40 protein-coding genes and 1 pseudogene (1 of these 41 running past the window's edge) are annotated in these 57,671 nt (G+C 70.9%); 19 read left to right on the top strand and 22 right to left on the bottom strand.

The features are described 5' to 3' along the window. Both IE206_RS32610 and IE206_RS32605 read left to right on the top strand, forming a co-directional pair. Positions 1 to 155: the end of an aggregation-promoting factor C-terminal-like domain-containing protein gene (locus IE206_RS32610; RefSeq protein WP_189968565.1), read on the top strand. 547 nt of this gene lie to the left of the window's left edge; only the last 155 of its 702 coding nucleotides appear in the window; its start codon lies beyond the left edge, outside the window; it ends in the stop codon at positions 153 to 155. A gap of 169 nt (positions 156 to 324) precedes the next feature. Then, entirely contained in the window at positions 325 to 1,728 is a 1,404-nt protein-coding gene (locus IE206_RS32605; RefSeq protein ID WP_189968563.1) for an AI-2E family transporter, read from the top strand. A gap of 73 nt (positions 1,729 to 1,801) precedes the next feature. Here the strand turns inward: IE206_RS32605 and IE206_RS32600 are convergent, their stop codons facing one another. Together IE206_RS32600 and IE206_RS32595 are read right to left on the bottom strand one after the other, a co-directional pair. After that, entirely contained in the window at positions 1,802 to 2,344 is a 543-nt protein-coding gene (locus IE206_RS32600; RefSeq protein WP_189968561.1) for an alkyl hydroperoxide reductase, read from the bottom strand. Positions 2,345 to 2,347: 3 nt separating this feature from the next. Further along, entirely contained in the window at positions 2,348 to 2,902 is a 555-nt protein-coding gene (locus IE206_RS32595) for a peroxiredoxin (RefSeq protein ID WP_189968559.1), read from the bottom strand. Positions 2,903 to 3,046: 144 nt separating this feature from the next. Between IE206_RS32595 and IE206_RS32590 the strand changes: the two genes are divergently transcribed. Beyond that, positions 3,047 to 4,006, top strand: coding sequence for a hydrogen peroxide-inducible genes activator (locus IE206_RS32590; RefSeq protein ID WP_189968557.1), 960 nt, complete (start codon positions 3,047 to 3,049; stop codon positions 4,004 to 4,006). 48 nt (positions 4,007 to 4,054) lie between these two features. On the opposite strand, the gene IE206_RS32585 is transcribed toward IE206_RS32590, so the two are convergent. From IE206_RS32585 to IE206_RS32570, 4 genes are read right to left on the bottom strand one after another with little or no spacing between them, the layout of a single operon-like run. Further along, a complete protein-coding gene (locus IE206_RS32585) occupies positions 4,055 to 6,385 on the bottom strand; it encodes an ABC transporter permease (RefSeq protein ID WP_189968555.1) in 2,331 nt (776 codons plus the stop codon). Next, the gene (locus IE206_RS32580) at positions 6,382 to 7,074 is read right to left on the bottom strand and encodes an ABC transporter ATP-binding protein (protein ID WP_189968552.1); all 693 of its coding nucleotides are present in this window, start codon (positions 7,072 to 7,074) and stop codon (positions 6,382 to 6,384) included. The genes IE206_RS32585 and IE206_RS32580 overlap by 4 nt, the downstream gene beginning before the upstream one ends. Next, a complete protein-coding gene (locus IE206_RS32575) occupies positions 7,071 to 7,595 on the bottom strand; it encodes a PadR family transcriptional regulator (RefSeq protein WP_189968550.1) in 525 nt (174 codons plus the stop codon). The genes IE206_RS32580 and IE206_RS32575 overlap by 4 nt, the downstream gene beginning before the upstream one ends. Positions 7,596 to 7,647: 52 nt before the next feature. Further along, positions 7,648 to 10,029, bottom strand: coding sequence for an FtsX-like permease family protein (locus tag IE206_RS32570; RefSeq protein WP_189968548.1), 2,382 nt, complete (start codon positions 10,027 to 10,029; stop codon positions 7,648 to 7,650). A 270-nt stretch (positions 10,030 to 10,299) separates the two neighbouring features. On the opposite strand from IE206_RS32570, the gene IE206_RS32565 reads away from it, so the two are divergent. Beyond that, positions 10,300 to 12,579, top strand: coding sequence for a transglycosylase domain-containing protein (locus IE206_RS32565; RefSeq protein WP_189968546.1), 2,280 nt, complete (start codon positions 10,300 to 10,302; stop codon positions 12,577 to 12,579). A 63-nt stretch (positions 12,580 to 12,642) separates the two neighbouring features. Here IE206_RS32565 and IE206_RS32560 read toward each other — a convergent pair whose 3' ends face one another. From IE206_RS32560 to IE206_RS32550, 3 genes are all read right to left on the bottom strand, one after another. Next, on the bottom strand, positions 12,643 to 14,679 hold the full coding sequence (locus IE206_RS32560; RefSeq protein ID WP_189968544.1) for an ATP-binding SpoIIE family protein phosphatase: 2,037 nt from the start codon (positions 14,677 to 14,679) through the stop codon (positions 12,643 to 12,645). A 293-nt stretch (positions 14,680 to 14,972) separates the two neighbouring features. Next, the gene (gene fomD, locus IE206_RS32555; protein WP_189968542.1) at positions 14,973 to 15,653 is read right to left on the bottom strand and encodes a cytidylyl-2-hydroxypropylphosphonate hydrolase; all 681 of its coding nucleotides are present in this window, start codon (positions 15,651 to 15,653) and stop codon (positions 14,973 to 14,975) included. A gap of 55 nt (positions 15,654 to 15,708) precedes the next feature. Beyond that, positions 15,709 to 17,100 (bottom strand): class II fumarate hydratase, encoded by a 1,392-nt coding sequence (locus tag IE206_RS32550; RefSeq protein ID WP_189968541.1) that lies wholly within the window; start codon positions 17,098 to 17,100, stop codon positions 15,709 to 15,711. A 133-nt stretch (positions 17,101 to 17,233) separates the two neighbouring features. Between IE206_RS32550 and IE206_RS32545 the strand changes: the two genes are divergently transcribed. Beyond that, the gene (locus IE206_RS32545; protein WP_189968539.1) at positions 17,234 to 18,757 is read left to right on the top strand and encodes a ricin-type beta-trefoil lectin domain protein; all 1,524 of its coding nucleotides are present in this window, start codon (positions 17,234 to 17,236) and stop codon (positions 18,755 to 18,757) included. 21 nt (positions 18,758 to 18,778) lie between these two features. Here IE206_RS32545 and IE206_RS32540 read toward each other — a convergent pair whose 3' ends face one another. Further along, positions 18,779 to 19,081 (bottom strand): NfeD C-terminal domain-containing protein, encoded by a 303-nt coding sequence (locus IE206_RS32540; protein WP_189968537.1) that lies wholly within the window; start codon positions 19,079 to 19,081, stop codon positions 18,779 to 18,781. Between the two features lie 134 nt (positions 19,082 to 19,215). Next, positions 19,216 to 20,877 carry a fumarate hydratase gene (locus IE206_RS32535; RefSeq protein WP_189968535.1) on the bottom strand — a complete coding sequence of 554 codons (1,662 nt, stop codon included), beginning with the start codon at positions 20,875 to 20,877 and terminating at the stop codon, positions 19,216 to 19,218. A 166-nt stretch (positions 20,878 to 21,043) separates the two neighbouring features. Between IE206_RS32535 and IE206_RS32530 the strand changes: the two genes are divergently transcribed. Continuing rightward, on the top strand, positions 21,044 to 21,742 hold the full coding sequence (locus IE206_RS32530; protein WP_189968533.1) for a DUF1707 SHOCT-like domain-containing protein: 699 nt from the start codon (positions 21,044 to 21,046) through the stop codon (positions 21,740 to 21,742). A 151-nt stretch (positions 21,743 to 21,893) separates the two neighbouring features. After that, positions 21,894 to 22,247, top strand: coding sequence for a WhiB family transcriptional regulator (locus IE206_RS32525; RefSeq protein ID WP_053726269.1), 354 nt, complete (start codon positions 21,894 to 21,896; stop codon positions 22,245 to 22,247). Positions 22,248 to 22,399: 152 nt separating this feature from the next. Here the strand turns inward: IE206_RS32525 and glpX are convergent, their stop codons facing one another. Further along, on the bottom strand, positions 22,400 to 23,431 hold the full coding sequence (gene glpX / locus IE206_RS32520; protein ID WP_189968531.1) for a class II fructose-bisphosphatase: 1,032 nt from the start codon (positions 23,429 to 23,431) through the stop codon (positions 22,400 to 22,402). 128 nt (positions 23,432 to 23,559) lie between these two features. On the opposite strand from glpX, the gene IE206_RS32515 reads away from it, so the two are divergent. Beyond that, the gene (locus tag IE206_RS32515; protein WP_189968529.1) at positions 23,560 to 24,120 is read left to right on the top strand and encodes a DUF4245 domain-containing protein; all 561 of its coding nucleotides are present in this window, start codon (positions 23,560 to 23,562) and stop codon (positions 24,118 to 24,120) included. 92 nt (positions 24,121 to 24,212) lie between these two features. On the opposite strand, the gene IE206_RS32510 is transcribed toward IE206_RS32515, so the two are convergent. The 4 genes from IE206_RS32510 to IE206_RS32495 form a co-directional block, all read right to left on the bottom strand. Then, positions 24,213 to 24,803, bottom strand: a complete 591-nt coding sequence (locus IE206_RS32510) for a malonic semialdehyde reductase (RefSeq protein ID WP_189968527.1) — start codon at positions 24,801 to 24,803, stop codon at positions 24,213 to 24,215. Positions 24,804 to 25,074: 271 nt separating this feature from the next. Beyond that, positions 25,075 to 25,305 carry an exodeoxyribonuclease VII small subunit gene (locus IE206_RS32505; protein ID WP_189968525.1) on the bottom strand — a complete coding sequence of 77 codons (231 nt, stop codon included), beginning with the start codon at positions 25,303 to 25,305 and terminating at the stop codon, positions 25,075 to 25,077. Positions 25,306 to 25,315: 10 nt separating this feature from the next. Beyond that, positions 25,316 to 26,530, bottom strand: a complete 1,215-nt coding sequence (gene xseA / locus IE206_RS32500; RefSeq protein WP_189968522.1) for an exodeoxyribonuclease VII large subunit — start codon at positions 26,528 to 26,530, stop codon at positions 25,316 to 25,318. A gap of 9 nt (positions 26,531 to 26,539) precedes the next feature. After that, positions 26,540 to 27,991, bottom strand: a complete 1,452-nt coding sequence (locus IE206_RS32495) for an APC family permease (protein WP_189968521.1) — start codon at positions 27,989 to 27,991, stop codon at positions 26,540 to 26,542. Between the two features lie 75 nt (positions 27,992 to 28,066). Between IE206_RS32495 and IE206_RS32490 the strand changes: the two genes are divergently transcribed. Both IE206_RS32490 and ppgK read left to right on the top strand, forming a co-directional pair. Beyond that, the gene (locus IE206_RS32490; RefSeq protein WP_189968518.1) at positions 28,067 to 29,056 is read left to right on the top strand and encodes a 4-hydroxy-3-methylbut-2-enyl diphosphate reductase; all 990 of its coding nucleotides are present in this window, start codon (positions 28,067 to 28,069) and stop codon (positions 29,054 to 29,056) included. A gap of 90 nt (positions 29,057 to 29,146) precedes the next feature. Next, entirely contained in the window at positions 29,147 to 29,890 is a 744-nt protein-coding gene (gene ppgK / locus IE206_RS32485; RefSeq protein ID WP_373301025.1) for a polyphosphate--glucose phosphotransferase, read from the top strand. 75 nt (positions 29,891 to 29,965) lie between these two features. Here ppgK and IE206_RS32480 read toward each other — a convergent pair whose 3' ends face one another. Next, positions 29,966 to 30,559, bottom strand: coding sequence for a DUF6542 domain-containing protein (locus IE206_RS32480; protein WP_189968514.1), 594 nt, complete (start codon positions 30,557 to 30,559; stop codon positions 29,966 to 29,968). A 174-nt stretch (positions 30,560 to 30,733) separates the two neighbouring features. On the opposite strand from IE206_RS32480, the gene ychF reads away from it, so the two are divergent. Then, on the top strand, positions 30,734 to 31,822 hold the full coding sequence (gene ychF / locus IE206_RS32475; RefSeq protein ID WP_189968512.1) for a redox-regulated ATPase YchF: 1,089 nt from the start codon (positions 30,734 to 30,736) through the stop codon (positions 31,820 to 31,822). Between the two features lie 92 nt (positions 31,823 to 31,914). On the opposite strand, the gene IE206_RS42750 is transcribed toward ychF, so the two are convergent. Beyond that, entirely contained in the window at positions 31,915 to 32,175 is a 261-nt protein-coding gene (locus IE206_RS42750) for a DNA/RNA helicase domain-containing protein (protein ID WP_226598870.1), read from the bottom strand. A gap of 70 nt (positions 32,176 to 32,245) precedes the next feature. After that, positions 32,246 to 32,677 (bottom strand): annotated as a pseudogene (locus tag IE206_RS42745) (DNA/RNA helicase domain-containing protein); the annotation flags it as partial. 189 nt (positions 32,678 to 32,866) lie between these two features. Here IE206_RS42745 and IE206_RS32465 point away from each other — a divergent pair. The 6 genes from IE206_RS32465 (at position 32,867) to IE206_RS32440 (ending at position 41,020) form a co-directional block, all read left to right on the top strand. Continuing rightward, on the top strand, positions 32,867 to 33,178 hold the full coding sequence (locus IE206_RS32465) for a trypco2 family protein (RefSeq protein ID WP_189968510.1): 312 nt from the start codon (positions 32,867 to 32,869) through the stop codon (positions 33,176 to 33,178). Continuing rightward, entirely contained in the window at positions 33,168 to 36,104 is a 2,937-nt protein-coding gene (locus IE206_RS32460; protein ID WP_189968508.1) for a trypsin-like peptidase domain-containing protein, read from the top strand. Before IE206_RS32465 ends, IE206_RS32460 begins: the two co-directional genes overlap by 11 nt. 311 nt (positions 36,105 to 36,415) lie before the next feature. After that, the gene (locus IE206_RS32455; RefSeq protein ID WP_189968506.1) at positions 36,416 to 36,742 is read left to right on the top strand and encodes an ArsR/SmtB family transcription factor; all 327 of its coding nucleotides are present in this window, start codon (positions 36,416 to 36,418) and stop codon (positions 36,740 to 36,742) included. A 98-nt stretch (positions 36,743 to 36,840) separates the two neighbouring features. After that, positions 36,841 to 37,662 carry a sensor domain-containing protein gene (locus IE206_RS32450; RefSeq protein ID WP_189968504.1) on the top strand — a complete coding sequence of 274 codons (822 nt, stop codon included), beginning with the start codon at positions 36,841 to 36,843 and terminating at the stop codon, positions 37,660 to 37,662. After that, entirely contained in the window at positions 37,659 to 38,465 is an 807-nt protein-coding gene (locus tag IE206_RS32445; RefSeq protein WP_189968502.1) for an ABC transporter ATP-binding protein, read from the top strand. The genes IE206_RS32450 and IE206_RS32445 overlap by 4 nt, the downstream gene beginning before the upstream one ends. Then, positions 38,462 to 41,020: an ABC transporter permease gene (locus IE206_RS32440; RefSeq protein WP_189968500.1), complete on the top strand. Its 2,559-nt coding sequence runs from the start codon at positions 38,462 to 38,464 to the stop codon at positions 41,018 to 41,020. The genes IE206_RS32445 and IE206_RS32440 overlap by 4 nt, the downstream gene beginning before the upstream one ends. A gap of 119 nt (positions 41,021 to 41,139) precedes the next feature. Here IE206_RS32440 and IE206_RS32435 read toward each other — a convergent pair whose 3' ends face one another. From IE206_RS32435 to IE206_RS32425, 3 genes are all read right to left on the bottom strand, one after another. Then, positions 41,140 to 42,693 (bottom strand): amino acid adenylation domain-containing protein, encoded by a 1,554-nt coding sequence (locus tag IE206_RS32435; protein ID WP_189968498.1) that lies wholly within the window; start codon positions 42,691 to 42,693, stop codon positions 41,140 to 41,142. A gap of 160 nt (positions 42,694 to 42,853) precedes the next feature. After that, complete coding sequence (locus IE206_RS32430) at positions 42,854 to 43,843, bottom strand: TauD/TfdA family dioxygenase (protein ID WP_189968496.1); 990 nt, start codon at positions 43,841 to 43,843, stop codon at positions 42,854 to 42,856. Between the two features lie 268 nt (positions 43,844 to 44,111). After that, positions 44,112 to 44,345, bottom strand: coding sequence for a hypothetical protein (locus IE206_RS32425; RefSeq protein ID WP_189968495.1), 234 nt, complete (start codon positions 44,343 to 44,345; stop codon positions 44,112 to 44,114). 502 nt (positions 44,346 to 44,847) lie between these two features. Here IE206_RS32425 and IE206_RS32420 point away from each other — a divergent pair. Further along, positions 44,848 to 47,058, top strand: coding sequence for an MMPL family transporter (locus IE206_RS32420; protein ID WP_189968677.1), 2,211 nt, complete (start codon positions 44,848 to 44,850; stop codon positions 47,056 to 47,058). Between the two features lie 425 nt (positions 47,059 to 47,483). After that, the coding region (locus tag IE206_RS32415; RefSeq protein WP_189968492.1) for a non-ribosomal peptide synthetase at positions 47,484 to 57,671 on the top strand (10,188 nt) is incomplete at its 3' end.

Raw genomic sequence — 57,671 nt, 5'->3', positions numbered from 1 at the left:
TCCAGGCGCTGCCCGGCAACAAGATGGCCTCCGCCGGTGACGACTGGCAGACCAACCCGGCCACCCAAATAAAGTGGGGCCTGGGCTACATGAACGAGCGCTACGGCAGCCCGTGCGGCGCCTGGTCGTTCTGGCAGGCCCACAGCTGGTACTAGAGCGCGATTGGCCCCTGGCCGGGGAAAGAAACCGGCCGGAGCCGCTCAACCTTTCGGAGCCCCGCACCGTCCTTCGGTGCGGGGCTTCGCCCGTGTACGGTCAGGTCCGGACGGCTCGGGGGAAGCGGTGGGGAGACTCAGCGGTGGGGGAAAGGGAAACGGCCAGATCATGTCGAGAGTGCCCAGTTTGCTCGGACGGCTAGGCGCCGGACTGACCCGGATGGGCGAGCGCCTGGACGAGCGCCGGGCCGATGCGGCAGCCGAGGCCGAGGCGGGTCCGGTGGTCGTCGATCCCGCGATGGCCCCTCCCGCGGCCGAGCCCGCCGCACGGCCCGGGCCCAAGACGCCCGAGGGCAAGTCCCCCGTGCCGGTGGCACCTTCGGGCGACCACGCCCCCGACCACGTACCGCCGCCGCCCTCGTACGCGCCCGCCGTCGCCGCCCGCCCCGATCCGGTGCTCGCCGTGCCGTGGAGCATGCGGGTCGCGGCAGAGGTCGGCTGGCGGCTGCTCGTCCTGGCCGGAACCCTCTACGTACTGACGCAGGCCATCAGCGCGATCGCACTCGTGGTGCTCGCGTTCGTCGCGGCCCTCCTGATCACCGCTCTGCTCCAGCCCACCGTCGCCCGCCTGAAGCGGATGGGGCTGCCGCGCGGGGTGGCGACCGCGGTCACCGCGATCTCCGGATTCGTCATCATGGGGCTCGTCGGCTGGTTCGTGGTGTGGCAGGTCATGGACAACCTCGACGACCTGTCCAACAAGGTGCGGGACGGCATCGAGGAGCTCAAGCGCTGGGCGCTGAACAGCCCGTTCCATGTCACCGAGGACCAGATCAACCAGATCGCCAAGAACCTCAGCGACACCATCGGGGCCAACACCAACGAGATCACCTCGGCCGGGCTCCAGGGTGTGACCGTCCTCGTCGAGGTGCTCACCGGCATTCTGCTCGCGATGTTCTCGACGCTGTTCCTGCTGTACGACGGGCCGAAGATCTGGCAGTGGGTCCTCAAACTGGTGCCGGCCGCGGCCCGTCCGGGTGTCGCGGGGGCGGGCCCGCAGGCCTGGCGCACCCTCACCGCGTATGTGCGCGGCACGGTGATAGTGGCTCTGATCGACGCGATCTGCATCGGCGTCGGCATCTATTTCCTGGGCGTGCCCATGGCAGTGCCGCTCGCCGTGTTCATCTTCCTGTTCGCCTTCATCCCGCTGGTCGGCGCCGTCATCTCGGGCGCGCTCGCGGTCGTGGTCGCGCTCGTCACCGACGGGGTGTTCAACGCCCTGATGGTCCTGGTCGTGGTCCTCGCGGTGCAGCAGATCGAGGGGCATGTGCTTCAGCCCTTCATCCTGGGGCGCGCCGTGCGGGTGCACCCGCTCGCGGTGGTGCTCTCGGTGGCCGCCGGCGGCCTGGTCGCCGGTATCGGCGGCGCCGTCGTCGCCGTCCCGCTGGTCGCGGTCACCAACACGGTGGTCGGATATCTGCGGGCGTACGCCCGTGAGAACGCGCTGCGCAGTGCCGTCGCGGCCGAGGAGGCCCCGGCCGCCGAACCCGTGCCCGTCGCCGCCGACCGGGAGTAGCCCGCCCCGTACGCATGCAGAAGGGCCCCGCCGGTGGGATACCGGCGGGGCCCTTCTGACGTACGTGCGCGAACTACTCGGCCGAAGCGGCCAGCGCGGCCTCGGAGTCCAGCGTGACGCCCACGGCCGTGATCACCGCGGCGATCTTGAAGGCCTCCTGGATCGTCTCGCGGTCGACACCGGCCTTGCGCAGGACCTGCTCGTGCGAGTCGAGGCACTGGCCGCAGCCGTTCACCGCGGAGACGGCGAGCGACCACAGCTCGAAGTCGACCTTCTCCACGCCCGGGTTGCCGATGACGTTCATCCGCAGACCGGCCCGCAGCGTGCCGTACTCCGGGTCGGAGAGCAGGTGGCGGGTGCGGTAGAAGACGTTGTTCATCGCCATGACGGCGGCGGCCGACTTGGCGGCCGTGTACGCCTCGGGCGACAGGTTCGCCTTCGCCTCGGGCTCCAGCTCGCGCAGCACGATCGGGCTGCGCGAGGCGATGGCGGTGGCGAGCACCGTGCCCCACAGCTGCTGGGCCGGGAGTTCGGAGTTGCCGATGACCGAGCCGAGGTTCAGCTTCAGGTCCTTGGCGTAGTCCGGTACGGCGGACTTCAGCGCGTCGAGGGACATGGGTTACTCACCGGCCAGCAGCGCGACCGGGTCCAGGGTGTTCTCGCCCTTGGTCCAGTTGCACGGGCACAGCTCGTCGGTCTGCAGGGCGTCGAGGACCCGCAGGACCTCCTTGGGGTTACGGCCCACGGAACCGGCGGTCACCATCGTGAACTGGATCTCGTTGTTCGGGTCGACGATGAAGACGGCACGCTGCGCGAACCCGTCCTCGCCCTCGATGCCGAGGTCACGCATGAGCTCGTGCTTCGAGTCGGCCAGCATCGGGAACGGCAGGTCGGTCAGGTCCGGGTGGTCCTTGCGCCAGGCGTGGTGCACGAACTCGGAGTCACCGGAGAAGCCGAGGATCTGGGCGTCGCGGTCGGCGAACTCGTCGTTCAGCTTGCCGAACGCGGCGATCTCGGTCGGGCAGACGAAGGTGAAGTCCTTGGGCCACGCAAAAACTACGCGCCACTTGCCCTCGTAGGTCTTGTGGTCGATCTGCTGGAACTCCTTGCCGCTCTCCAGCGACACGCAGGCAGTCAGGTCGTACGTGGGGAACTGGTCACCAACAGTGAGCACGCGCTCTCCTTGCAAACGAGGAAGCCCGAATCGAGCGGATTCGGGAAACTTCCTACGGGGTTGGACGGATTACCGATCCTGGCACAGGGTGCATTGATCAGGGAAATAGCTAGACTGGGTCAGCGTGATCGGAGGTGCCTATCAGTGGCTACAAGTAATAGGGGCCTGAGCAACCGGGCCAAGCAGCCCAGCCTGGCGCAGCTGCGCGCGTTCGCGGCCGTCGCGGAACACCTGCACTTCCGGGACGCCGCCGCCGCGATCGGCATGAGCCAGCCCGCCCTTTCCGGGGCGGTCTCGGCCCTTGAGGAGGCGCTCGGCGTGCAGCTCCTGGAGCGTACGACCCGCAAGGTGCTGCTCTCGTCGGCGGGGGAGCGGCTCGCCGTGCGGGCCAAGGCGGTGCTCGACGCGGTCGGCGAGCTGATGGAGGAGGCCGAGGCGGTGCGCGCGCCGTTCACCGGGGTGCTCCGGCTCGGCGTGATCCCGACCGTCGCGCCCTATCTGCTGCCCGCCGTGCTGCGGCTCGTCCACGAGCGCTACCCCGAGCTCGACCTCCAGGTCCACGAGGAACAGACCTCCTCGCTGCTCGAAGGGCTCGCGGCCGGGCGGCTCGACCTGCTGCTGCTCGCGGTGCCGCTCGGGGTGCCCGGAGTCAGTGAACTCCCCTTGTTCGACGAGGACTTCGTGCTCGTCACCCCGCAGGACCACTGGCTCGGCGGCCGCAGCGGCATCCCCCGCGAGGCCCTGCGCGAACTGCATCTGCTGCTCCTCGACGAGGGGCACTGCCTGCGTGACCAGGCGCTCGACATCTGCCGGGAGGCCGGGCGCACCGAGGGGGCGCCGGTCACGACGACCGCCGCGGGTCTCTCCACGCTGGTGCAGCTGGTCGCGGGCGGCCTCGGGGTGACCCTTCTGCCGCGTACCGCCGTCGAGATCGAGACGGGGCGCAACGACCGGCTCGTCACCGGGTACTTCGCGGAGCCCGCCCCCTCGCGCACGATCGCCCTGGCGATGCGGACGGGTGCCGCTCGCCAGGGCGAGTTCGAGGAGTTCGCGACCGCCCTGCGCGGGGCGTTGCGCGATCTTCCGGTACGGGTGTCGAAGTGAGGCGATTCGCCTGAACTCCCCCTGTAGCAGGGGGAGTTCGGAAACCGGCTACTCCGTGCGCAGACCCTCCGGACGCATCAGCCGCCACAGCGGTGGCAGGGAAAGAGCCGTGACCAGGAGGACCACGCCCGCGCCGATGCCCACCATCGACACCGCCGGGACCCAGTCGACGGTCACCGAGCGGCCCACCATCCGCAGCAGGACCGAGCCGAGGCCCAGGCCCACTGCCGCCGCCAGCGTGAGGCCGAGCGCGACCGGCACCGCGGTCTGCCACAGCACCGACCAGCTCAGCGTGGTGCGCCGGGTGCCGAACGCGACCAGCGCCGAAAGCAGCTTCTTGCGCTCGCGCAGCTGCTCCAGCATCGAGACGAGCAGGCTCGCGCCGATCAGCATCAGCACCGCCGCCGCCCCGATGTACAGGCCCTTGCGGACCCCGGCGAACCGGCCCGACGTCTGGGTGTCGTTCAGCGAGCGCGCCGAGGTGAGCGGGTCGGCCCGGCCGGCCACGTTCAGGACCCGCTCCTTGGCGAGGGCGTCGTCCGGGGCCGTCGAGACGTACACCGTGGAGCGCGTCGGCAGCTTCGCGTGCTGCGGGAGCGCGCCCGGGGTGAGAAGGAGGCCGGTACGGCGCTGGCCCATCGGGTCGGGCCGGGAGGGGGCGTCCCTGGTGCCCGCCGGGAGGGTCCAGGCGACCGCCGCCGCCCTGGTCTTCGAGCCGCCCAGTGCCGGGTCGAGGCACAGCGTGCTGCCCGGCTTCGCGATGTTGTCGTACGGGTAGTCGCCGCCGGTCGCGGTGAAGGTGTCGCCGTCCTTGCAGCTGGGCAGGGTGGCGACCTCGCGCAGATCCGCGCAGGTGGCGACCGTGACAGGGGTGTAGTGCTCCGGGTCCTTGGCCTTCTCTCCGCCGTTCAGGGAGCCGAGGACCACCGCCTGGGTCACGCCCTCGGTCGCCTTCAGGGTCCGGAGCTCGCCGGACTGCCGGGCGGGGTCGGAGCCGGCGAGCGGGACGACCAGCTGGGCCCGGCTCGTGTCCTCGCCGCTCGCCTTGACGTAGTCGCCCTCGACGGCGCCCAGGAGCATCTGCAGGGCGATCGCCCCGGCCACCGCGACGGCGATGCCGTTGACCATCCGGGCCGCCGAACCGGACGTCAACTGGAGCCTGCGGACGGCCAGTTGCCAGCCCACCGGACCGCCGCCGAGCCTGCGCACGGCCGCCTCCACCAGCCAGGGCAGCAGTGCGGTGACGCCGATGAGCAGCAGGACGGTGCCGCCGATCACCTGGCTCTGGTTGAACATCCCCCGGTCGCGGCCGCGGCCCATCATCGGCACGAGCAGGCCGAGTCCGGCGAGCGGCGGCAGGATCCGCCACCACATGCGCCGCCTGCGCGGCACCGAGGCACGTACGACGCCCAGCGGTTCGACGACCACCGAGCGCATCGCGAACAGGGTCACCGCGACCGCCGACGCGGGCACCGCGATCGCCACGGCCGCCGCGAGCAGCGGGTTCGGGTCGATGTCGGAGGGGAAGACGTTGAGCCCCGCGACCGAGATGTCGCCGACGTATTGGCGGCCGATCACGAAGAACAGCGCGCCGACCACGACCCCGACCGCGGCGCCGGCCAGCGCTTCGCCCGCCGCGATCCAGCGGGTCATCCGGCGGTCGGCGCCCGCCAGGCGCAGCGCCGCGAGCCGCCGGTCGCGCCGGTCGCCGCCGAACCGTACGGCGGCCGCGATGAACACGCCGACCGGCATGAGCAGCACCACGAAGATGATCACGATGAGCAGCGCCAGGATCGGGTCGAGCTTCTCCTGCTGCTTGTCGACGAACGCGTTCACGCGCATCACCTCGGCGGCGTCGTCCGCCGTGTCCTTGCGCTGCTTCAGGGTGTCGCTGCCCGCGTAGTAGGCGAGTTCGTGCGGGCCCATCAGGCCCTGGTCGGCGATGGTCGAGCTGATCCTGTACGGGATGCGCTCGCGCAGCAGCTTGCCGTCGGGCGAGGCGAGCAGGTCGCGCAGGGCGGGTGAGGCGGCCATGGTGCCCGGCGCCGGGAGCGCGGAGACGCCCGGAGGCAGCGGCGACTTGGCGCCCTCCGCCTGGACCAGCCGGCCGCGCACGTCGGCACCCCGGTACTGCGAGTCCGCGCGCCCGATCAGCAGCGTGTCCGCCGCCGGGCCGCCGTCGACCGAGGCCCCGTAGTCGTTGCGTGCGTTGTCGCGGGCGGTGCGGGCGTTCAGGGCGCCCGGCAGCGCGGTGGTGCCGAGCAGCAGGGCGACGCCGAGGCCCACGCCGACCGCGGTGAGCAGCGTGCGCGTCCAGCCCTCGCGGCCTCCCGACAGGGCGAACCGGGCGCCGAGGGCGAGGTCGCGGAGCAGGCTCATACGGAGTGCTCCAGCATCATGTCGCGGGACTTTCCGTCGCGTACGACGATCTCGCGGTCGGAGTAGGCGGCGACCCGGGCCTCGTGGGTGACCAGGACGACGGCCGCGTTGGTGGAGCGGGCCGCCTCGGTCAGGAGCTGCATGACGCGCTCGCCGTTGAGCGAGTCGAGCGCGCCGGTCGGCTCGTCGGCGAAGACGACGCGGGGCTGGGTCACCAGCGAGCGGGCCACGGCCACCCGCTGGCCCTGACCGCCGGAGACCTCGCCGGGACGCTTGTTCCCGAGGTCGGCGACCTCCAGGCGCTCCATCCACTCGAGCGACCTGCGCTCGGCCTCCTTGCGCTTGACGCCGGTCAGGCGCAGCGGCAGGGCGACGTTCTCGACACAGGTCAACTCCGGTACCAGCTGGCCGAATTGGAAGACGAAGCCGAACTCGGTGCGGCGCAGCGCGCTGCGCTCGGCGTCCGACATCGCGGACAACTCGCGGCCGTCGTAGAGGATCTTGCCGGAGTCGGGGGTGACGATCCCGGCGAGGCAGTGCAGCAGCGTCGACTTGCCGGAGCCGGAGGGGCCCATCACCGCGACGACCTCGCCGGGGTGGATGGAGAACTCGGCGCCGTCCAGGGCCGGCGTCGGGCCGTAGGCCTTGTGCAGGTCCTGGGCGACGAGAAGGGAGCCGGCGGGCGTCATGTGCGTACCTCCGTGGCGAGCTGGACGAGGCGGGCGGCGGTCAGTTCGAGCCACCGCAGATCGGCCTCCAGGTGGAACAGGGCGTGGTCGCAGATCAGCTGGTCGGAGAGGTCGCCGCGGCGCTTGCGGTCGGTGAGCACCCGCATCAGGCGCAGGTGTTCGGCGCGCTGGGTGTCCAGGACGTCGGCCGCGTCGCGGCCGGTGAGCAGGGCGAGCACGACCTTGGTGTAGAGGGTCGACTGGAGGTAGGGCTCGGGCTTCTCCGGCTGCCGGATCCACGTCTCGACGTCGGTGACGCCGGCCTCGGTGATGGCGTACCGCTTCCGCTCCGGGCCGCCGCCCGCCTCTACGCCGTCGACCTCGACGAGGCCGTTCTTCAGGAGCCGGGACATCGTCGAGTAGACCTGCCCGTAGTGCAGCGGACGGTCGTGCCCGAACTTCTCGTCGAAGGCGCGCTTCAGGTCGTACCCATGGCGTGGGCCCGACTCAAGGAGCCCGAGGAGGGTGTGGCCGATGGACATGGGGTGTTCCTTTCTTCTCAACTGCCGCTGTTCATGAGGGAGTTACGGAAAGTCATTCGGTATGCAGTCCGTCGGGGCGCATCATGCGCCACAGGGCCGGCAGGCTCAGCAGGCTCACCGCGAAGATCACGGCAGCGCCCGCCCCGGACAGCGGCAGGAAAAGCCACCAGTCGGTGACGGTCTTGCCGATGATCCGCAGCATCAGGGCGCCGAGTGCGAGGCCGCCCGCCACCGCGAGCCCCATTCCGAGGGTGACCGGCACCGCGGTCTGCCACAGGACCGAGCGGGCCAGCGTCGCGCGCCGGGTGCCGAACGCCACCAGCGCCGCCAACAGGCGCCTGCGCTCGCGCAGTTGCTCCAGTTGCGAGACCAGCATGCTGGCCGCGATCAGGCCGAGCGTGGCGAGGGAGGCGGCCTGGAGGCCGGTCTGGATGCCGGCGTACTGCTGGTCGCGCTCGACGGTGCGCACGGTGTTGACCCGCAGCTGCGGGGAGAGTTCGGCCGCGGTGTTGCGGATGTGCTCGGCCGCGTCCGGCACCCGCTGGTCGACGGTGAGCACGGCGGAGGTCTCGGCCCCCGAGCTCAGCAGCGAGACGTCGATCGCGTCCGGGGTGACGAAGATGCCGTACTGCTCCTTGCCCTTCGGGTCGGGGCGGGCGGTGACGGTACGGGCGGAGGCGGGCAGTGTCCACAGCCGCTGCGGGGCGCCGGACTCGCCGTCGGCGGTGTTGACCGGCTTGCCGGGCCGGGCCGTACGGTCCACCCAGGCGGCCAGCTCGGCGTCGTCGGAAGGGTGCACCACAAAGGTGTCGCCGTCCTTGCAGGAGTCGATGCGGGCCAGCTCGCTCAGGGTCGCGCAGTCGCCGAGGGTGAGCTGGGCGACGGCCCGCATGTCCTCGGCCGTGACGGCGTCCGGCGGGGTCACATAGCCGCTGACGGAGCCGATCGCCCGCTGTACGCCGGGGGTCTTCCGGAACGATTCCGTCATGCGCTGGGCGAGCTTCGCGTCCGGGTGGTCGGTGCGGACGGTGTACTGGGCGTGGCTCGCGTCGACGCCCGTCACCTTGTCGAAGTCGTCGTGGATGGCGACGGAGTACATCTGGAGCGCGACGGAACCGGCGACCGCCACCGTGATGCCGCTGACGGTGCGCGCCGCGGTGCCGCTGCTCAACTGGAGCCTTCGGACGGCCAGTTGCCAGGACAGTGAACCGCCGCGCAGCCGGCCCACCACCGCCTCGACCAGCCAGGGCAGCAGCGTGATGAGACCGGTGAGGACGAGGGTGGCGCCCGTGGCGATGGTAATGGTGGCGAAATTGTCCATCAGCTGGACCGCGATGCCGATGGGCATCACCGAAAGGGGCGCCGCCCGCACCCCCGGGTTCTGCGACAGGAAGAGCAGCACCACGCCGATGCCCGGCAGTGCGAGGCGCCACCACAGCCGGCGGCGCCGGGTGCGTCCGCCGCGTGCGACGCCGAGCGGCTCGATGACCACCGAGCGCAGCGCGGCCAGGGTCACCACCACCGCCAGGGCGGGCACCGCGACGGCGACGAGCAGCGCGAGCAACGGCACGGGCCTGAGGTCGCCGGGGAAGAAGCCGAAGCTCCACAGCTTGAGGGGGCCCAGGACCTCGGCGCCGCCGAGGAAGAGCAGAGTGCCGACGGCGAGTCCGAGTACGGCTCCGGCCAGGGCCTCGCCGCCGGCGATCCAGCGCGTGGTGCGGGCGTCGGCGCCGACCAGGCGCAGCGCCGCGAGCCGCCGGTCGCGCCGCTCGCTGCCGAACCGTACGGCGGTGGCGATGAAGATGGCGACCGGCATCAGCAGGACGACGCAGATCAGGATGACGAGGACGACCAGCATCGGATCGAGCGGCTGCACCTCGCCGATGTTGCCGAACCCGGCCGCCGAGGAGGCGCCGGTGTCGGCGGAGAGGGTGGCGCTGCCCGCGTAGTAGTAGAGCTCCGAGGGCTCGACCAGGCCCGCGTCACCGATGGTCTGGGTGATCTCGTACGGGAGCCGTGGGCGCAGGAGTTCACCCTCGGGGGAGTCGAGCAGGGCGCGCAGCGCGGGGGAGACGGCCATGGTGCCGGGGGCCGGTATGGAGGTGAGGCCGGGCGGAAGCACGGGGTCGGCGTTGGCCGGGCGCAGCACCTTCCCGCCGATGGTGTCGTCGCGGTACTCGGTGTCGGCGGTTGCGTAGAGGAGCGAGGCCATCAGGTCGCCGGTGTTCTTGACCGAGCCCGGCGAGAACGGCTGCCGGTCGTGGATGCGGTCCGCCCGCTCGTCCACAAGGCGCGGCACCGATGCCGCGCCCAGGAGCAGGGCGACGCCGAGCCCGACACCGACCGCGGTGAGCAGGGTGCGCGCCCAGCCCTCGCGGCCGCCGCCGAGGGCGAACCGGATGCCGAGGCCGAGATCGTGGAGCCGTCGCTTCATGGGAGAGGACTATACGCACCAGGTATACCTGCTGTGTATACCCGGGGTGCATAGCGCTCGGTGGCCATGTCATTACCGGGCAAATCGGGGCAGCATCAGGAACTCTCGCAACCCTTGGCACGATTCAATCGTCGGTTCCCATGGGGCAGGTGCTCATTCTCACGTACGGAAAAGACGTGATCGAATCCGCTTTGTCCATAGGTGCGGTGTTAGTTTTCTGAGCTGATCTGGCGAGTCTGGTGAGTCATATGAAGGCGAGCGACTGAGGTTATGGGCCGAGCGGAAGAGCGGCGCGCCCGGCAGGGCGGGGCGCGCCGGGACAAGCAGAAGGTGAAGAAGAAGGGCATACGCCGGTTCTTCACCTGGAAGAAGGTGCTCGGCACCTTCTTCGGCCTCTGCCTCCTCGCGATGGGCGCGTTCTACGTCATCTACCTGATGGTGCCGATCCCGACGGGCAATGACGAGGCCCAGATGGAGAGCAACGTCTACAAGCTCTCCAACGGCCAGGTGCTCGCCCGCTCCGGCACGGTGAACCGCGAGGCGGTCTCCCTCGAAAAGGTCCCCGTACCGATTCAGCACAGCTTCGTCGCCCTGGAGAACAAGACCTTCTACGACGACCAGGGCGTCGACTTCAAGGGCACCACCCGAGGCATCCTCAAGACCCTGATGGGCAAGGGTGCCCAGGGCGGCTCGACGATCACCCAGCAGTACGTCAAGAACAACTACCTGACGCAGGAGCAGACGGTCACCCGCAAGCTGAAGGAGATCGTGATCTCCCTCAAGGTGGACCAGCGCTACAGCAAGGACGAGATCCTCGCCGGGTACATGAACACCAGCTACTACGGCCGGAACGCCTACGGCATCCAGGCCGCGGCGCAGGCGTACTACGGCAAGGACGTCTCCAAGCTGACGCTGGAGGAGGGCACTTACCTCGCGGCGCTGCTCCAGGCGCCCAGTCAGTACGACTGGCAGACGGCGGGCCCGATCGGCAAGCAGCTGGTCCAGGGGCGCTGGAACAAGGCCCTCGACAACATGGTCGAGAAGAAGTGGCTCACGCCCGAGGAACGGGCGAAGCTGAAGTTCACGCCCCCCAAGGACGCCAAGGTCGACGCCGGCATGGGAGGCCAGACCGGGTACCTGGTCGCCGCCGCCAAGGCCGAGGTGATCCGTAACGGGGTGGACCCCGCCGTCCTGGACCGCGGTGGCTGGACGATCACGCTCAACATCGACCCCGCCAAGCAGAAGCTCCTGGAAGGCGCGGTCAAGGCGCAGCTGACCAGCAAGCTCGACCCGAACAAGCGCAAGGTCGACGCGGACCTTCAGGCCGGCGCGGCCTCGGTGGACCCGAAGACCGGCTCGGTGGTCGCCCTCTACGGCGGCCAGGACTTCCTGAAGCACCAGCTCAGCAACGCCACCAACCCCACCTACCAGCCCGCCTCGACCTTCAAGCCGGTGATCCTCGCGGCCGCCTTCAACCAGGGCGCCGAGACGCAGGACGGCAAGCAGATCACGGCGAACACCGTCTACAACGGCGACAGCAGGCGGCCGGTCAAGGGCAGTGACATCCCCTTCGACCCGCCGAACGAGGACGACGCGAGCTACGGCCCCGTCAGCGTGCAGGTCGCGATGAACAAGTCGATCAACTCCGTCTTCGCGCAGATGGGCGTCGACGCCCACCTCGACAAGGTGCGCGACACCGCCGTGCAGATGGGCATGACGTCCCTCAATGGCCTGAAGCCCGTGCCCGCCATGACGCTCGGCTCCTACGGCGCGAGCCCGCTCCAGATGGCCGCGGTGTACGCCACGCTCGACAACCACGGCAAGAAGGTCACGCCGTCGATCGTGAAGTCGGCCGAGCACAAGGACCACAAGTACGACAAGCCCGACCCGATCGGCAGCCAGGTCATCAGCAAGCAGGCCGCGGACTCGGTCACCTCGGTGCTCACCGGCGTGGTCGACGACGGTACGGCCCAGAAGTCGGTGGCCGAGGCCGACAACCGCGACGGCAAGCAGGTCGCGGGCAAGACCGGTACCTCCGACGACAACAAGTCGGCCTGGTTCACCGGCTACACCCCCGACCTGGTCACCTCGGTCGGGCTGTGGGGCGAGGCGGCCGAGCCGCGCGTCATCAAGGTCGACGGCAAGAGCGTGAACATCCCCAGGGGCGGCCAGGTCACGATGACCAACGGCGCCGGCGAGGACGGCCGCATCAACGGTGGCTCCATCCCGGCCCGCATCTGGGCCGCGTACACCTTCGACGCGGTCAAGGGCGGCGCCGCCAAGTTCGACCTGGACACCGACCAGGGCGCGGCCGTCGAGCCCGCCTACACGCCGTCCAAGCCCGCGTCGAACACGCCGTCCAAGTCCGCGTCGAACACGCCGTCCAAGTCCGCGTCCAAGACCCCGTCGAACACGCCGTCCAACACCCCGTCGACCCCGACCAACTCCCCGTCCGGCACGACCTCGCACAAGCCGAAGCCGCCGACACCGACGGCCTCGAACTCGGGCGGGGCGAGCCCGCCGGTGGACCCGCTCAACCCCAACGGCTGACAACGGCCGACGGCCCCCACCCCGGGACACCGGGAGTGGGGGCCGTCTCGTTCCGGAGCCGGTTCAGGTACGGGTGGGCAGCTCGAACCAGACCACCTTGCCGCCGGAGAGCCGGGTGGCGCCCCAGCGTCTGGCGAGCCGGTTCACCAGGAAGAGCCCGCGCCCGCCCTCGTCGGTCTCGCGCGCCCGGCGCTGGCGGGGCAGCTGCGGGGAGTCGTCCCCGACCTCGCAGCGCAGGACGTCGGTCTTGAGCAGCCGGAGCGTCACCGGCCGCTCCGCGTAGCGCACGGCGTTGGTGACGACCTCGCTCACCAGGAGCTCCACCGAGTCCGTCAGCTCCTCCAGGCCCCAGCGCTCCAGCGCCCGGCGGGCGAGGCGGCGGGCCCGGCCGGGGGCGGTCTCCTCCGGGTCCAGGAACCAGTACGCGACATCGCTCGGCGCGATGCCGTCGAAGCGGGCGGCGAGCAGCGCGATGTCGTCGTCGCGGTCGCCGGGGCCGAGCATGTCGAGCACGTCGTCGCAGAGCGCTTCGAGCGGTGGCGAGTGGTCGGGGCCGGTCAACTGGGCGGTGGCGGCGAGCCGTTCACGCAGCTGCTCGATGCCGGTCCACACGTCGCGCAGGCGCGATTCGACCAGCCCGTCGGTGTACAGGAGCAGTGTGGCGCCGGCCGGGGCGTCCAGCTCGACCGCCTCGAAGTCGACTCCGCCCACGCCGATCGGGGCGCCCGGCGGCACCCTGAGGACCTCGGCGCGGCCGCCGAGGTGGAGCAGCACCGGTGGCGGGTGGCCGGCGTTGGCGATGGTGATGCGGTGCGCGACCGGGTCGTACACCGCGTACAGGCAGGTCGCCATGCGGTCGGTGCCGAGCCGCTGGGCCTGCTCGTCGAGGTGGTGCAGGACCTCGGCGGGCGGCAGGTCGAGGCCCGCCAGGGTCTGCGCGGTGGTGCGCAGCTGGCCCATGATCGCGGCCGAGGTCATGGAGTGGCCCATGACGTCGCCGACGACCAGGGCGACCCGGCTGCCGGGCAGCGGGATCGCGTCGTACCAGTCGCCGCCGACCCGGGCGGTCTCGGCCGCCGGCAGGTAGCGCGAGGCGAGCCGCACGCCGGTGGGCTGGGGGAGGCTGTCGGGCAGCATGGTGCGCTGGAGCTCGTCGGCGATGTACGCCTCGCGGCCGTACAGGACGGCCTTGTCGATGCCGAGGGCGGTGTGCGTCGCCAACTGGGCAGCGACCAGTAGGTCGTTGGCCTCGAAGGCGGGCCGTTCGGGTCCGCGCACGAAGACGGCGGCGCCGATCACCCGCCGCCGGCCACGGAGCGGCGCGAGTATCGCCCGCCGGCCGCCGGGCACCGTGCGGTCGGGACCGAGCAGTTCGGCAAGGGCCGCGCGGGCGGCGGGGGACTCGGCGAAGACCGGCCGCACCCCGCGCAGGACCTCGTCGAGCTCGCCGCCGGTGCGCACCTCGCACAGCTCGGAGGCCGGGGTCAGGTCGGGTCCGGGGCCGAGCAGGATGAGGCCCTCGGACTCCGCGCTCTCGCTGAGCGCCTCGTCCACTAAACGCAGCCGGTCGGTGCGGCGCAGACGCAGCACGAACGGCGTCGCCGGGCGTTCGTCGCCGACCGGCAGCGGGTCGCGCAGGTGGACCAGGATGGCGTCGGAGAACGTGGGCACGGTGGCCCGGCACAGGCCGAGGACGATCTCGTCGAGATCTATGCCGCGGGCGATCCGCCGGGTCGCGGCGCCCACGAAGCGCAGCCGGTCGCCCTCGCGGCGGGCCACCGCGGCGGCCCCGTCACCGGGCCCCGAAGCCCCCGATCCGCCCTCGCCGGGCACTCCGGGCACGCCGACGGAAGGCACGGCGGAGGCGGCCGCGGCGTCCCGGCTGCCGCGCTCGGGCTGGCCGGGCACGGAGGCGGTCACGCCGCCGCTCCGGTCGGCGGCACGGGCGCCCAGCGGGCCGCGCCGGGCCGGAACGCCCGGGTCCGGGGTGTCGGCATGGGGCCTCCCCTGCTCCTCAAGAGTGTGGGGAAGGGGCTGCTCGGTGGGCCGGGCGAGTTCCTTGCGCCGGCTCTCGTGCGAGGTGGGCTGGGGCTCCGTCACGCGTCGGGTTCCGTCCGTCCGGGATGAGACATCCACCCTGCCGCGAGCGGCGGCAGTGGCAGCGACAGGGTAAGGATGCGCGATGCGGTCGCTTCACGCCGTATACCCTCCCCCACGTTCTCGAGGCACGGGGGCGGACCCGACCGGGCGGCGGCGACACCGGGCATGCTCCACCCCCCTGTGGTGACATACGGTCAATTCTTGCACCGGGACTGCCGATTGCTGCTGGTGGCCCCTGCGTGGCCCCGCGGAGGACGATCCTACGTTTGAACCCCGGGGGCGCATCAAGGGTCTCACGACGTCATATGCGCCGGGGTGCGATCCCAGTCCGCCGGGAGCGCGGGTACGGGCCACAGCGGATCGGGCCGCCACGCCTCCCAGCCGTCCGAGAACGGCCGGCCCCACGCCTCGATCACCTCGACCGCGGCGTGCCCGGCCTCCCGGACCCGCCCGGCCCGCTCGCCGTCCATCAGGCCGACCCGCTGGGCCTGGGCGAACTCGTCCTCGTCCAGCCAGCGCCAACTCCGGTCCGGATGAACGGAGATGTCGAGGAAGTGGTCCGTGGAGTCGATGCCGCCCGACCACCGGGCGCGCGGCTCCTCCAGGTTCACGTACCAGTTCTTGAAGCGCCAGCCCCGCTCCCAGAAGAGCCACACCGACCACGGCTCGCCGGGGCGCGCCAGCTTGAGCACGCCGGAGCCGAACCAGTGCGAGCGCTCCGTGGTGCGCGGGGCGGTGTAGCGGGTGGCCAGGGGTTCCTTGTGCAGGGGCCGGCCGTCGGCGAGCATCGGGCGTACGCACTCGGTGCCGGGCGCCATCCACACGGCGAGCACGTCGTCGGTGTCCTGGACGACCGTGACCGGACGGCAGATGTGGAACCCGCCCGTTTTCGGGCCCGGGGCGTGATCGCGATAGCGCCAGAGGATCTGGTCCCCTGGCGCCCAGTGTGGGGTGCCGCCTCCTGTACCTGCCATGCGCAGATATTACGGAGTGCGGTCAAGACCACGCTGCGATACAGATCACCCGGTCTCAGGGACGGGTCATCCGCAGCACGTCGAGCGCCTCGTCGAGCTGCTCGACGGTGAGGTCGCCGCGCTCCACGTAGCCGGATTCGAGGACCACTTCACGGATGGTCTTCCGCTCGGCCAGGGACTTCTTGGCGACCTTGGCGGCCTCCTCGTACCCGATGTACTTGTTGAGCGGGGTGACGACGGACGGCGAGGACTCGGCGTACTCACGGGCCCGCTCCACGTTCGCGGTGATGCCGTCGACGGTGCGGTCGGCGAGGAGCCGGGAGACGTTGGTGAGCAGCCGGATCGACTCCAGGAGGTTCTTGGCGATCACCGGCAGCATCACATTGAGCTCGAAGTTGCCGGCCGCACCCGCCGTGGCGACGGTCGCGTCGTTGCCGACGACCTGGGCCGCGACCATGAGGACGGCCTCCGGAATGACCGGATTGACCTTTCCGGGCATGATCGACGAGCCCGGCTGGAGGTCGGGAAGACTGATCTCGGCCAATCCCGTACGCGGCCCCGAGGCCATCCAGCGCAGGTCGTTGGAGATCTTCGTGAGGGAGACGGCGATGGTGCGCAGCTGCCCGCTGGTCTCCACCAGGCCGTCGCGCGCCCCCTGTGCCTCGAAGTGGTCCCGGGCCTCGGTGAGCGGAAGGCCGGTGGCCCGCGCGACCTCGGCGATGACGGCCGCCGAGAAGCCGTGCGGGGTGTTGATGCCGGTCCCGACCGCCGTGCCGCCCAAGGGGAGTTCGGCCAGGCGCGGCAGTGAGGAGCGCAGCCGCTCGATGCCGTACCGGACCTGCGCCGCATAGCCGCCGAACTCCTGGCCAAGGGTCACCGGGGTGGCGTCCATCAGGTGCGTACGGCCCGACTTGACCACGTCGGCGAACTCGGCCGACTTGCGCTCCAGGGCGGCCGCCAGGTGGTCGAGGGCGGGGATCAGGTCGGCGGTGACGGCGGCCGTCGCGGCGATGTGGATGGAGGAGGGGAACACGTCGTTGGAGGACTGCGACGCGTTGACGTGGTCGTTGGGATGGACGTCGCGGCCGAGCCGCTCGGTGGCGAGCGTGGCCACGACCTCGTTCATGTTCATGTTCGAGGAGGTGCCGGATCCGGTCTGGAAGACATCGACCGGAAAGTGCTCGTCCCAGCGCCCGTCGGCGACCTCCCCGGCCGCCTCCTCGACGGCTCCCGCGATGTCCTTGTCGAGCACGCCGAGCTCGGCGTTGACCTTGGCCGCGGCCGCCTTGACGCGGGCCAGCGCCTCGATGTGGGCGCGCTCCAGGCGCTGCCCGGAGACGGGGAAGTTCTCCACCGCCCGCTGCGTCTGCGCCCGCCACTTGGCCTGCGCGGGGACCCGCACCTCGCCCATCGAGTCGTGCTCGATGCGGTACTCGCTGTCGTTCATGTCGCTGAACCTCCTGGGGGCTGCACGTTTTCTCGGGTCCCGAAAAACTTGAGCACTTGTCTTGTTCTACCTATTCCCAACACGCCTTACTGGCCAGTAAATACCGGTGGTAACCAATATCCGGGGAGGCGCAATGAGGCGCACCAGGCACAGACTTCGCTGTACGTTCGCGGCCGCCGTGGCCGTGGCGGCCGCGTTCGCAGGCATGGCGGCCGGCGCGACGACCGCGCAGGCCGCGGCCACGCCGTCCGCCCAGTCCACTCCGCTCTCGCCCGAGCTGGAGAAGATCCGGGCGGCCGAGGCGACCCAGCTCTACGGCAGCCCGGCCGAGCGGCCGATGGCCGACCGCAAGACCGGCTTGATCTCGCTGGGCGACAGCGAGATTTCCGGCGAGGGCGTCGGCACCTACGAGCCCGGCACCAACGGCCCCGACAACTGGTGCCACCGCTCGCCCGACTCCGCGATCCACCGCACCGGCATTCCGGCCGACGAGACGTACAACGTCGCCTGCTCGGGCGCCTACACCGGGAACATCGTGATCGGCGGGAGCAAGCAGTACGCCGACGAACTGGTCCAGAGCGACAGCCTCGCCATCAAGGCGCGCAACACCCGCATCAAGATGGTGCTGCTCGTGGCCGGGGCCAACGACGACCTCCAGTTCGCCCCGGTCATGACCGACTGCGTCGAGCGCTACCTGCTGCTCCAGGGGCCGTGCCAGTCCAAGTACGAGTCCGGCTGGCAGGCCCGTGTCGACGGGCTCGTGCCCAAGGTCGAGCGGACCGTGAGCGACCTCAAGACCGTGATGCGCGACGCCGGTTACACCGACGGTTCGTACAAGCTGGTCGTGATGGGCTACCCGAGCCCGATCGGCCCGGACTTCCACGACAACCCCAGCTTCCCGGGCAAGCTCGCCTGCGGTGGCCTGGGCTACGACTCCGACACCGTCTGGGGCCGCAACACCGCGGTGCCCGCCTTCGAGGTCGGCATGCGCAAGGCGGCCGAGGACACCGGCGCGACCTACCTCGACAACTCGCGGCTCTTCAACGGCCACGAGGTGTGCATGGAGGACACCTGGGCCCGGGGCCTCTACATCGACCTCTCCAAGCCCGGACTGCCGGACTCGAACTCGGTCCGCCAGTCCTTCCACCCCAACTACCGGGGTCACGGCGCCTTCGCCTCCTGCCTCACCCAGCTTTACAACTCCGGTGCGCAGGAAGGCAGTTGTGCCGACCCGGCGTCCACCGGAGCCCCGGTGCTCTACCCGCTCGCCTGGGACGACGCGTACAAGCCGCTGAAGAACGCGGCGACCGGGACGTGCGTCGACGTCACCGCGGCGAACAGCGCCAACGGTACGACGGTGGGCGGCTGGGACTGCCACGGCGGGCGCAACCAGGGCTGGTGGTACGACAGTGACCGGGGGTCCGTCCACACCCAGCTCACCCAGGACCGCTGCCTGGACGTGCCGGGGGCGAACTACACCGCCGGCGCCAAGCTGATCATCTGGAACTGCTCGGGCGCCGCCAACCAGGAGTGGGTGCGCCAGTCCGGCACCCTGCGCCCGGCCGCGGCGACCGATCTGTGCGCCACGCTCGGCGCCGCCAAGGACCCGCTCACCCTGCGGCCCTGCGACGCCACCGCGAGCCAGCGCTTCGCCTGACCCGGACGCCACCCGGCCCCGTCACGGACAGCCGTCCGCGGCGGGGCCGAGGTGCGCCACCTCGATGGCCGAGGGCGACAGGGCCGCCGACACCCGCACGCGTGCCCCGAAGCCGAGCGGGGTGCGCGCCCTGGCCGCGTACTTCAGCGACCGGCCGCGCACACAGAACAGCACCTCGCCGTAGCCGCCGCGCGGGATCGGCGTGACCACCCGGCCCGCCTCGCCGACCAGTGCGTGGGCCGTCGGCGACGCCTTCGCGCGGCGCCGGCGCAGTGCCTGGTCGAGCCCCGTCAGTAAGCCGCCGGGCCCGAGAAGAAACCCCAACTGCGCCACCCCTCCCGGTGGTTGAACCTCCCCGGCCGATGCGGCGGCCGGGGCGATTGCGGACACATGCCAGGATAGGTGGCTAATTCACACGGCCCTTAGGGCCTTTGGACCCTATTCGGGCCCGGTGACAACTAGGCGCCCCGGACGGGGATGTTCAGGAACGTCGGCGGCTCGGCGGGGGCCTGGAAGAAGTCGTTGCCCTTGTCGTCCACGACGACGAACGCCGGGAAGTCCTCGACCTCGATCTTCCACACCGCTTCCATGCCGAGCTCCTCGTACTCGACGACCTCGACCTTCTTGATGCAGTCCTGGGCCAGACGCGCGGCCGGGCCGCCGATCGAGCCGAGGTAGAAGCCGCCGTGCGTGCCGCACGCGTCGGTGACCTGCTGGGACCGGTTGCCCTTGGCCAGCATCACCTTGGAGCCGCCCGCCGCCTGGAACTGCTCGACGTAGGAGTCCATCCGGCCGGCCGTCGTCGGGCCGAACGAGCCGGACGCGTACCCCTCGGGCGTCTTGGCCGGGCCCGCGTAGTACACCGGGTGGTCCTTGAGGTACTGCGGCATCTCCTCGCCCGCGTCGAGCCGCTCCTTGATCTTGGCGTGCGCGATGTCGCGGGCCACGACCAGCGGGCCGGTCAGCGAGAGGCGGGTCTTGACCGGGTACTTGGTGAGCTCGGCCAGGATCGCGTCCATCGGCTGGTTGAGGTCGATGCGTACGACGTCGTCGTCGCCCGCGTCCAGGTGCTCGTCCGTCGTCTCGGGCAGGAAGCGCGCCGGGTCGGTCTCCAGCTGCTCCAGGAAGACGCCCTCGGCGGTGATCTTCGCGACGGCCTGGCGGTCGGCCGAGCAGGACACGGCGATCGCGACGGGCAGCGAGGCGCCGTGCCGCGGCAGACGCACCACGCGCACGTCGTGGCAGAAGTACTTGCCGCCGAACTGCGCGCCGATGCCGATCTTCTGGGTCAGCTCGAAGACCTTCTTCTCCAGCTCCTCGTCCCGGAAGCCGTGCCCCAACTCCGAGCCCTCGGAGGGGAGTTCGTCCAGGTAGTGCGCGGAGGCGTACTTCGCGGTCTTCAGCGCGAACTCGGCGCTGGTGCCGCCCACCACGATCGCCAGGTGGTACGGCGGGCACGCGGCGGTGCCGAGTGAGCGGATCTTCTCCTCCAGGAACTTCATCATGGAGGACTCGTTCAGGACGGCCTTCGTCTCCTGGTAGAGGAACGACTTGTTGGCCGAGCCGCCGCCCTTGGCCATGAAGAGGAACTTGTAGGCGCCGCCGTCGGTCGCGTACAGCTCGATCTGCGCGGGCAGGTTCGAGCCGGTGTTCTTCTCGTCCCACATGGTGAGGGGCGCCATCTGCGAGTAGCGCAGGTTGAGGTTGAGGTAGGCGTCGTAGATGCCGCGCGACAGGGCCGCCTCGTCGCCGCCCTCGGTGAGCACGTTCTGGCCGCGCTTGCCCATGACGATCGCGGTGCCGGTGTCCTGGCACATCGGGAGCACGCCCGCGGCGGCGATGTTCGCGTTCTTCAGGAGGTCGAGCGCGACGAACTTGTCGTTGCCCGAGGCCTCGGGGTCGTCGATGATCTTCCGCAGCTGGGCCAGGTGCGCCGGGCGGAGGTAGTGCTGGATGTCGTGGATCGCCTCGGCGGCGAGCTTGCGCAGCGCCTCCGGCTCGACCTTGAGGAACGTACGGCCGTCGGCCTCGAAGGTGGAGACACCCTCGGCGGTCACCAGGCGATACGGCGTGGTGTCCTCTCCCAGGGGGAGAAGGTCGGAGTACTGAAACTCTGGCATTGCGGCCATTCCTCACTCGGCAGACAGCTGCTGCACCTCCATTGACACAGCACCCACCAGCGTATGCCGCCGCCACCGGCACGATCCTGTGAGGTAAGGCTCAGTTGCCGAGCTCGCCCCGTCCCGCGACTAGTCGCGATCTATCGCGTTTGGGTACGCTGGCTCCGTGGACCTCGAAAAGCACGCTCAGCCGGACCCCGCGGAGCCCGCGAAGGCCGACCTCGTCAAGCCTGCCGAGCCCCCGGCGCTGCGGGCCTCCGACGCGGACCGGGACCGGATCGCCGACATCCTGCGCGACGCGCTGGCCGAGGGACGGCTCGATGCCGCCGAGCACTCCGAGCGCATCGACGCGGTCTACCGCGCCAAGACGGTCGGCGAACTGGAACCCCTGGTCCAGGACCTGCCCGCGGCCGGAGCCCGCCCGCGCCCGGTGGCCGCCCCCGATCCGCGCGTGCCGGGGGAGTCCGACGTACCGGTCGACGCCGAGAACCTCGTCGCGGTCTTCTCCGCCTCCACCCGCAAGGGCCGCTGGCGCGTCGGGAAGCGCACCAACGCCTTCTCGCTGTTCGGCAGCGTGGAGATCGACCTCACCGAGGCGCTCTTCGAACAGCGCCTGGCCGTCATCAACGCGACTGCGATTTTCGGCAATGTGGAGGTCCGGGTCCCGGAGAATCTGAGCCTGCGCGGCAGCGGCACCGGCATCTTCGGCAACTTCGAGGTGCACACCCTGGAAGCCGACGATCCTGAGGCGCCGGTGGTCGTCGTCAATGGATATTCCGTCTTCGGCAATATCGAGGCCAAGCCGAAGCGGGGCAAGCGCATCGCCGACCTCCATGACCGGCTGCGCAAACGGCTCGAATCCTGACGGCCGGATCGGCGCGCGGCGGCGCAAGGTTCAGGCCATCGGTGACCCGAGCGAAGTTCCGCACTACGGAACTCAGTGCATAGGCGCGCGTACAGCGGGTAGGGACTGTCGCATCGTCGCTCGCTCGCGAAGCCGTCGTCAGGAGTAGACCGTGCTGCATCCGCCGCATCATTCCCTGCAGGTCGCCGCCGTTCCGCCGCAGCGTGGTCCAGCTCGGGAGGATCAGGCGGGCCCATGGCATGCGGAGGCGGTCTGCCGCCGGGACGAGGCGGGCCTGTTCTTCGCCCCGTCCAAGGAACCGACGGCGGCCCGGCTCTCCCGCGAGGAGGCCGCCAAGCGGGTCTGCGCCCGCTGTCCCGTCATGGTGGAGTGCCGCGAGCACGCCCTGCTCATGCCCGAGCCGTACGGGGTGTGGGGCGGCCTGACCGCGGCCGAACGCCGGGTGGTCATCGCCCGCCGCCGCCGGCGCGAGGTCGAACTCAAGAAGGCCGCGTCCGCCGCATAGCTCCGCACACGGCTCTGCGTACGTGAAGGGGTGCCCCCGCCGCACTACGGGGACGCCCCTTCACATACGTACGAACTGCCTTGGCGCAGTGGTTACTTGGCCATCGGTCACGTGGCCGTCAACTGCTTGGCCGGTGGCTGCTTGGCCTGTGACTACTTGGCCCGGTCGAAGTCGACCGCGCTGTAGGCGCGCAGCTTGGACAGGCGGTGCGTCGAGTCGATCTGGCGGATGGTGCCGGACTTCGAGCGCATCACGAGGGACTGGGTGGTGGCGGTCTCGGCGCGGTAGCGCACCCCGCGCAGGAGCTCGCCGTCGGTGATGCCGGTGGCGACGAAGAACACGTTGTCGCCGCTGACCAGGTCGTTCGTGGAGAGCGTACGGTCCAGGTCGTGCCCGGCGTCGATCGCGCGCTGCCGCTCGGCCTCGTCCTTGGGCCACAGCTTGCCCTGGATGACACCACCCAGGCACTTGATCGCGCAGGCCGAGATGATGCCTTCCGGGGTGCCGCCGATGCCCATGAGCAGGTCGACGCCGGTGCCTTCGCGCACAGCCATGATCGAACCGGCGACGTCGCCGTCCGAGATGAACTTGATGCGCGCGCCGGTCTCCCGGATCTCCTTGACGATGCCCTCGTGGCGGGGGCGGTCGAGGATGACCACGGTGACGTCCTCGGGCGAGGACTTCTTGGCCTTGGCGACCCGGCGGATGTTCACCGAGACCGGGGCGTTGATGTCGACGAAGTCGGCGGCCTCGGGGCCGGTGACCAGCTTGTCCATGTAGAACACGGCCGACGGGTCGAACATGGTGCCGCGGTCGGCGGCGGCGAGCACGGCGATCGCGTTCGGCATGCCCTTGGCGTTCAGGGTGGTGCCGTCGATCGGGTCGACGGCGATGTCGACCTCGGGGCCGGTGCCGTCGCCGATGCGCTCCCCGTTGTAGAGCATGGGGGCTTCGTCCTTCTCGCCCTCACCGATGACGACGACGCCGTTCATCGAGACGGTGGAGACGAGGGTCCGCATGGCGTTGACCGCGGCGCCGTCCGCGCCGATCTTGTCCCCGCGGCCGACCCAGCGGCCGGCGGCCATGGCGGCGGCCTCGGTGACCCGCACCAGCTCCAGGGCCAGGTTGCGGTCGGGAGCCTCCGGGGAGACTTCGAGTTCGGACGGCAGATGATGCTCGGTCATCGGAGCGCACCTTTCTGTACGGCGACGGCCGCAGGATAAAAGAGGGTGCTAGGACTCTATCGGCACATCGACAAATTGAGCAGTGGGGTCCACGTATGAGCGGCGACATGACCTGAGAACATGGGGTCGTGGCAGGAACGCGCAGCAGCAAGCAGACAGTCCGGAACATGCTGCAGTCGCTGGCGGTGATCGGCATCGCGGCGGCTGTGATCTATGTGTTCATCCCGCACGACGAATCGGCCGACCCGGTCCAGACCGTCGACTACCAGGTCGAGCTCACCATGGCGCGACGGATCGCGCCGTACCCGGTGGCGGCCCCGGTCGGCCTGCCCGACCAGGGCAAGTGGCGGGCGACCTCGAAGTGGTACGACGGCGCCAAGAGCAACGCCTGGCACCTGGGCTTCCTCGACCCCGAGAACCAGTACGTCGCGATCGAGCAGTCGACCGCGCCCTCGGACAAGTTCGTCGCCGAGGTCAGCAAGAGCGCGACGAAGACCGACAAGTCGCAGAAGATCGCGGGCGCGACCTGGACGTTCTGGGACGGCCCCAAGTACGACGCCCTCGTCCGCCAGGACCAGGGCTCCACGACGGTGGTCACGGGCACGGCCCCGTACGAGCAGCTGGTGACGATGGCGGGGGCCCTGGAGTCGAAGAAGACAGCGCCTGCGACGCCGACGCCGACGGGCTGAGACTTCCTGACGTACGCCGCGTACGACGAGGGCCGCCGCACCATTGCCGGTGCGGCGGCCCTCGTCGTACGTGCTGTGCGCTGTGCGCCGGCTCAGACGGTGGTGACGACGTCCTCGTAAGCCAGGCGCGGGCTGCGCGGGAACCACGCGTTCTCGCCGGGCTTGCCGATGTTGACGACCATCAGCGGGGTGTGGTCGTCGTCCAGGAACTCCTTCTGGACGCCGGCGAAGTCGAAGCCGGTCATCGGGCCCGCGGCCAGGCCGGCGGCGCGGACGCCGACGATGAAGTACGCGGCCTGCAGCGCGGAGTTGAGCAGCGCGGCGCTCTCGCGGACCGGGCGCTCCGAGAAGAAGGCGTCCTTGGCGGCCGGGAAGTGCGGGAAGAGGGCCGGGAGCTCCTCGTGGAACTCGTTGTCCGAGGAGAGGATCGCGACCAGCGGGGCGGCGGAGGTCTTCGGCTGGTTGCCCTCGGCCATGTGCTTGACGAGGCGCTCGCGGGCCTCGGGGGAGCGGACCAGGGTGATGCGCAGCGGCGACTGGTTGAAGGCGGTCGGGCCGTACTTGACCAGGTCGTAGATCGCTTGGACCTGCTCGTCGGTCACCGGCTCGTCGGTGAACGTGTTGGCGGTGCGGGCCTCACGGAAGAGGAGGTCCTGGGCGGCGGGGTCAAGGGCGAGGGACATCTGGAAACACCTTCCGGGCTGCTGATCAAGCGATGTCCTCGACCGTACGGGAGAGTTACGTTAACTTTCAACTAAATCCCGCTGCGCGTGATCAGCCTCACAGTGCACTGCTCCTTCGGTCTGCGGACCGTGGGTGACTGGTCGCGCGGTTCCCCGCGCTCCTGGCAGGGTTGATGCCGCCCTGCGCCGCGTCTTCGGCCTGTCCGGCGGTCGGGGACGAGCGTCCTCAAGACGCGATCGGGGTCTGGGGCGGAGCCCCGGCGGGACGGGGTCAGCCGGCCTCGCCCTGGTCCGCCAGTGCCGCGTCGAGGCGGGCCCGGGCCCCCTCCAGCCACCGGCGGCACACCTTCGCCAGCTCCTCCCCCCGCTCCCAGAGCGCAAGCGACTCCTCCAGGGACGTACCCCCCGCTTCGAGCCGCCGCACCACGTCGATCAACTCGTCCCGCGCCTGCTCGTACCCCAGCGCCGCATCATCCGATGCCGCCTCGTCCGTCTTGGCCATGTGATCCACCCTAAGTCCGCGGTACGACAGTGACGTGCAGTTCGCCCTCGGCGACCCGGGCGCGCAGATCCTCCCCGGCCGCGACCTCCTCGGGGGAGCGCACCACCTCGCCCCCGGCCCGCTGGAGCACCGCGTACCCCCGCTCCAGGGTGGCCTTCGGCGACAGGGCCACCACCCGGGCGTGGGTGTGCGACAGCTCGGAGTCGGCCCGGTCGAGGTGGTGGCCGAGCACCCGGCGCGAGCGGTGGAGCAGCGCGTCCACCTCGTCGGCCCGGTCGTCGACCATCCGGTGCGGCCGCTCCATCCAGGGCCGGCCGAGCACCCCGGCGAGCCCCCGCTCCTCCCGGTCGACGAGGCCGACGACATGGCGGCGGGCCCGGTCCCGGAGCATCCGGACCCGGTCGAGCTCCTCGCCGACGTCCGGCACGACCTTCTTCGCGGCGTCGGTCGGGGTGGACGCGCGCAGGTCCGCGACCAGGTCGAGCAGCGGCGCGTCCGGCTCGTGCCCGATCGCCGAGACCACCGGCGTACGGCACTGGCCGACCGCCCGCACCAGCTGCTCGTCCGAGAACGGAAGCAGGTCCTCCACGCTGCCGCCGCCGCGCGCCACGATGATCACGTCGACGTCCGGCAGCTCGTCGAGCTCCTTCACCGCCTGGACGACCTGCGGCACCGCGTGCACCCCCTGCACCGCCACGTTGCGCACCTCGAAGCGCACCGCGGGCCAGCGTCGCCGCGCGTTCTCCAGGACGTCCCGCTCGGCCGCCGAGGCGCGCCCCACCACGAGCCCCACGAGCTGTGGCAGGAACGGGAGTCGGCGCTTGCGGTCCAGGGCGAAGAGCCCCTCCGCGGCCAGGGTCCGCTTCAACTGCTCCAGTCTGGCGAGCAGTTCACCGATGCCGACGGGCTTTATCTCCACCGCCCGCAGCGAGAGCTGGCCGCGCGGCGCGTACCACTCGGGCTTCGCGTGCACGACGACGCGCGCGCCCTCCGAGACCACGTCGGCCACCGCGTCGAACACCTGGCGGTAGCAGGTGACGCCCACCGAGATGTCGTGCGAGGGGTCGCGCAGGGTCAGGAACACCACGCCCGCGCCGGGCCGCCGCGAGAGCTGGGTGATCTGCCCCTCCACCCAGACCGCGCCGAGCCGGTTGATCCACCCCCCGATGAGGCGTGACACCTCGCCGACGGGGAGCGGCGCGTCCGCACTCGTATTCAGAGCCATGTACGCAGGCTAGCCCGCCCCACTGACAGTCCCGCCCGGCGCCGGGGGGTCCGCGTCGGTGCCGCCCCGGCGGCCCCACTGCAGGGCGAGCACCACCAGGCCGACCGCCAGCCAGCCCAGGCCCACCAGTTGGGCCGTGGCCGTCGCCTCCCAGATCACCGCGACGATGACGGCCGCGCCGAGCACCGGAATCACCACATGGCTCAGCCAGTTGGGGGCGCCTTCCATGCGACGTACGGCGTACCAGGCGACCACGGAGACGTGCAGCAGGAAGAACGCGGTGAGCGCGCCCATGTCGACCACCGAGACGAGGTGGTCCATGCCGTCGTCGCGCCGGGCCGCCCACACCGCGGCCACCAGCGTGATGACCGCGGCGAGCAGCAGCGCCGCGCGCGGCACCCCCGAGCCGGTCCGCGACAGGAAGCGCGGCAGGCGCCGGTTGCGGGCCATCGCGAAGACGAGCCGGCCCGCCGCGGCCTGCCCGGCCAGCGCCGCGAAGGCCGCCCCGATCGCCTTGCTGACCGCGACCAGGGTGTGCAGCCAGCCCCCGACCGACGCCTCCACGGTGTCGTAGAACGCCGAGCCCTGCTTGGCCGGGTCGGCCGCGAGCTGCGCCGACGACATCGGTTCGAGCAGCGCCGCCAAGTAGGACTGCACGACGAACAGGATCCCCGCCAGGACCAGGCAGAACAGCACCGCCCGCGCCACCTTCTCCGAGCCTCCCGTCACCTCCTCGGCGAACGTGGCGATCGCGTCGAAGCCCAGGTAGGAAAGGACCGCGACGGACACCGCACCCAGCACCGCCCCCGGCGAGAAGCCGGCATCCCCGCTGAGCGGCGAAAGCCAGCCCCGCTGCGCCCCGTCCCGTACGAGCACGACCGCCGCCGACACCACGAAGACGAGCAGCACCGCGATCTCCATGGCGAGCACCGCGAAGCCGACCCGGGCCGCGGCCCGTACGCCCCACAGGTTCAGGAGCGTGGTGATCACCACCGCGATCGCCGTCCACACCCAGCGCGACACCGACGGGACCAGGGAGTTCATCGCGATGCCGGAGAAGAGGTAGGCGACCGCCGGAATGAGCAGGTAGTCGAGCATCGCCATCCACCCGGCGACGAACCCGGGCCCCTCGCCGAGCGCCTTGCGCGCGTACGCGAACACCGACCCGGCCAGCGGCACGACCCGCACCATCTGGGCGTAGCTGAACGCGGTGAAGCCCATGGCGACCGTCGCCACCAGATAGACCAGCGCGACCGCGCCGTGCGACTTGGCGTCCAGGGTGCCGAAGATGCCGACCGGGGCCATGGGCGCGATGAAGAGCAGCCCGTAGACGACCAGGTCCCGGAACCCGAGACTCCGCCGCAGTTGCCCGGCCCCCTCGGCCACCTCGCCCGGTTCGGTCCCTTCCGTCCGGCTCCCGGGCTCCCGGGGCTCCCCGCGCTCCTCGCGTACGCCACTCATGCAGCCAGTCTCACCGGCTCCGCGATCTTTGGCCCGCGGGGCACGCCGGTCGGGCTTTGCGTGCCAGCCCCTACCATGGACGGCATGACTGCTACTGCTTCCCGCCGGGTCCTGCTCGCCGCTCCCCGCGGCTACTGCGCGGGCGTGGACCGTGCCGTGATCGCCGTGGAGAAGGCCCTGGAGCAGTACGGGGCGCCCATCTACGTCCGGCACGAGATCGTCCACAACAAGTACGTCGTGCAGACCCTGGAGAAGAAGGGCGCGATCTTCGTCGAGCAGACGGCGGAGGTGCCCGAGGGCTCCATCGTCATGTTCTCGGCCCACGGCGTCGCCCCGACCGTCCACGCGGAGGCCGCCGAGCGCAAGCTGGCCACCATCGACGCGACGTGCCCGCTGGTCACCAAGGTCCACAAGGAGGCCGTGCGGTACGCGAAGGAGGACTACGACATCCTCCTGATCGGCCACGAGGGCCACGAAGAGGTCATCGGCACCTCGGGCGAGGCCCCGGACCACATCACGCTGGTCGACGGCCCGGACGACGTGGCGAACGTCGAGGTCCGCGACGAATCGAAGGTCGTCTGGCTCTCCCAGACCACCCTCTCCGTCGACGAGACGATGGAGACGGTCGGCGCGCTCAAGAACAAGTTCCCCAACCTGCTCTCGCCGCCCAGCGACGACATCTGCTACGCCACGCAGAACCGCCAGGTCGCGGTGAAGAAGCTCGCCGAGGACGCCGAGCTGGTCATCGTCGTCGGATCCAAGAACTCCTCGAACTCGATCCGCATGGTCGAGGTCGCCCTGGACGCGGGCGCCCCCGCCGCCCACCTGGTGGACTTCGCGGACGAGATCGACGAGGCCTGGCTGGAGGGCGTCACCACGGTCGGCCTGACGTCGGGCGCCTCCGTCCCGGACGTCCTGGTCGACGGCGTACTGGAGTGGCTGGCCGAGCGCGGTTACGGCGACGTCGAGACGGTGAAGACGGCGGACGAGTCGATCACCTTCTCGCTGCCCAAGGAGCTCCGCCGCGACCTGCGCGCCGAGGCCGCGGAACTCTCGGGCGAGTAGCCCCGGCCGACCGCCCGGCGACTCGGGCGAGTCACTCCGTACCGCACGCCGGGCCGGGCGTCCGCCCGTACCGTGGATCTCATGAACGCCATGAGGAACGTGTTCGGAGTGGACGTCGGCGGATCCGGCATCAAAGGTGCCCCGGTCGACCTGGAGCGCGGCGACCTGGCGCAGGAACGCCACAAGGTACTGACCCCGCAGCCCGCCACCCCCGACGCGGTGGCGGGCTGCGTCGCGGAGGTCGTCAGCCATTTCGGCTGGTCGGGCCCGGTGGGCATCACGTTCCCCGGGGTGATCACCGCGAACACCGTCCGTACCGCGGCGAACGTCGCCAAGAAGTGGGTGGGCGTGGACGCGGCCCGGCTCTTCGGCGACCGCCTGGGCGGCCTGCCCGTCACCGTCGTGAACGACGCGGACGCGGCGGGCGTCGCCGAGATGCGCGTCGGCGCGGGCAGGGGCCGCAAGGGCACGGTGATCCTGCTGACCTTCGGTACGGGCATCGGGAGCGCGGTCTTCATCGACGGCCACCTCGTCCCCAACACCGAGCTCGGCCACCTGGAGCTGCACGGCCACGATGCCGAGAAGCACGCCTCGACCAAGGTCAAGGAGGACGAGGACCTGAGCTGGTCGCACTGGGCGCGCCGGGTCCAGAAGTATCTGGCCCACGTGGAGATGCTGTTCTCGCCCGAGCTGTTCGTCATCGGCGGCGGGGTGAGCCGCAAGGCCGACAAGTTCCTCCCGCTGATCGAGGGCATCGAGGCGGAGATCGTCCCGGCGCAGTTGCAGAACAACGCTGGGATCGTGGGGGCGGCGATGGTGGCGGCGGGGCGGTAGCCGGGGAGCGGGGGTGGGCCGGCTCGTGGCTCGCCCCCGGGCCGGGGCTGCCCAGCACCCTGCCGGGCGACGGTGTCAGAGCCTGCTCGTCGGCCCACCGGGCTTCTTCGAACCGCGCCGGCGCCGGCTCATCATCCGCACCTTGCGTACGGTGGCGATCACCCCGGCCACGAGCGTTCCGGCGTACAGCCAGCCGGCGTGCAGGGCGAGCGCGGTGACCACGGCCATGGCCTGCCCGCCGAAGCCGCCGACGCCGCCCGCGATCGGGACGATCCCGACGGCGAAGGCGATGGGCACGCAGATCGGGGCGGTCACCAGGTCGACGGGCCGTACCCAGACCGCGGTGACCGCGCTGACCGGCAGGAACAGCACTCCGTACACCGTCGGTGAGCCGTCCAGGAGCAGCGAGTCCAGGGTGCCGAGCACGAACATCAGAGCCGCGGCGAAGAGCCCGCCGCCGAGCCCGGTGAGCCGCGGGGAGGGCAGTCTGCGCAGCGCGGGGCCGGTGGGCGGCACCGGCCGGGCGTCGTCGGCCGGCCGGTGGACGGCGGCGTTCTCACCGTTCGCCGCCGCTCCCGCGGGCACGCCGATGGGCGCCCGGGAGGATCCCGGCGCCGAGGTCCGTGCTTGCTGTCCGTGCTGCGGGGTGCGCGTCCTGTATTGCTCCACCGCACCAACGTAGGTCGCCACAGGGGAGTAACCACCCATTGGACACGCCCTTTGGGCGAGCTTGGGCGTGCGTTCGACGGTCCGGGGCCGTCACGGCCGGTATCGCGCGCCCGTAAACTGGTGGACGGTCCACTCTCAGGACCGTCCACCGCCCTCGTACCGGGAAGTCGCCACGTGTCGCTCACGATCGGAATCGTCGGTCTGCCGAATGTCGGCAAGTCGACCCTGTTCAACGCCCTGACCAAGAACGACGTACTGGCGGCCAACTACCCGTTCGCCACCATCGAGCCCAACGTCGGCGTCGTGGGCGTCCCCGACGCCCGCCTGGCGAAGCTGGCCGAGGTCTTCGGCTCCCAGCGCGTCCTCCCCGCCACGGTCGACTTCGTCGACATCGCCGGCATCGTGCGCGGTGCGAGCGAGGGCGAGGGACTGGGCAACAAGTTCCTCGCGAACATCCGCGAGTCGGACGCGATCTGCCAGGTCATCCGTGCCTTCAAGGACGAGAACGTCGTCCACGTCGACGGCAAGGTGTCCCCGAAGGACGACATCGAGACGATCAACACCGAGCTGATCCTCGCCGACCTCCAGTCCGTCGAGAAGGCGGTGCCGCGCCTGACCAAGGAGTCCCGCCTCCAGAAGGACAAGATCGCGGTCCTGGCAGCGGTGGAGAAGGCCCAGAAGATCCTCGAAGCGGGCGACACGCTCTTCTCGCACGGCATCACCAAGGGCACGGAGCAGGGCGACCTCCTGCACGAGCTGCACCTCCTCACCACCAAGCCCTTCCTCTACGTCTTCAACGTCGACGAGGACGAGCTGGTCGACGAGGACTTCAAGAACGAGCAGCGCGCGCTGGTCGCCCCCGCGGAGGCGATCTTCCTCAACGCGAAGATCGAGTCCGAGCTGATCGAGCTGGACGACGACGAGGCCCTCGAACTCCTCCAGTCCATGGGCCAGGAAGAGCCCGGCCTCGCCACCCTGGGCCGAGTCGGCTTCGACACCCTGGGCCTCCAGACCTACCTGACAGCAGGCCCCAAGGAAACCCGAGCCTGGACCATCCCGAAGGGCGCCACGGCCCCCGAAGCGGCCGGCGTGATCCACACGGACTTCCAGAAGGGCTTCATCAAGGCGGAGGTCATCTCCTTCCACGACCTGATCGACGCGGGCTCGGTGGCGGAGGCCCGCTCGCGCGGGAAGGCGCGGATGGAGGGCAAGGAGTACGTCATGCAGGACGGGGATGTCGTGGAGTTCCGGTTCAACGTGTGACGGGTGCCCTGCTGAGCGCTGGGTGACTCGTCAGGCCTGCGGGTGGCGAGGGGCAGCTTCTTCGAGGAGCCGACCCCTTGCCGCTTCCCGCGTCACCCCCGCGGGCCGCTGCCCGTGCTGAGTGCGGGGGCGGCCGCCTGGGATTGCCGGGTGTACGCCTCGGCACCGGCCAGTTCCCGCAGCTTTTCGCGGGTCTCGGCGTCGGGCGAGTAAACCAGCGTGCCGATCATCCCCCGGGTCAGCAGCACCTTGTACGTGTTGCGGATCAGCCGGTCCACGTCCGCGTCCGGAACGCTCTGCTCCGGCTTCACGTTCCCCGGCATGGACCAGCCTCCGATGCGTACATCGTCCACGAGCTGTTTCCCGTCCGGGTTTCCACGGCCGGCAGAAGCCCGCCGTGATGCGCGCTGTGGATCCCTCTCGGTCGCGTGCTCGGATGAACTGATGCATCTGCTCCGGGCAGTTGGCGAGCAGGACCTCCATCCGCCCGTCCGGTCGCCAGGCCACCGGATCGGAGACGTCAAGACCCGGCAACTGCTGGACCCAGCGTTGGTACCGCTTGCTGCCGCCCGCCCTGAACGTGGCTTCCAGGTCCGTCACTTCGACGGTGCATCCGTTCTCCTCGGCGAGCTTCTTGAGACAGTCGGCGGTGCCCACCTCGTCCGGGCGGATCGACTGATGGTCGTCGAGCAGGAAGATCGGCACCCTGGCGGCCTTGATCAGATCGATTGCCTGTGGCCGCTCCCCCTCCCCAACGTCCACTCCGACGTCTGGTCGGCGGGCACTCCCGTTGCTCCCGACTGAGGTGTTGGACAGGCCGAAATCGGTCCGTCGAGTCACTCGGTGGGCGGCCATATGTGCGCCGTTCCAAGAGGGCGGCTCTCCCGGGTCGGTCGAGTACGGGCATCTCAATGTCGGCCGGGTGGAGGCCGGGCGGTCGGAGAGGAGACGTGAGTCGGGCCGAAGGGCGGCTGTATGGCGACCAGTTGACCAGGTCTGGGTATGCTCGGTGCGCACATGTGTCGGGTGAGGCGGGGGCTGAGGGTGGACGGCGCGGTGGAGCTGGCGGACATGGTCGCCCAGTTGCGGAGCGAGCTGAGCCGGGCCATGGCGGACGGGGACGGCGAAGGCATCCGCTTTCAGGCGGAGTCGCTCGAACTCGAACTCACCGTCGGGGTCGAGCGGAGCCGGGAGCCGGGGGCCAAGGTGCGGTTCTGGGTGTTCGACGTCCAGCATTCCGCGCGCTCCGCGAACACGACCACCCAGCGGATCAAGCTCAGCCTCAAGCCGGTGCGCGCCGACGCACCCGAGCGCCCCGCGCTGATCTCGGGCGCCGAGCTGTTCGATGAGAGCTGAGCCCTCGGCCGACGGGCCTGGGCTCGACCCGCACCGGATCGCCGAGATCATCGTCGAGACCGGCGTCGGCAGGCGGCGCGGTTCCGGCTACCGGATATGCACGGACACTGTTCTCACCGCTGCCCATGTGGTCGTCGGTGCGGCCGGTGTCGTCGTGCGGTGCGATGCCGACCGGGAGGGCGAGTGGTCGGGCCCCGCCGCTGTGACCTGGGCGGATGCGGGAACCGACCTTGCCGTGCTGCGTGTCGTACCGCCGGAGTCGGCCCCCTCGGTCGTCGAGCCGGCCCGGTTCGGGCGCATCCCCGACGACCGGCACGGCGTGATCGACGTGTACGCCCTCGGGTTCCCGCTGTGGAAGCGCCGCAGCCGCTCCGACCGTACGTCCTTCCGCGAACTGCACCAGGCGGACGGGACCGTCGCGGCGCTCTCCAACCTCCGTACCGGAACGCTGGAGATGACCGTCGCGCCGGCCGGCGCCGATCCCGACCCGGCGACCTCGCCGTGGGCGGGCATGTCCGGAGCCGCGGTGTGGGCCGGCAACCGCATCATCGGGGTGGTCGCAGAGCACCACCGCTCGGAGGGCCCGGGCCGGCTCACCGCCGTCCGCCTGGACCACGCGCTGGGCAGGCTCGGCCCGGCGGAACGGGCGGAGTTCGTGCGGTTGCTCGGGCTGGCCGAGCCCCTGCCTCTCGCCGTGCCGGGAGAAACGCAGGGGGGCGTGCGAGTGGTCGGCGTGCCCGTCGCGTACGGCATCGAGCTCTTCAAGAACCGCGCCAGTGAACGCGAGGCGATCGCACGGCACTTGAGTGATCCCGCAATCCGCATGGTGACCATCACCGGGCCCCGCGGCATCGGCAAGAGCGCGCTCGCCGCCAAGGTCATGGATCTGCTCGACCGCGGTGCGTGGCCGGGCTCCGTCCAAGGTCCGCTCCCTTCCGGTCTCGTCAACCTCTCCACCCGTACGTCCGGGATTTCGCTGGAGCGCCTTTATTTCGACTGCGCCCGGCTGCTCGGGCCCGAGCGCCTGGCCGGGCTGCGCGACGTCTGGAACGCGGGCGGGACGACGCAGGAGCGGCTCGCCGAGCTGCTCGCTGCCATGGGCGACCGGCTGATCGTCATCCTCATGGACAACCTGGAGGACCTGCTCGAAGACGACGGCAGCATCGCCGACGAGGAACTCGCGGTCATCCTCGACTGGCTCTTCCGGGCCCGTTCGACCCCGCGCCTCCTGGCCACCAGCCAGGTGCCGGTGCGCCTCGCGCCCGAACTGCGGCGCTTCGCCGCCCACGTGGAGCTCTCCGAGGGTCTCAGCCCCGCCGAGTCGGCGGTCCTCCTTCGCGAACTCGACCGGGACGGCTCGCTCGGCATAGCGGGTCTGTCCGAAGACGAGCTGCTGCACGCCGCGGTTCATGTGCACGGCGTGCCGCGCGCGCTGGAACTGCTCATCGGCGCGCTGGCCGACGACACGGTGCTCCTGCCGAGCCTGCGGGACGTGCTGAACGACTTCACCCGGCGCCACGACGTCGTCGCCGACCTCGCCCAGGACCGCTACAAACGGCTCGACGAGCGGGCGCACGTAGTCCTCGGCGTGCTCGCCGCGCTGCGTACGCCCGTGACGCAGAGCGCGGTCGAGGAGATCCTGGCCGGCCTCGACCCGGAGCTGCCCACGGCCCGCGTCCTCGCCTCGCTCGTCCGCATGCACCTGGTCTCCGTGGACCGGGCACACCGCACCTTCGCCCTGCACCCGCTGGACGCGGAGATCGCCTACGGACGCATGCCCCAGGACGGACCCCACAGGAGACAGGCAGTGGAACGAGAGATCGCATCCTGGTACGGGCGCCGCGCCGAGTCGCGCGGGACCTGGCGGACACTGGAGGACATCGAGCCGCAGCGGCGCCGGTTCGATCACCTCGTACGTTCCGAGGACTACGACGATGCGGCGCGGGTGCTGTGCGAGATCAGCGAGTGGTTGGTGTGGCACGGGTCGGTGCTCGCCGCCGTCTCCATGCACCTCGCCGTCGAGGGGCGCATCCGCGACGAGCGGGTACGGCTCGCGCACGCGGTCGCTTATGGGCACGCGCGGCTCATAGCTGGGCCGATGGAGCAGTCGGTCGCGTCCTTCACCGAAGCGGCGGCCCTCGCCGAACGCCTCGGTGATCGAAGCGCGTTCCAGCACGCACTGTTCGGCCTTGGCGACGCCAACCGGCAACTGGGACACCTGCATGCCAGTACCGAACCACTCGCCCGCGCTGCCGAGCTGGCGCGTGAACTCGGTGACGCCGAGCGTGAAGTGCACGCGCTGCTCTCACTCAGCCTTACTCACAGCTACCTCGGCGACGGCGAGAGCGCGCTGGCCGGCGCCGACCGGCTGGCCGCGCTGGGCGAGGCGAGCGGCGACCTGCTCACAACCGCACGCTCGGGCAACGCGCGCACCATCGCCCTACTCTCGCTGGGCCGCTGGCAGGAGACCATCGCAGCGGGCGCCGAGACCATCCGCGCCTACCGCGCCTCCGGCATCCAGGAGGCGACCTCCGGTGCGATGAACGCGCAGGGCCTCGCCCTCTTGGCCCTCGATGAAACGGCGCAGGCGATTGCGGCACTTCTGGACGCCTGCCACGAAGCTTCCCTGACGGAGAGCCCTCGTACGGAAGGCGTCTGTCTGCTGAACCTGGCATGGGCGTACTGGTGCGACGCCCGCTACGACCGGTCCGCCACGACGGCGGACCGCGCCTCGGCAGCGCTGGACATCGCGGGCGCCGCCCAGGCGGAAGCGGCCAGAGCCTTGGCGGAGGCGGCCCGGGCACTGCCCGCCGGCCCGGCGGCGGCAGCCGAAGCGCTGCGCCGCGCGGCGGCTGCGCTGGACGGGAACGTGGAGGTTGTCGCCCCGGGATGGGTCGAGGAGCGGGCTCGGGGGCTGATGGGCTGAGCCGGGTCGCGGGGAGTTCGGTGATCCGGCTCCCGTAGGACGGATGACCGACGGCCGGCCGCTTTCCCCACAGGGGAAAGCGGCCGGCCGTCGGTCATTTGCCGCGCGTCGGGCGACGCGGACCGCCGGTGCCAGCTCTGGTTGGGCCGGTCGAAGGCCCGCCCCCGCGGGGGCGGGCCTTCGCGTGCGGGACTGGTCCGCGGCGACGCATCGACCGGGCACCAGACTGCTACCTCTAACGCTTGACAGCCTTTCCGGGCATCTGTAAGTCTTCACTTACATGCTTTCCGCGATGCCAGAGAGGGTGAGCCATGACGAGCGAGGACCTACTGGCTGTCCTGGCCGCCATGGGGCACGGGCAACGCCTCCGGATCCTCGCCGAACTTGCCGCAGGGCGGATGTACGTCAGCGAGCTGGCCCGTCGGCTCGGCATCTCCCGGCCGCTGCTGTACATGCACTTGGAGCGGCTGGAAAAGGCCGGCCTGGTGCTCGGCAACCTGGAGCTCTCCGAGAGCGGCAAGGCGCTGAAGTACTTCGAACTGGCGCCGTTCGACCTCCACTTGAACATCCGGACGATACGAGCGGCCCTCGCGGCAGACACGGACAGGCACAGCGATATGCAGGGGAACCCGAGATGACCGATGCCGTGGCCCACTCCGGCGAGTCCGCCGAATTCGTGAAGTCTCACTCAACACGCCGTCATTCGGGTTTGGTTGACGCGAATCAGTCGCCAACTTTGCCCGGTGGAGCGCCTGTTGCCAGGAGCGGGAGAAGTCGGCTCATCAATGCCCGGCTGCTGCCCCCGCGCCGCGGTCCGCTGCGCACGCTGTTCTCCGGCGCGCCCTGGCGCGCCACCGGCTACCTTCTCGGCTACCTCTTCACCGGTACCGCCCTGTTCGCCGTCTCGACCGCCGCCGTGCTGGCGGGGTTCGTGTTCGGCCAGCTTACCCTGACGCTCGTGCTGACGGTCGGATCCGCCTGGGTCGTGCGGTGCTGCGCCCAGGTCGAGCGGGGCCGCGCCGCGCTCGTCGACGAGCCGATCCCGTACACGTACCAGGAGGTCACCGAGCCCGGTGTCGCGGGACATCTCAAGGCCCGCTGCACCGACCCGGCGTTCTTCCGTGACTGCGCCTACCTGATCCTGCTGTTCCCGGCGCTCCTCCTCCTGGACGTGCTGACCCTGCTGATCTGGCTGCCGCTGCTCGTCGGTGTATCGCTGCCGCTGTGGTTCTGGGGGGTCGACTCCCGCCAGCCCGACGGGAGTTACCACACAGGGATGCGCCTGGGGCGGTCCGACGGCACCGGCGTCGGCGTGTGGATCGACAGCTGGCCCGCCGCGCTGATCGCCGCAGCCGTCTTCTTCGTCCTCGCCCTGTACGTCTCCCGCCTGGTGGTCGCGGCGGCCCGGCTGCACCTGACCGTCGCCCACACGCTGCTCCGCCCTCCCACCGATCCACTCGCCCGGGCCAAGCGCGTACTCATGGAGCCGGGCCCCCTGTCACTCACATCCGCCGGCCCGGTCGGCGGGCCCACCACCCTCGAAGGACACAGCTCATGAACGGGACGCCGAGTCCGCACCCCCAGGAAGTCGTACGGCTCGACTCCGTACGGAAGATCTACGGTGGGTCCAGGCACCACCAAGTAGCCGCACTCGACGGCGTCAGCATCGGTCTGCACCGGGGCACCTTCACCGCCGTGATGGGCCCGTCGGGTTCGGGCAAGAGCACCTTCCTGCACTGCGCGGCCGGGCTCGACCGGCCGACGTCCGGATCGGTGCAGCTGGACGGTGTGGATCTGTCGCCGCTGAAGGAGCGCGAGCTGACCCAGCTGCGCCGCGAGCGGATCGGCTTCATCTTCCAGGCGTTCAACCTGCTTCCCGCGCTCAGCGTGCTCGACAACGTCACCCTGCCGCTGCGGCTGGCCGGACGTCGCCCCAAGAAGGCCGCGGTGAACGAAGTCATCGAGCGCGTCGGCCTCGCGGACAAGCGGGGCAGCCGGCCCGGCGAGCTCTCCGGCGGTCAGCAGCAGCGCGTCGCCATCGCCCGCGCGCTGGTCACCCAGCCGGCGGTGATCTTCGGTGACGAGCCGACCGGCGCCCTGGACACCTACACGGCTCGCGAGGTGCTGACACTGCTGCGCGAGGCAGTCCAGTGGGGCGGGCAGACCATCGTGATGGTCACCCACGACCCGGTGGCCGCCTCGCACGCGGACCGCGTGCTGTTCCTGGCCGACGGCCGGATCGTCAGCCACCTCGACAGGCCCACCGCCGATCAGGTCGCCGAACGGATGACCCACCTCGGCGCCTGGGGCACCGAGAGCGCCGCGCCCGCGGCACAGCCCGGAGGGTGGACCCACCGATGATCAGGATCGCGCTGCGCACCCTGCGCTTCCACAAGGGCGGCTTCATCGCCTCGTTCATCGCGCTGTTCTTCGGCGCCGCGATCGTGATCGGCTGCGGCGGCCTGTTCGAGACCGGGCTGCACAACGCGGCACCGCCCCAACGCCTGGCCGCCGCCCCGATCGTGGTGACCGGCGACCAGAAGTACCCCGGTACCCGGCGCGACATGTTCCCCGAGCGCATCCACCTGGACAGCGCGCTCACCGACAAGATCAAGGCCGTGCCCGGTGTCGAGGCCGCGGTGCCGGACGTTTCCTTCCCCGCCGCACTCACCCCCGGCGGCAGCAAGCAGCCCGGACCCCAGGTCACCGGCCACGGCTGGTCGTCCGCCCGGCTCGCGCCGGAGCGGATCACCACCGGCGCCCCGCCGTCCGGGACGGGCCACGTCGTCCTGGACACTCGCCTGGCCGCCCGGACGGGGCTCGCTCCGGGGCAGAACATCACGCTCCTGGTCCATGGCGCCGCGCGGAGTTACGTGATCTCCGGCCTGGTCGCCGGATCCGGCGACCAGGACACCGTGTTCCTCTCCGACCAGGAGGCCGGGCAGGCCACCGGGCGGCCCGGCAAGGCCGACTCCATCGGTGTGCTCACCGCACCCGGCGCCGACGCCGGCCAGGTCGCGGGGGCGGTGAAGAAGGCCGTGGCCGACTCCGGGACCCGACTGCAGGTCCTCACCGGTGACCAGCGCGGCTGGGCGGAGAACCCCGATGTCGTCGCCAAGGGCAGCAAACTCGTCACCCTGGCCTCGGTGTTCGGCGGGCTCTCCGCGGCCGTCACCATCTTCGTCGTGTCCAGCACCCTCGGCCTCTCCATCCAGCAGCGCCAGCGCGAAATGGCCCTGTTGCGGGCGATCGGCACCACTCCGGGCCAGCTGCGCCGGCTGATCCTCGGCGAGACGCTGTTCATCGGCGTCATCGCCACCGCACTGGCCTGCTATCCCGGCCCGCGCATCGGCAGGTTCCTGCTCGGCGCCTTCTCCGACGCAGGGGTGGTACCGGACACCATCGTGTTCCGGGCCGGCCTGGTCCCGGTGTTCATCGGTGTGGGGGCCGCGTTGCTCACCGCGGTGGCCTCCGCCTTCATCGCCGCGCGGGCCGCCGCGCGCACCCGGCCCACCGAAGCGCTCGCGGAGGCGAATCTGCAGCGCCGCTGGTTCAGCCGCACCCGGCTGATCTTCGCCCTCCTCTTCCTCGGCGGCGGACTGGCCCTGGCCCTGGTCACCGCGAACATGGACGGCCCTACGGCGGGCAGCACGGCAACGCCGGCCGCGATGCTGTGGACCGCCGGGTTCGGTCTTCTCGGCCCCGCTCTCGCCAAGGCGATCACCGCGATGCTCCGGGGCCCGATCCGGTCGGTGTCCGGTCTGGCCGGCCGGCTGGCCACGCTGAACGCCAAGGCCCGCACCGGCCGGATGGCCGGCGCCGTGATGCCTGTCATGCTGGCCACCGGCCTGGCCATCGCCCTCATCTATCTGCAGACGACCCAGTCCAGCGGCTCGCGGAAGGCCTTCGACGACGCCCTGCGGGCCGATCTCGTGGTCACCTCCGTCGCCGGGGGGCTGCCGCTGGACGCCGTCGACACGATTCGCAGCCAGCCCGGCGTCGAGGCCGCCTCCGGACAGATCGCCAGCCTCGGCTACATCGAACCGAAGAACACCCGGCCCGACGGCACGACCGCCGACGACAGCGCGGACCCCACCAAGGTCCCGCTGCTCGGCGTCACGCCCGAGGGGCTGTCCCGCACCACGGCTTGGAAGCCCTCGGCGGGCAGCCTCGACGACCTGCGCGGGGACACCGTCGTCCTGCCGGCCACGTTCGCATCGGACTCGGGGAAGCACATCGGCGACCTGGTCCCGATGCGGCTCGGCGACGGCAGCCGGGTCCAGCTGAAACTGGTCGCCACGGTCGAAGGGGCCCGGGGCTACGAGACCGCGCTGCTTCCCGCCTCGCTCCTGCTCCAGCACACGGACAACGGGCTGCTCCCGCAGATCATGGTGAGCAGCGCGTCCGGTACGAGCCACGACCAGCTGACCCGGACGCTGTCCGCCCTCTCTACCAGCGTGCCCGGGCTGCGGGTGGCCGACCGGGAGTCGGTCAGCGCCGTACACGCCGAATCGGACCAGACCCAGACCTGGATGTCGTACCTGCTGCTCGGCATGGTCGTCGGATACGCGACGATCGCCCTGGTCAACACCCAGGTGCTGGCCACCAACGAGCGGCGGCGGGAGTTCATGCTGCAGCGGCTGATCGGTTCCACCCGTCGTCAGGTGCTGCAGATGATGACCGTGGAAGCGACCCTGGTGTCGGTGGCCGGAATCGTGCTGGGGGTCCTGGTCGCGGGGCTGACCCTGGTGCCGCTGAGCGAGGCCGTGCTGGGCTCGCCGGTGCCCGACGGCTCCCCGTGGATCTTCATCGGCGTCGTCGTCGCCGCCTGTGCGCTCACCCTGGCCACGACCCTGCTCGCCGCCATGGTGGTCCTGCGCAATGGGCCCGGCGACGTGGTGGGCGTCCGCGAGTGAACCAGCCTGCGCCGCCGGGTGTGCGGCACGCGCCCGGCGGCGCGGCCCCGTGCCGGCGCAGCGCGGAACGGCCCCCGCATCGCGGGGGCCGTTCGACACGCCAGGACGGTTCGAGCCCGTCAGCCGGACTCCTCCGCCAGCCGCCGCGTCGCCACGACGTCACACTTGCCGTTGGCGTTGAACACGATCTCCCGGACGACCCGTACGGATTGCGGCACCAGGGCGGAAGGGAGCGCCGAGGCAAGGGACTTGTGCACCATCTCGGCAAGGGCCTCCCGGTCGCTCACCTGCTGTCCCGGCCGCACGAACAGCTCCAGGCTGTCCACCGGTCCGCGGCTGATGTCGAAGGCCGCGTCCGCCACTCCCGGCACCGCGAGCACATGATGGCGCAGCTCACCCAGCTCGACCCGATGCCCGTTGACCTTCAACTGGTCGTCCCGGCGCCCGAGATAGAGCAGCGTCTGCTCGGGGAGCAGCTCGACCACGTCTCCGGTGCGGTAGGCGCGGCCGGGACCGCCGCCGAGGTCCGCCTCGTCGATGAACTTCTCGCCGAAGCCCTGCTCCCCGATGTAACCGGCGGCGACCGCACGCCCGGCGATCACCAGCTCGCCGGGCTGCCCCGGTGCCACCGGCCGCAGCTGCTCGTCGACCACATAGGCCCGGGTGTTCCAGGCCGGCACACCGATGGGCACCGTCGGGGTCGACGGAAGGCGGGCGTTGTCGAAGGGGTAGGCGCAGCAGCCGATCGTGGTCTCGGTCGGGCCGTAGTGATTGACCAGCCGCACCCCGTCGATCCGCGACCCGAGAGCGGTGATCAGTGCCGGGTCGAGACCCTCGCCGCCGAACATCAGCAGCCCGGTCGCCCGGTCGTAGCGGGGCGGTGTCTCCAGCACGTCGAAGAAGCGGGCGTGCGACGGGGTCAGCTTGATGAAGGTGTACTTGTCGTTGCGGGAGTCGAACAGCGTGGCCTGGTCCCATGGGCCGGCCACGGTCACCACCCGGCGCCCCTGAGCGAGCGGTACCCACAGCGAGGTCATCGCCAGGTCGAAGCCCAGGCTGGCGAAGAGCGGGCTGCCGATGCCATCGGTCCCGACGATCGAGCCGCACCACGACACATAGTTGGCCAGCGAGCCGTGCGCGACCATGACTCCCTTGGGAGTGCCGGTCGACCCGGAGGTGAAGACGACGTACGCGATGTCCTCGGCCCGCGGCAGCGTCCGTTCCGGCGGGACCGGGAGGTCGGCGAGCGTGCTCACATCGACGGCGGGCAGGCCTGGCGCGGGCAGCCCGGCAGCGCCGTCGTGGACCAGGGCGGCCGGCCGGGAGCCGGCGATGACGGCTCCGGTCCGCTCACCCGGGTGCGTCGGGTCGATGGGCACATAGGCGGCGCCGAGCACCATCACGCCGAGGGCGGCGGCCGTCACGCCCGCGGTCCGTTCGGCCCACAGAGCGACCCGGTCGCCGGGGCCGACACCGGCTTCCTCCAGGGCGGCGGCCACGACGAGCGCGCGGTGCCACAACTGCCCGTAGGTGGTGAGGGACCTGCCGGACTGAACGGCCACGGCGTCCGGCCGTAGCATCGCGTGCCGGCGCACGATCCGCACCACCGAGTCGTCCTCTACCGTGCGCACCACGCCGGCCACTGAGCTGGGGTGTTGCCGGAATGAAGCCATCGCTGCTCCTTCTGCTCGCTGAGCGGCGGACGTCACGCCCCGTCCGGCAGCTGGGGGCCGGGGCCGGAGACGGGCCGCTCGTTCGGCCGGGGGCGGAAGTCGTCCCCGGCAGGACATCGCCCTGTCCGCCGGGCGGCTCCGCCCGGCGGACAGGGGCCGGTCAGCGGGCCGCCGACCCGACGGACAGGTCGGCGCGGGCGACCATGTCGCCCATCGCCACGATGATCTTCCGATCGCCCTCGAACGGGTCGCGGCCGTGCGAGACGAGCATGTTGTCGATGACCACGACGTCCCCCTGCTCCCATACGAACCGCTGGGCGAGTTCGTCGTAGACCGACCGGAGCCGGGCGACCGTGGCGTCGTCGATGGGCGAGCCATCGCCGAACGAGGCGCTGCGCGGATACGCGGCCTCGTCGTCGCCGAACAGCGAGCGCATCACCTCTCGGTCCGAGGGCTCGAGGCAGGCAGTGTGGTGCAGGAACAGCTGGTTGAAGAAGACCTGTTCGCCGGTGCCGGGGTGGCGGATCACGGCCGGGGCGAGCTGCTGGGTCCGCAGCACCCCGCCGGGCAGCCACGTGCACTCCACGTCCTGGGCCCGGCAGCGCTCTTCGACCTCGGCCCGGTCGGTGGTGTCGAACATCTTCTCCCAGCCGACGTCGACCCCCGGGATGAAGTTGCGTACGTATCGGATGCCGCGTTCTTCGAACCGTTGGCGCAGGTCGTCGGGGAGGGCGGCCCACACCTTGCGGCCGTCGACGATGGGGGTCGCCCCGCCGCCGCTCGCCGGCTGGATGCAGCAGAAGAACTGGCGGCTGGGCCACTGCGGCATGTGCGAGCTCTCGTGGTGGAAGAGGATCGCCTGCTCTGCCGGATAGGGAGTCGACTTGTAGACGCGATCGGCGTCCTTCTCGTGGGGAAGGTCGCCGTAGTCTCCGTACAACGTGCTGACCAGGGAGGCGGCCAGGGCGTCGAACGCATTCGCGTGGTCGATGCCGAAGCCGCGCAGCAGAATCGCTCCGTGCTCCGCCAGCAGTTCCTCGATGGCGGAGCGGTATTTGGCCGCCCAGACCTCGGCAGCGAGGCCCGGCGCCAGGCACCGGACCGTGGGAGGGTAGCTCTCGTGGTCGAAGCTGACGTCAGGACCGAACATCCTGGACATCCCTTCCTCTCGTGGTCGCAAACGAGCCGCTGCCTCGTCCGAGGCCGCTGCGGTACGCCCGACGAAAGTGGTACACGCCGGGAGCGCGGCGGCACCTTGGGACTGGGTTCGGCTTCCATTCGTACGTCGTCAACAGACGTGGTCCGGGTGCTCAGTGGGGAACACGGGCGAGCCTAGGCAGGGCCGGACACCCCGGCCACGTCCTTAAGTTCCGGGCGAAACTCACAGGCCAGCCCGGGAGAACCACGAGACGGGGCGGCTAGTCGACGCTGCGCAACAGGCTCTCGACGGCCTTGACACGAGCTCCAAGGCGGGCCAACTGCTCCTGCACCACCGCCTGGTTGGCCGCCGCTTCCTCGGCCAGCCTGTGGTACTCGGCCACGACCACGGCGTCAGCGCGATGGCGCTGCAGTCTGAAGTAGGCGACGACGCTCGTCGTGATGCCGCCCACGAGAATCAGGACGATGGTGATGGCGATGACAGCGCCGGTCATGTGCGCTTCCCCTTTGGTTCGTTGAGTTGCTGCGGGTCCACGCCCCCTCCGGAACCCGCTCCGTCCGACGCCGCGGCCTGAATCTCCTGCGCGGGCGCGAGGATCATATCCACGTACTCGTATGGCTCAACGGGCCTGCCCGCCCCTACAGTTGCCCCGCGCGTGCCGCATCACGGCGCCGGTCATCGCCCGCCGCTTCCCGGATCTCGACGTGCTTCCCGTGGGTTTCGGCAGCCACCAGTGCGACTGGGTCAGCGACATCCACGGCACGTACGCGCTGGTCATCTCCCCCCTTCCACTCGCGGAGACGGCTTCGTGCCGCGGCCGGACCGGCGACTGGGGTCATACCTTCCGCGTCTCCGCCCCATCCCATTCCATAGATGAGTCGGCTTACGGTTGACGGCTCACACCTGCACCCGTCATTCTCTTCTTACACCCGTTGGGTCGGAGTTTCGACCATGCCATGTAAGGAGCTGGGACCGTGGAGAAGCAGCCGATCACCGTGAGGGTGGCGAGCTGGAGCGCCTTACACCCTGGGCGGGCCATCGCCGGGTGGTTCGCGTTCGTCGTGCTGTGTCTGGCCGTCGGCATGTCGGTCGGCACGCACAACGCCGTGGCGAAGGACTACCGGGTGGGCGAGTCCGGCCGGGCCGAGGCCATCGCCACGCAGGAGGGCCTGCAGCACAAGCCGGCCGAGCAGATCATGATCAGCGCCAAGTCCGGTGCGCTGGATCAGGCGAAGGCCGAGGCGGTCGCACAGGACCTCACGGACCGCATGAAGAAGCTCCCCGAGGTTCTCGGCGTGGCTCCCGCGGCCCGGTCGGAGAACGGCAGGATGCTCATGGTCGAAGTGACCATGAAGGGCGTCAAGCTGGAGGCCAAGGACCACGTCGACCCGCTTCTCGAGCAGACGACGCAGGTGCAGAAGGCCCATCCGGACCTGGTCGTCGAGGAGACGGGTGATGCCTCGGTCAGCAAGGGCCTCAACAAGCAGCGCAGCGCCGACCTGGCGACCTCGGAGATGATCACCTTCCCGGTCACCCTCATCACGCTGCTGGTCGTCTTCGGCTCGCTGGTCATGGTCGGCGTGCCGCTGCTCCTCGCCGTCTCGTCGATCATGGCCGCCGTCGGTCTGTCCATGGTGGTCTCCCACGTGGTGCCCGACGCGGGTGTCGGAACCAATGTCATCCTGCTGATCGGCATGGCCGTCGGGGTCGACTACACGCTCTTCTACCTCAAGCGCGAGCGCGAGGAACGGGACAGGGCGGGCGGACGGCTCAGCCCCGAGGCGCTGGTGGGGATCGCCGCGGCGACCTCGGGCCGGGCGATCGTGGTCTCGGGCCTCGCGGTCATCCTCTCCACGGCCACCCTGTTCCTCGCCACCGACATCATCTTCTCCTCACTGGCCGTGGGCACCATCGTGGTCGTCTTCGTGGCCATGGTCAGCTCGGTGACCGTACTGCCCGCTCTGCTGGTCAAGATCGGCCGACGGCTGGACAAGCGGGCCGCCCGTGCGGCCGCGCGGGGCAAGACGCCCCGGCGCCGTAAGCCGGAGTCGACCGGCCGGGCGTGGACATTGCTCCTGAGCCCCGCGCGCAACCACCCGGTGGCCACGCTGATCGTGTCGGTGGTCGTCATGCTCGGCCTCGCCGCGCCCGCGCTCGGCATGCAGCTGCGGGTACTGAACAAGGACACCCACTCCCGGGCCATCCCGGAGATGCAGACGTACGACCGGCTCAACGACGCCTTCCCGGACCTGAGGGCTGAGCACTGGGTGGTGGTACGGGGCGACGCGGGCCAGACCGACCAGGTGCGTTCGGCGCTGCAGGACCTGGCCGGCCGCGCCAAGGCCGACCCGATGTTCTCCAAGAGCACGCCGAAGGTGAAGACTTCGGCCGACGGAACGGTCAGCGTGATGACGCTGTCCGTGCCCTACAAGCTCAGCTCGCCGCAGGCGTCCGGCTCGCTGGATCACCTGCGCACGACCTATCTCCCGGAGACAGTCGGCAAGTTGAAGGGCGTGGAGTACGGCGTGGACGGCCCGGTTGCGGTCGACGTCGACTACATGGCCCACCAGAACGACAAGCTGCCCGTCGTCGTGGGGTTCCTGCTCCTGCTGACCTTCATCATGACGGTGCTCGTCTTCGGCTCGGCGGTCATCGGACTGATCGGCGTGCTGCTCAACCTGCTCTCGGTCGCCGCCGCGTTCGGCCTGGTCGTCGTCTTCTTCCAGTGGGGGCTCGCCTCGACCCTGTTCGGCTTCGACGAGAGTGCCACCAGCGCCATCGGCTCCCGTGTACCGCTGTTCCTCTTCGTGATCCTGTTCGGTCTCTCGATGGACTACCAGGTCTTCGTGGTCAGCCGGATCAAGGAAGCGGCGCTGAAGGGAGTGCCGACCCGGCAGGCGGTGATCGACGGGATCGGGCACTCGGCCAAGGTGGTCACCAGCGCGGCGGTCGTGATGGTGACGGTGTTCGCGAGCTTCATGTTCCTGCACCTGGCCGAGATGAAGCAGATCGGCTTCAGCCTCGCGGTGGCGGTCCTCCTGGACGCCTTCATCATCCGCGTCATGATCCTGCCCGCGGCCCTGATCCTGCTCGGCAACGCCACCTGGTGGCCGTCCCGCAAGATGCGCCGCGCCCAGGCCCAGGGAGCCGCGGCTGAGCACCACGACCTTCCGGTCACCGGCCCCGTGGCCCACCTCCGGCGGTAGCCGCCGAGTCCCGCAGACGGGCGCCGGACCGGACATCCCCCGCCGGTCCGGCGCCTTCCCGTCGGGTCCATCAGCGCGATCAACGCCCTGCGCCCCTGGAGTTCCTCCAGGGGCGCAGGGCGTTGATGTCTCCCGCCCCAACAGACCCTCAACGCATGTCAGTTGCCTGTCAGTGCCGTCGCCGACGATCGGCAGCGTGTACTCGGTGACCTCGCTGGTGTCTCGTGATCCTTTTGGTGGAACCTATGGCCGCTCTACTTGTCCGTCGCCGCGTGCGCGGTCGCCGCGGACGCGCATCCGTTCACATGGACCGCGTTCGCGCAGGAGATCCTCGCGAAGCTCCGCCTCGTCCAGACCAGCATGAAGAAACCGTCATAACGACGCACATTGACATGATCCGGATCACGAGACGCTAGGGGATTGCTATGACTGATGTTCAGGTGGCCGGCCTTCCGCTCACCGCCGGCCAGAAGGACATCTGGTTCGACGAAAAGCTCTCCGGTGGCGGCGCGACGTACAACACCGCTATTTACTGGGACATACGTGGGCCGCTGGACCTGGATGTCTTCCGGGCCGCGCTGGATCGGCTCGTGGAGGAGTCGGAGTGCCTGCGCGCCCGGTTCACCGAAGTGGACGGCGAGCCACGGCAGTTCATCGAGCCGTTGTCCGAGGTGCCGGTGACCATCGCCGACGTCAGCGGCGCGGACGACCCGGCCGGGGCGGCCCGCGAGGCGATCGGCACCGATCTGCGTGAGCCGCTCTCGCCCGCGGACAGCGAGGGCACCCCGCTCTTCCGGCTGAGTGTGTTCACCCTCGGCCCCGAGCGCACCTTCTTCTGCCTCCTCAACCACCACCTGGTGTCGGACGGCTTCAGCTACGTCATCTACTGGGAGCGCCTTTCGGCGATCTACGAGGCGATGCTCGCCGGCACCTCCCTGGACGAGGGGCGCTTCCCGTCGCTGCGGACCCTGATCGAGGCCGAGGCCGCCTACGACGGCTCCCCGCGTGCCGAACGGGACCGCTCCTACTGGGAGCAGCAGTTCGCCGATCGGCCCGAGCTGATCACCCTCGCGACCCGGGACGCCGACCCCGCCCAGGCATTCCTGCGCGAGGAGACCGTACTGCCGGAGCCGATCGCCCAGGGGCTGCGGAAGGTCGGCTGGGACGCGCGGGTGACCTGGCAGACCGTGCTGGTCGCCGCGCTCGCCGCGTACACCGGGCGGATGGCGGCCACCGACGACGTGCTGCTCTCCCTGCCCGTCACGGCTCGGGTGGGCGGCACCATGCAGAACATTCCCGGCATGGTGGTCAACTACCTGCCGCTGCGCCTGGCCCTGCGGCCCGGGGCCACCCGCGCCGAGCTGCTCGCCGAGACCTACCGGAGCTTCTCCCAGGGGCTCAGGCACCAGCGCCACCGGGTGAGCCGGATCCGCCGCGCGATGGGTCTGTCCAGCGACGACCGCAGGCCGTTCGGCCCGTTTATCAACATGATGCCGCAGGTCGAGCGGCTCGGTATCGGACCCTGTGAGGCCACCATCCACAGCCCCTCCACCGGTCTGGTCGACGACCTCGAATTCACCGTCGCCGACAAGGGAGACGCCGGTATCGGCGTGGACCTCAGCGCCAACGAGGCCCGTTACACCCCGGACGAGGTACGTGATCACCTGGCCCGTTTTGTGGACTTCCTCGGCCGCTTCGTGGCCGCCGGAGCGGACGAGCGGCTCGGCGGACTCGACCTCCTGCCGCCCGACGAGGCGGCCGAGCTGTCCGCGGCCCTGACCGGCCCGGTGCGCCAGGAGCCGTACCTGGGTGTCGTGGAACGGGTCCGGGCCCGGGCCGTCGATCGGCCCGACGCGGTCGCGGTCACCGACGACGGTGGCAGCATCGGCTACGCCGAGCTCGTCGGCCGTGCCAGTGCCCTCTCGCGCGAGCTGGTCGGGCACGGCCCGGTGGCCGTACTGACCGCCCCCGGGCGGGACTTCGTCACTGCCGAGCTCGGGGTGCTGGGCGCCGGACGGGCCTTCATGCCGCTGGACCCGCAGGCGCCGCAGGCCCGGCTCACCGCGTTGCTCCAGGAGAGCGGCGCGGCGATGATCCTCACCGACACCCCCCATCAGGCCCTGGCCGAGCGGGCTGCGGCGGCGGCCGGTGCCGGCCGTCCGCTCCCCGTCCACGTACTGAACGGGGCACGTGACGAGGCCGACGCGCTGGCCCCCGTCGTCGGCGGCCCGCTGGACCTGGCGTACGTGATCTACACCTCCGGGTCGACGGGCCGGCCCAAGGGCGCGATGGTGCAGCGCGCGGGCCTGGTCAACCACCTCCTCGCCAAGATCGAGGAACTGTCGCTGAGCGACACCGACGCGCTGGTCCACAACGCGCCCGTCACCTTCGACGTCAGTGTCTGGCAGTCGCTGACCACGCTGCTCGTCGGCGGCCGGGTACGCGCCGTGGACCGCGCCGAAGCGGCCGACCCGGACGCGCTGTTCGGCGTCATCGCCGAAGAGCGGCTGACGGTGCTCGAAGTGGTTCCCACGCTGCTCCGCGCGACGCTCGGAAACTGGGACGCGGCAGGCGCCGCCCCCGAACTGCCCGGGCTGCGCTGGATGATCTCCAACGGCGAGGCGCTGCCGGCCGACCTGTGCGCGCGCTGGTTCGCGTACTACCCGGACATCGCGCTGGCCAATGTGTACGGCCCCACCGAGTGCTCCGACGACGTCACCCACGGATACGCGCGCTCCGTCGCCGATGTCGGTGCCACGTCCATGCCGATCGGCCGTCCGCTGCGCGACACCCGGCTGCACGTCCTCGGCGACGACCTGCGTCCGGTCCCGCGCGGCGTGGCGGGCGAACTCTACATAGCGGGCGCGGGAGTCGGCCGCGGCTACCTCGGCGATCCGGGCCGCACGGCGGGCACCTTCGTGCCCGACCCGTTCGCGGGCGACGGCTCCCGGATGTACCGCACCGGCGACCACGTGGTCCTTGGCACGGACGGGCAGCTCGTCTTCATCGGCCGCCGCGACCACCAGGTGAAGATCCGCGGCCAGCGGATCGAGCTCGGCGAGGTCGAGTCGGCGCTGCGCGCCCTGCCCGAGGTCGTGGACGCGGTCGCCGCGGTGGTCCAGGACCCGGCGGGTCACCAGCGTCTGGTGGGGTACGTGGTGGTGGAGACCGCGGGGACGGACGGCGCGGCCATCCGCGACCGACTGGCCCGGGTGCTCCCCGAGCACATGGTGCCCACCGCGTGGCTGACGCTGGACCGGCTTCCGCTGACATCTAGCGGCAAGATCGACCGCAAGGCGCTGCCCGCCCCCGACCTGGGCTCCGCGGCCACCGGCCGAGCGGCCCGCACTCCGCAGGAGGAGATCCTCTGCGCCGTGTTCGCCGAGGTCCTCGGCGTCCCGGCCATCGGGGTCGACGACAACTTCTTCGCCCTCGGCGGCGACAGCATCAGCTCCATCCAGGTGGTCGGCCGAGCCCGCCGGGCCGGTCTTGTCCTCACCTCCCGCGATGTCTTCCGTCTTCGGACGCCGGCGGCCATCGCCGCGGTCAGCCGGCAGACGGGACCGGCGGCGGAGGTTCCCGCGGAAGACGGGATCGGGGAACTCGAACTGTCCCCGATCATGGACCAGTTGCGCGAGGACATGGGTGAACTGCCGCAGGCGGTAGGCCAGTTCAGTCAGTACATGGCCGTCGCGCTGCCCGCCGGGGCGGATCTCGACCGGCTTCGGGGTGCCGTGCAGGCCGTCCTCGACCGGCACGACGCGTTGCGCATCAAGCTGACCGTGCCCGTGCCGGGCCTGTGGTCCCTGGAGACGCTGCCGCCGGGCGCCGTGTCCGCCGCCGACGTGGTCAGCCGGATCGAGACGGCACCCACCTCGGACCGCGACGCGGTGCTCGCCGAGCAGATCACGGCGGCCCAGGCCCGATTGCGTCCGGAGGACGGGCTGCTGGTCCAGGCGGTGTACCTCGACGAGGGAGCGGACCGGCCCGGCCGGCTGCTGCTCGTCATCCACCACTTCGCCGTGGACGGGGTGTCCTGGCGGATCCTGCTGCCCGACCTGGAAGCCGCCTGGAACGCGGTGTCGACGGGCCGCGACGCGGTCCTCGACCCGGTGCCCACCTCCTACCGGCGCTGGGTAAAGGCCCTGTCCGAGGAGGCTCGCACCGCCGGCCGGGTGGCCGAACTCCCGCTGTGGGCCGAGCAGACGGCCGACGCGCGGGACGCGATCACGGACCGGCCCCTCGACCCGGCCGTCGATGTCCACGGCAGTGCGGGCCGGCTGCGCCTGGAACTGCCCGCGGAGCTGACGGCTTCCGTACTCGCCCGGACGCCCACCGCCCTGCAGGCGGAGGTCCACGAAGTCCTGCTGACCGGCCTGGGGCTCGCCCTCGCCGCCCACGGCCACCGGCTCGGCCGGGGCGGTTCGCGCGCCCTGGTCGAACTGGAAGGCCACGGCCGCGAGCAACTCACCCACCAGGGAAGCGACTTCGATCTGTCCCGTACGGTCGGCTGGTTCACCAGCGCCTTCCCCGTCGGACTCGACATCGGCGAGCTCGACTGGGCCGAGGTCTGGGACGGCGGCGCGTCCTGCGGGGCCGCGGCCAAGCGGGTCAAGGAGTCCCTGCGCGCGCTGCCCGACCACGGCTTCGGCCACGGCCTGCTGCGGCATCTCAACCCGCAGACCGCCGCGATCCTCGGCCGCCTCGCCACCCCCCAGGTCGGTTTCAACTACCTGGGCCGCTTCACCGCGGGAACGGGCGCCGACTGGTCGATGGAGGCAGGCGCCGCGGGTCTGGCCGCGGCCCCCGATACCCCGCTGCGGCACGCCCTGGAACTCGTCGCCATGGCCGAGGACCGGCCGGGCGGTCCTGTGCTGGTCGCCGAGTGGACCTGGGCCGGCACGGCGCTCGCCGAGGGCTCCGTCCGGCACATCGCCGACGACTTCTTCCGCGCGCTGTCCGCGCTTGCCACGCATGCCGAGAGGCCCGACGCGGGTGGCCGGATCCCGTCCGAGTTTCCGCTCGTGACCATCGGCCAGAAGGAGATCGAGGCGTACGAGGGAGCTGTCGGGCGGCTCGACGACATCCTGCCCCTCTCCCCGCTGCAGCGCGGGCTGCTCTTCCAGGCGGAGTTCGACCGGCACGGCGTGGACGCCTACACACTCCAAGTGATCATGGATGTCGGCGGCCCGCTCGACGCGGACGCGCTGCGGGCCGCCGTGGCCGCGATGGTGGACCGCAACCCGGGTCTGCGCGCCTGCTTCAGGGAGCGCGACGGCGAGCCGGTCCAGCTGGTCCCTGCCGCCGTCGAGCTGTCGTGGACCGAGGTGGACCTCACGGACGTCCCGGAGGCGGCTGTCGACGCCGAGGTGAAGCGGCGTACCGACGAGGAGTGGCTGCGCCGCTTCGACGTCGGCGACGCCCCGCTCACCCGCTTCACGGTCTACCGGCTCGGTGCGGAGCTGCACCGTGTGGTGTGGACGGCCCACCACATCCTGGTGGACGGCTGGTCGCTGTCGGCGGTCCTCGCCGAGGAACTGGTCACCCTGTGGTCCAACGGCGCGGACGTCTCGGCGCTGCCGCCGGTCGCGCCCGCACACGCCTACCTCCGGTGGTCGGCCGCGCAGGACAAGGAAGCGGCACGGGAGGCCTGGCAGAAGGAGCTGGCCGGCATCGACGAGCCCACCCGGCTCGGTCCGGCCGACCGCAAGCGCGTGGCCGTGCTGCCCGAGACCCGGTCCGTGGAGCTGCCCGAGCCCCTCGTCGCGGCGGTCACCACGTGGGCACACGCGCGCGGCCTGACGATGAACACGGTCGTGCAGGGATGCTGGGCGGTCACGCTCGCAGGCCTGACAGGCCGTCAGGATGTGACGTTCGGCGCGGTGGCCTCCGGGCGGCCCGAGGAGCTGCCGGACGTCGAGCGGATGGTCGGTGCCTTCATGCACACCCTTCCGGTGCGCGTCACCCTCGACCCTTCGACGCCCTTCGACACGATGCTCTCGGAGCTCCAGGAGCGTCAGCTGGGACTGGAGCCGCACCAGCACCTCGGTCTTGCCGAGGTGCAGCGGGGCGCCGGGATCGGTGAGCTGTTCGACACGGTGGTGAGCTTCCACAACTACCCGGCCGGAGTCCTCGACGGCATCGGCGAGCGCATCCCCGGCCTGAGCATGCTGGGCTGGGAGGCGCGGGTCATCGCCGAGTACCCGATGGCCCTCGGCGTCTTCCCGGGCAGCCGGATGCGCGTGGAGTCCCAGTACCGGCCCGACCTCTTCACCCCGGGTGAGGCCGACGCGATCCTGCGCCGTTTCGTGCGCGTACTGGAGCAGCTCGCGGCCCGGCCCGCCACCACGCTGGGCCAGTTGGACGCGCTCGACGAGGACGAGCGGCGGCGGCTGCTCGGCGACTGGTCGGGCGCCCGCGGGGTGCGGCAGCCGTCCGGCGCGCTGACCACCGAGACCTTCGAGGCTAGAGCCGCTGGGACACCGCACAAGACGGCGGTGGTGTCCGGCGCCGAGGAACTGGAATACGCCACGCTGAACGCGCGGGCCAACCGCCTCGCGCGGCTGCTGGCCGGGCGGGGCGTGGGCCCCGAGGGCGTCGTGGCCGTGATGCTGCCGCGCTCCCCGCAGATGGTGGTCGCGGCGCTCGCGGTGCTCAAGACCGGTGCGGCGTACCTGCCGGTGGACTCCGCCTACCCCGTCGACCGCATCGCGTACATGCTGGACGACGCCTGCCCGGTGGTGGTCCTCACCGACACCGCCACGGCCGGCCGGCCGGCCGGACTGCCCGAGTTCGAGAACCCGCCGGTCGTCATCGACGATCCCGGCACCGCGGAACTGCTCGCCGGGCTCCCCGACCACGATCTCACCGACGCCGAGCGGACCGTTTTGCTGCGGCCCGAACACCCGGCGTACATCATCTACACCTCCGGTTCCACCGGCCGCCCCAAGGGCGTGGTGGTCGCGCACACCGGTCTGCTCTCGATGGTCGACAGCCTCGTCGAACGCTTCCAGCTCGACGACGAGACACGGGTGTTGCAGTTCGCCTCGTTCAGCTTCGACGCCTCCGTCTGGGAGTTCATGCTGGCGCTGCTCACCGGCGGAACCCTGGTGATCGCGGACGAGGAGTGCCGGGCACCCGGACAGCCGTTGGTCGACCTGATCAACAACGCCCGGATCAACCTGGCCGGTCTGCCGCCCGTCGTGGTGGGCGGGCTGCCGCAGGGCAGCGCCCTCCCCGCGGACCTGCGCCTGGCGGTGGCCGGCGAGGCCGTCCCCGCGGAGATCGTCGAGCGGTGGGCCGGACAGGTCCGGCTGTACAACGGCTACGGTCCGACCGAAGCCGTGGTCAGCTCCACCGTCAGCGGCCCGCTGGACGGTCCCGGACGACCGCCGATCGGCCGCCCGACCACCGCGCACCAGGTGTACGTGCTCGACGGGCAGCTGCGCCCCGCACCGCAGGGTACCGTCGGTGAGCTGTACGTCGCCGGTGGCCTGGCCCGCGGCTATCTGTCCCGGCCCGAGCTGACCGCGCAACGGTTCGTGGCCGACCCGTACGGCCCCGCGGGCGCCCGCATGTACCGCACCGGCGACCTGGTGCGATGGCTGCCGGACGGCGAGCTCGACTACCTCGGCCGGGCCGACGACCAGGTGCAGTTGCGCGGCTTCCGCATCGAGCTGGGCGAGATCACCTCGGCGCTGCTTGCCCAGCCGGGCGTCGAGCAGGCCGTCGTGATCCTGCGCGAGGACGAGACGGGCGACCGCCGGCTGGTCGCGTACGTCGTGGCGGCAGCCCCGTCCGCCGGCGCCGGCCCTTCGGCCGTCACCACGCTGCGCGAGCGGCTCGCCGAGTCGCTTCCCGAGTACATGGTGCCGTCGGCGGTCGTCGAACTGGACGCCCTGCCGCTCACCGCGCAGGGCAAGCTCGACCGCAAGGCGCTGCCCGCGCCGGATCTCGGCGCGGTCTCCCGGGGCCGCGCGCCCCGCAACGTGGCGGAAGAGATCCTCTGCGGGCTGTTCGCCGACATCCTCGGCATCCCACGCGTCTCCATCGACGACGACTTCTTCGAGGCCGGCGGCCACTCGCTCCTTGCGACCCGGCTGGTCAGCCGGGCCAGGACCGCACTCGGCGTCGAACTGCCGATCCGGGCGCTGTTCGAGGCACGTACCGTGGCCGGTCTGGCCGCGCACGTCGAGTCGGCGGCCCAGGCCAGGCCGGCACTGGCCCCGGCACCGAAGGACGCCGTACGGCCGCTGTCGTTCACCCAGCAACGGCAGTGGTTCCTCAACCGCAGCCAGGGGCGGGCCGACGGCACGTACAACACGCCGATGGCCTTCCGGCTCTCGGGCCGACTGGACGCGGCAGCGCTGCAGGCCGCGCTGGTCGATCTGGCCGAGCGGCACGAGGTGCTGCGGACCGTCATTCCGGATGCCGACGGGGTGCCCTCGCTGCGCCTCCTGGACGCGAAGTCCGGATCACCGGTCCTGAAGGTGCGTACCGTCACGGAGTCCGAACTCGCCGACGCGCTCGCCGCCGAGGCCGACAAAGGCTTCGACCTGACCTCCCAACCGCCGCTGCGCGTACGGCTGTTCCCGGTCGGCGAGAACGAGTGCGTCCTGCTGTTCGTCTTCCACCACATCGCCTTCGACGGCTGGTCGATCGCTCCCCTGCTCACGGACGTGTCCACCGCCTACCGTGCCCGGTGCGCGGGACGGGATCCGCAGTGGTCCCCGCTGCCCGTGCAGTACGCGGACTTCGCCGCCTGGCAGCGCGATCTGCTCGGCGGGGCGGACGACCCGGACAGCGTGGCGGCGCGGCAACTGGGGTTCTGGCGGGACGCGCTCGCCGGCCTGCCGGACGTGTCGGCGCTGCCCACGGACTTTCCGCGCCCCGAGGTGAGCAGTTCCGCCGGTGACGTGGTCATGTTCGACCTGGACCCCGCGGTGCGTGGCGCACTGGTGGACTTGGCCCGGGAGACCGGGACCACCGAGTTCATCGTCTTCCAGGCCGCGCTCTCCGCCCTGCTGACCCGGCTGGGCGCCGGCCACGACATCCCGCTGGGTGTCTCGGTGGCGGGACGCACCGACGAGGCGCTGAACGAACTGGTCGGCATGTTCATCAACTCGCTGGTGCTGCGCAGCGACACCAGCGGCGACCCGAGTTTCCGGGAGCTGCTCGACCGGCTCCGCGAGACGGATCTGGCCGCCTACGCCCACCAGGACGTGCCGTTCGAGCAGGTCGTCGACGCGCTCAAGCCGGCCCGTTCGCTGGGCAGGCACCCGCTGTTCCAGACCGTCCTGAGCGTGCAGAGCCACAGCGACCAGCCGCTGGAACTGCCCGGTCTGACCGTGCGTCCCCAGTACGTCGGCTCGGACCGGGCCAAGCTCGACCTCGTCATCGAGCTGCTCGAATGGCCCGGCGGGGACGGCATGCGCGGCCTGCTCAACTTCAGTACGGACCTGTTCACGCGGGCCACGGCCGAGCGCATGGTGGAGCAGTTCCAGCAGGTGCTCCGCTCCGTGGCCGCCGACCCCGACGTCCGGCTCAGCGGCCTCGATCTGCTGACCGGCGAGGCGCGCGAGCAGGTGCTGAACACCTGGAACGACACCGCGCACGAGCTGCCGGCGACGACACTGCCCGAGCTGTTCGCCGCGCGGCTGGAGCGCACCCCGCAGGCGCCCGCCATCCAGGCCCTCTCGTATGCCGAACTGGAGGCCAGGTCGAACCAGTTGGCTCGCCGGCTGCTCGCGATCGGGGCCGGTCCCGAGCGGGTCGTCGCCGTGGCGGTGCCCGGCGCGACCGAGCGGGCCACGGCGGTCCTCGCGGTCCTCAAGTCCGGCGCGGCACTGGTGCCGGTCGCGGCCGACGAGCCGACCGGACGCGTCAAGGCACTCTTCGCCGACACCGACCCGCTGTGCGTCCTGACCACCGCGGGCCTGGCCGGCCGGCTGCGCAGCACCGGTGTCACCCCCGTGGTCCTGGACGGCCCCGAGGTGCGCGACTGCTCCACCGCCGCGCTGAGTGACGCGGACCACACGGCCGTACTGCGACCGGAGCACGCCGCCTACGTGATCCGCGCCGACGATGCGACGGGCCGCCCCCGGGGCGTCGTCGTCGAGCACCGCTCGGCCGCCAACCTGCTTGCCTGGGCGCTGGATTCGGGCGGGGCGGACGAGTCCGGTCTGTTCGTCCCGCTGCTCTCCGGGGCCGGGGTGCGTGCCCAGGAGCCGCTGCCCAACGACTGGGCCACGCCGGAGCCCTTCATGGCGGGCAAGCCGGTCTGGAACGTCAGGAGTTACGTCCTGGACGAGTGGCTCGCACCTGTACCGCCGGGTGTGGCCGGTGAGCTCTACATCGCCGGTTCCGGGGTCCCCCGTGGCTTCGCGGGACGCCCCGGGCAGACCGCCGAACGCTTCGTGGCGAACCCCTACGGACCGGCCGGATCCCGGCTGTACCGCACGGGCGAGCGGGTCAAGTGGAACGCCGAGGGAGCCCTGGTGGATCCCGATGCACGGCCCGCGGCCGAACCGCCGCGGGAAAGCGGTGGCCCGGCGGGCCGGCTGTCCGGGACGGAGGGGACGCTGGCGGGGATTGTGGCGAAGGTGCTGGGGGTG

The organism is Streptomyces violascens (assembly GCF_014649955.1).
GTDB lineage: Bacteria > Actinomycetota > Actinomycetes > Streptomycetales > Streptomycetaceae > Streptomyces > Streptomyces violascens.
Note: the sequence above shows the minus strand (reverse complement) of the source record. Positions and strands in the feature narration are given on the sequence as shown.

What these genes read in the sequence shown, in the direction of transcription:
- IE206_RS32585 (WP_189968555.1), bottom strand. Translation starts at nt 6,385, where the DNA reads ATGAGCCTGCTCCGCGACCTCGCCCTCGGCGCCCGGTTCGCCCTGTCG.
- IE206_RS32495 (WP_189968521.1), bottom strand. Translation starts at nt 27,991, where the DNA reads ATGAGTGGCGTACGCGAGGAGCGCGGGGAGCCCCGGGAGCCCGGGAGC.
- IE206_RS32510 (WP_189968527.1), bottom strand. Translation starts at nt 24,803, where the DNA reads ATGTCCCTCGCCCTTGACCCCGCCGCCCAGGACCTCCTCTTCCGTGAG.
- xseA (WP_189968522.1), bottom strand. Translation starts at nt 26,530, where the DNA reads ATGGCTCTGAATACGAGTGCGGACGCGCCGCTCCCCGTCGGCGAGGTG.
- glpX (WP_189968531.1), bottom strand. Translation starts at nt 23,431, where the DNA reads ATGACCGAGCATCATCTGCCGTCCGAACTCGAAGTCTCCCCGGAGGCT.
- IE206_RS32505 (WP_189968525.1), bottom strand. Translation starts at nt 25,305, where the DNA reads ATGGCCAAGACGGACGAGGCGGCATCGGATGATGCGGCGCTGGGGTAC.
- IE206_RS32440 (WP_189968500.1), top strand. Translation starts at nt 38,462, where the DNA reads ATGATCAGGATCGCGCTGCGCACCCTGCGCTTCCACAAGGGCGGCTTC.
- IE206_RS32550 (WP_189968541.1), bottom strand. Translation starts at nt 17,100, where the DNA reads ATGAACGACAGCGAGTACCGCATCGAGCACGACTCGATGGGCGAGGTG.
- IE206_RS32535 (WP_189968535.1), bottom strand. Translation starts at nt 20,877, where the DNA reads ATGCCAGAGTTTCAGTACTCCGACCTTCTCCCCCTGGGAGAGGACACC.
- IE206_RS32445 (WP_189968502.1), top strand. Translation starts at nt 37,659, where the DNA reads ATGAACGGGACGCCGAGTCCGCACCCCCAGGAAGTCGTACGGCTCGAC.
- IE206_RS32425 (WP_189968495.1), bottom strand. Translation starts at nt 44,345, where the DNA reads ATGACCGGCGCTGTCATCGCCATCACCATCGTCCTGATTCTCGTGGGC.
- IE206_RS32460 (WP_189968508.1), top strand. Translation starts at nt 33,168, where the DNA reads ATGAGAGCTGAGCCCTCGGCCGACGGGCCTGGGCTCGACCCGCACCGG.
- fomD (WP_189968542.1), bottom strand. Translation starts at nt 15,653, where the DNA reads ATGGCAGGTACAGGAGGCGGCACCCCACACTGGGCGCCAGGGGACCAG.
- IE206_RS32580 (WP_189968552.1), bottom strand. Translation starts at nt 7,074, where the DNA reads ATGACGCCCGCCGGCTCCCTTCTCGTCGCCCAGGACCTGCACAAGGCC.
- IE206_RS32570 (WP_189968548.1), bottom strand. Translation starts at nt 10,029, where the DNA reads ATGAAGCGACGGCTCCACGATCTCGGCCTCGGCATCCGGTTCGCCCTC.
- IE206_RS32565 (WP_189968546.1), top strand. Translation starts at nt 10,300, where the DNA reads ATGGGCCGAGCGGAAGAGCGGCGCGCCCGGCAGGGCGGGGCGCGCCGG.
- IE206_RS32605 (WP_189968563.1), top strand. Translation starts at nt 325, where the DNA reads ATGTCGAGAGTGCCCAGTTTGCTCGGACGGCTAGGCGCCGGACTGACC.
- IE206_RS32455 (WP_189968506.1), top strand. Translation starts at nt 36,416, where the DNA reads ATGACGAGCGAGGACCTACTGGCTGTCCTGGCCGCCATGGGGCACGGG.
- IE206_RS32575 (WP_189968550.1), bottom strand. Translation starts at nt 7,595, where the DNA reads ATGTCCATCGGCCACACCCTCCTCGGGCTCCTTGAGTCGGGCCCACGC.
- IE206_RS32430 (WP_189968496.1), bottom strand. Translation starts at nt 43,843, where the DNA reads ATGTTCGGTCCTGACGTCAGCTTCGACCACGAGAGCTACCCTCCCACG.
- IE206_RS32600 (WP_189968561.1), bottom strand. Translation starts at nt 2,344, where the DNA reads ATGTCCCTCGACGCGCTGAAGTCCGCCGTACCGGACTACGCCAAGGAC.
- IE206_RS32545 (WP_189968539.1), top strand. Translation starts at nt 17,234, where the DNA reads ATGAGGCGCACCAGGCACAGACTTCGCTGTACGTTCGCGGCCGCCGTG.
- IE206_RS32435 (WP_189968498.1), bottom strand. Translation starts at nt 42,693, where the DNA reads ATGGCTTCATTCCGGCAACACCCCAGCTCAGTGGCCGGCGTGGTGCGC.
- IE206_RS32490 (WP_189968518.1), top strand. Translation starts at nt 28,067, where the DNA reads ATGGACGGCATGACTGCTACTGCTTCCCGCCGGGTCCTGCTCGCCGCT.
- ppgK (WP_373301025.1), top strand. Translation starts at nt 29,147, where the DNA reads ATGAGGAACGTGTTCGGAGTGGACGTCGGCGGATCCGGCATCAAAGGT.